This window comes from Streptomyces sp. NPDC057950, assembly GCF_042887295.1.
Lineage (GTDB): Bacteria > Actinomycetota > Actinomycetes > Streptomycetales > Streptomycetaceae > Streptomyces > Streptomyces kaempferi.
Window position 1 is genome coordinate 1 of the sequence record NZ_JBHVPP010000020.1, and the last position, 57383, is coordinate 57383.

The 57383-nt window shown below is 71.4% G+C and carries 45 protein-coding genes, 1 tRNA gene and 1 pseudogene (1 of these 47 running past the window's edge); 23 read left to right on the top strand and 24 right to left on the bottom strand.

Translation table 11 applies throughout. The features are described 5' to 3' along the window. Positions 1-673: 673 nt before the first annotated feature. The 3 genes from ACFVTC_RS29450 to ACFVTC_RS29460 all read left to right on the top strand — a co-directional run bounded on the left by ACFVTC_RS29450 (position 674) and on the right by ACFVTC_RS29460 (position 5340). The gene (locus ACFVTC_RS29450) at positions 674-1846 is read left to right on the top strand and encodes a sensor histidine kinase (protein WP_390131520.1); all 1173 of its coding nucleotides are present in this window, start codon (positions 674-676) and stop codon (positions 1844-1846) included. Between the two features lie 156 nt (positions 1847-2002). Then, entirely contained in the window at positions 2003-3157 is a 1155-nt protein-coding gene (locus ACFVTC_RS29455) for an aromatic acid exporter family protein (RefSeq protein WP_390131521.1), read from the top strand. Positions 3158-3519: 362 nt separating this feature from the next. After that, entirely contained in the window at positions 3520-5340 is a 1821-nt protein-coding gene (locus ACFVTC_RS29460) for an ABC transporter ATP-binding protein (protein ID WP_390131522.1), read from the top strand. A gap of 272 nt (positions 5341-5612) precedes the next feature. On the opposite strand, the gene ACFVTC_RS29465 is transcribed toward ACFVTC_RS29460, so the two are convergent. The 6 genes from ACFVTC_RS29465 to ACFVTC_RS29490 all read right to left on the bottom strand — a co-directional run bounded on the left by ACFVTC_RS29465 (position 5613) and on the right by ACFVTC_RS29490 (position 15093). Next, positions 5613-6617: a MerR family transcriptional regulator gene (locus tag ACFVTC_RS29465; RefSeq protein ID WP_390131523.1), complete on the bottom strand. Its 1005-nt coding sequence runs from the start codon at positions 6615-6617 to the stop codon at positions 5613-5615. A gap of 3 nt (positions 6618-6620) precedes the next feature. After that, a complete protein-coding gene (locus tag ACFVTC_RS29470; RefSeq protein ID WP_390131524.1) occupies positions 6621-7292 on the bottom strand; it encodes a HEAT repeat domain-containing protein in 672 nt (223 codons plus the stop codon). Positions 7293-7696: 404 nt separating this feature from the next. Beyond that, complete coding sequence (locus tag ACFVTC_RS29475) at positions 7697-8587, bottom strand: LLM class F420-dependent oxidoreductase (RefSeq protein ID WP_390131525.1); 891 nt, start codon at positions 8585-8587, stop codon at positions 7697-7699. Positions 8588-8945: 358 nt separating this feature from the next. Then, entirely contained in the window at positions 8946-12653 is a 3708-nt protein-coding gene (locus tag ACFVTC_RS29480) for a S8 family serine peptidase (protein WP_390131526.1), read from the bottom strand. 347 nt (positions 12654-13000) lie between these two features. Then, positions 13001-13999, bottom strand: coding sequence for a LuxR family transcriptional regulator (locus ACFVTC_RS29485; protein ID WP_390131527.1), 999 nt, complete (start codon positions 13997-13999; stop codon positions 13001-13003). A gap of 119 nt (positions 14000-14118) precedes the next feature. After that, on the bottom strand, positions 14119-15093 hold the full coding sequence (locus ACFVTC_RS29490) for an RNA polymerase sigma-70 factor (protein ID WP_390131528.1): 975 nt from the start codon (positions 15091-15093) through the stop codon (positions 14119-14121). A gap of 175 nt (positions 15094-15268) precedes the next feature. Between ACFVTC_RS29490 and ACFVTC_RS29495 the strand changes: the two genes are divergently transcribed. Both ACFVTC_RS29495 and ACFVTC_RS29500 read left to right on the top strand, forming a co-directional pair. Then, positions 15269-15754: a carboxymuconolactone decarboxylase family protein gene (locus ACFVTC_RS29495; RefSeq protein WP_390131529.1), complete on the top strand. Its 486-nt coding sequence runs from the start codon at positions 15269-15271 to the stop codon at positions 15752-15754. 377 nt (positions 15755-16131) lie between these two features. Further along, a complete protein-coding gene (locus ACFVTC_RS29500; protein ID WP_390131530.1) occupies positions 16132-16581 on the top strand; it encodes a hypothetical protein in 450 nt (149 codons plus the stop codon). A 271-nt stretch (positions 16582-16852) separates the two neighbouring features. On the opposite strand, the gene ACFVTC_RS29505 is transcribed toward ACFVTC_RS29500, so the two are convergent. Then, the gene (locus ACFVTC_RS29505; protein ID WP_390131531.1) at positions 16853-18208 is read right to left on the bottom strand and encodes a beta-1,3-glucanase family protein; all 1356 of its coding nucleotides are present in this window, start codon (positions 18206-18208) and stop codon (positions 16853-16855) included. 717 nt (positions 18209-18925) lie between these two features. On the opposite strand from ACFVTC_RS29505, the gene ACFVTC_RS29510 reads away from it, so the two are divergent. From ACFVTC_RS29510 to ACFVTC_RS29545, 8 genes are all read left to right on the top strand, one after another. Beyond that, positions 18926-19945: a LacI family DNA-binding transcriptional regulator gene (locus ACFVTC_RS29510; RefSeq protein WP_390131532.1), complete on the top strand. Its 1020-nt coding sequence runs from the start codon at positions 18926-18928 to the stop codon at positions 19943-19945. A gap of 70 nt (positions 19946-20015) precedes the next feature. Next, complete coding sequence (locus ACFVTC_RS29515) at positions 20016-21302, top strand: extracellular solute-binding protein (protein WP_390131533.1); 1287 nt, start codon at positions 20016-20018, stop codon at positions 21300-21302. Between the two features lie 9 nt (positions 21303-21311). Next, positions 21312-22211, top strand: coding sequence for a carbohydrate ABC transporter permease (locus tag ACFVTC_RS29520; RefSeq protein ID WP_168525706.1), 900 nt, complete (start codon positions 21312-21314; stop codon positions 22209-22211). Between the two features lie 4 nt (positions 22212-22215). After that, complete coding sequence (locus tag ACFVTC_RS29525) at positions 22216-23124, top strand: carbohydrate ABC transporter permease (RefSeq protein WP_390131534.1); 909 nt, start codon at positions 22216-22218, stop codon at positions 23122-23124. Positions 23125-23183: 59 nt separating this feature from the next. Further along, a complete protein-coding gene (locus ACFVTC_RS29530) occupies positions 23184-24209 on the top strand; it encodes a glycosidase (protein WP_390131697.1) in 1026 nt (341 codons plus the stop codon). Beyond that, entirely contained in the window at positions 24206-25414 is a 1209-nt protein-coding gene (locus ACFVTC_RS29535; protein ID WP_390131535.1) for a Gfo/Idh/MocA family protein, read from the top strand. Before ACFVTC_RS29530 ends, ACFVTC_RS29535 begins: the two co-directional genes overlap by 4 nt. After that, positions 25411-27027, top strand: a complete 1617-nt coding sequence (locus ACFVTC_RS29540; RefSeq protein WP_390131536.1) for a glycoside hydrolase family 13 protein — start codon at positions 25411-25413, stop codon at positions 27025-27027. The genes ACFVTC_RS29535 and ACFVTC_RS29540 overlap by 4 nt, the downstream gene beginning before the upstream one ends. Positions 27028-27238: 211 nt before the next feature. Continuing rightward, on the top strand, positions 27239-28384 hold the full coding sequence (locus ACFVTC_RS29545; protein WP_390131537.1) for a glycoside hydrolase family 19 protein: 1146 nt from the start codon (positions 27239-27241) through the stop codon (positions 28382-28384). 87 nt (positions 28385-28471) lie between these two features. Here ACFVTC_RS29545 and ACFVTC_RS29550 read toward each other — a convergent pair whose 3' ends face one another. The 3 genes from ACFVTC_RS29550 to selD form a co-directional block, all read right to left on the bottom strand. Next, entirely contained in the window at positions 28472-29323 is an 852-nt protein-coding gene (locus tag ACFVTC_RS29550; protein WP_390131538.1) for an alpha/beta fold hydrolase, read from the bottom strand. Positions 29324-29620: 297 nt separating this feature from the next. Then, positions 29621-30055, bottom strand: coding sequence for an ASCH domain-containing protein (locus ACFVTC_RS29555; RefSeq protein WP_390131539.1), 435 nt, complete (start codon positions 30053-30055; stop codon positions 29621-29623). A 78-nt stretch (positions 30056-30133) separates the two neighbouring features. Then, positions 30134-31174 carry a selenide, water dikinase SelD gene (gene selD, locus ACFVTC_RS29560; RefSeq protein ID WP_390131540.1) on the bottom strand — a complete coding sequence of 347 codons (1041 nt, stop codon included), beginning with the start codon at positions 31172-31174 and terminating at the stop codon, positions 30134-30136. Positions 31175-31288: 114 nt separating this feature from the next. Here selD and ACFVTC_RS29565 point away from each other — a divergent pair. Then, positions 31289-31381 (top strand) — tRNA-Sec (locus ACFVTC_RS29565). 80 nt (positions 31382-31461) lie between these two features. On the opposite strand, the pseudogene ACFVTC_RS29570 reads toward ACFVTC_RS29565, so the two are convergent. From ACFVTC_RS29570 to ACFVTC_RS29595, 6 genes and pseudogenes are all read right to left on the bottom strand, one after another. Beyond that, positions 31462-33186: pseudogene (locus ACFVTC_RS29570) on the bottom strand (SelB C-terminal domain-containing protein); the annotation flags it as partial. A 2-nt stretch (positions 33187-33188) separates the two neighbouring features. Next, entirely contained in the window at positions 33189-34553 is a 1365-nt protein-coding gene (gene selA, locus ACFVTC_RS29575) for an L-seryl-tRNA(Sec) selenium transferase (protein WP_390131541.1), read from the bottom strand. A 160-nt stretch (positions 34554-34713) separates the two neighbouring features. Next, positions 34714-35748, bottom strand: a complete 1035-nt coding sequence (gene nrfD / locus ACFVTC_RS29580; protein WP_390131542.1) for an NrfD/PsrC family molybdoenzyme membrane anchor subunit — start codon at positions 35746-35748, stop codon at positions 34714-34716. Further along, complete coding sequence (locus tag ACFVTC_RS29585) at positions 35745-36764, bottom strand: 4Fe-4S dicluster domain-containing protein (protein WP_390131543.1); 1020 nt, start codon at positions 36762-36764, stop codon at positions 35745-35747. Before ACFVTC_RS29585 ends, nrfD begins: the two co-directional genes overlap by 4 nt. Further along, the gene (gene fdh / locus ACFVTC_RS29590) at positions 36761-40054 is read right to left on the bottom strand and encodes a formate dehydrogenase (RefSeq protein WP_390131544.1); all 3294 of its coding nucleotides are present in this window, start codon (positions 40052-40054) and stop codon (positions 36761-36763) included. The genes ACFVTC_RS29585 and fdh overlap by 4 nt, the downstream gene beginning before the upstream one ends. Before the next feature lie 42 nt (positions 40055-40096). Continuing rightward, positions 40097-41335 carry a cysteine desulfurase family protein gene (locus ACFVTC_RS29595; RefSeq protein ID WP_390131545.1) on the bottom strand — a complete coding sequence of 413 codons (1239 nt, stop codon included), beginning with the start codon at positions 41333-41335 and terminating at the stop codon, positions 40097-40099. A gap of 201 nt (positions 41336-41536) precedes the next feature. Between ACFVTC_RS29595 and ACFVTC_RS29600 the strand changes: the two genes are divergently transcribed. Beyond that, positions 41537-42340 carry a GNAT family N-acetyltransferase gene (locus ACFVTC_RS29600; RefSeq protein ID WP_390131546.1) on the top strand — a complete coding sequence of 268 codons (804 nt, stop codon included), beginning with the start codon at positions 41537-41539 and terminating at the stop codon, positions 42338-42340. 416 nt (positions 42341-42756) lie between these two features. Further along, on the top strand, positions 42757-44364 hold the full coding sequence (locus ACFVTC_RS29605; protein WP_390131547.1) for a phosphodiester glycosidase family protein: 1608 nt from the start codon (positions 42757-42759) through the stop codon (positions 44362-44364). A 250-nt stretch (positions 44365-44614) separates the two neighbouring features. Here ACFVTC_RS29605 and ACFVTC_RS29610 read toward each other — a convergent pair whose 3' ends face one another. Next, complete coding sequence (locus tag ACFVTC_RS29610) at positions 44615-44983, bottom strand: DUF488 domain-containing protein (protein ID WP_381241516.1); 369 nt, start codon at positions 44981-44983, stop codon at positions 44615-44617. A gap of 408 nt (positions 44984-45391) precedes the next feature. Between ACFVTC_RS29610 and ACFVTC_RS29615 the strand changes: the two genes are divergently transcribed. Continuing rightward, complete coding sequence (locus tag ACFVTC_RS29615; protein ID WP_390131548.1) at positions 45392-45760, top strand: WhiB family transcriptional regulator; 369 nt, start codon at positions 45392-45394, stop codon at positions 45758-45760. A 505-nt stretch (positions 45761-46265) separates the two neighbouring features. Here ACFVTC_RS29615 and ACFVTC_RS29620 read toward each other — a convergent pair. Then, positions 46266-47048, bottom strand: a complete 783-nt coding sequence (locus tag ACFVTC_RS29620; RefSeq protein WP_390131549.1) for an SDR family NAD(P)-dependent oxidoreductase — start codon at positions 47046-47048, stop codon at positions 46266-46268. An 86-nt stretch (positions 47049-47134) separates the two neighbouring features. On the opposite strand from ACFVTC_RS29620, the gene ACFVTC_RS29625 reads away from it, so the two are divergent. From ACFVTC_RS29625 to ACFVTC_RS29645, 5 genes are all read left to right on the top strand, one after another. Then, positions 47135-47992, top strand: a complete 858-nt coding sequence (locus tag ACFVTC_RS29625) for a helix-turn-helix transcriptional regulator (protein WP_390131550.1) — start codon at positions 47135-47137, stop codon at positions 47990-47992. A 280-nt stretch (positions 47993-48272) separates the two neighbouring features. Then, positions 48273-48941 carry a DUF4097 family beta strand repeat-containing protein gene (locus ACFVTC_RS29630; RefSeq protein ID WP_390131551.1) on the top strand — a complete coding sequence of 223 codons (669 nt, stop codon included), beginning with the start codon at positions 48273-48275 and terminating at the stop codon, positions 48939-48941. A 44-nt stretch (positions 48942-48985) separates the two neighbouring features. After that, entirely contained in the window at positions 48986-49975 is a 990-nt protein-coding gene (locus ACFVTC_RS29635; protein WP_390131552.1) for an ATP-binding cassette domain-containing protein, read from the top strand. Further along, complete coding sequence (locus ACFVTC_RS29640; RefSeq protein ID WP_390131553.1) at positions 49972-50751, top strand: ABC transporter permease; 780 nt, start codon at positions 49972-49974, stop codon at positions 50749-50751. Before ACFVTC_RS29635 ends, ACFVTC_RS29640 begins: the two co-directional genes overlap by 4 nt. A gap of 234 nt (positions 50752-50985) precedes the next feature. Next, positions 50986-51774 carry an SAM-dependent methyltransferase gene (locus ACFVTC_RS29645; RefSeq protein WP_390131554.1) on the top strand — a complete coding sequence of 263 codons (789 nt, stop codon included), beginning with the start codon at positions 50986-50988 and terminating at the stop codon, positions 51772-51774. Between the two features lie 244 nt (positions 51775-52018). Here the strand turns inward: ACFVTC_RS29645 and ACFVTC_RS29650 are convergent, their stop codons facing one another. From ACFVTC_RS29650 to ACFVTC_RS29660, 3 genes are read right to left on the bottom strand one after another with little or no spacing between them, the layout of a single operon-like run. Next, complete coding sequence (locus ACFVTC_RS29650) at positions 52019-52399, bottom strand: RidA family protein (protein ID WP_390131555.1); 381 nt, start codon at positions 52397-52399, stop codon at positions 52019-52021. After that, complete coding sequence (locus ACFVTC_RS29655) at positions 52396-53523, bottom strand: mandelate racemase/muconate lactonizing enzyme family protein (protein ID WP_390131556.1); 1128 nt, start codon at positions 53521-53523, stop codon at positions 52396-52398. Before ACFVTC_RS29655 ends, ACFVTC_RS29650 begins: the two co-directional genes overlap by 4 nt. After that, the gene (locus tag ACFVTC_RS29660; protein ID WP_390131558.1) at positions 53510-54301 is read right to left on the bottom strand and encodes a creatininase family protein; all 792 of its coding nucleotides are present in this window, start codon (positions 54299-54301) and stop codon (positions 53510-53512) included. The genes ACFVTC_RS29655 and ACFVTC_RS29660 overlap by 14 nt, the downstream gene beginning before the upstream one ends. Positions 54302-54417: 116 nt before the next feature. On the opposite strand from ACFVTC_RS29660, the gene ACFVTC_RS29665 reads away from it, so the two are divergent. Beyond that, positions 54418-55302 carry an ROK family protein gene (locus ACFVTC_RS29665; protein ID WP_390131698.1) on the top strand — a complete coding sequence of 295 codons (885 nt, stop codon included), beginning with the start codon at positions 54418-54420 and terminating at the stop codon, positions 55300-55302. Here the strand turns inward: ACFVTC_RS29665 and ACFVTC_RS29670 are convergent. The 3 genes in view from ACFVTC_RS29670 to ACFVTC_RS29680 are tightly spaced (each overlapping or abutting the next) and all read right to left on the bottom strand, a layout consistent with a single transcriptional unit that may run on beyond the window. After that, a complete protein-coding gene (locus ACFVTC_RS29670) occupies positions 55299-56111 on the bottom strand; it encodes an ATP-binding cassette domain-containing protein (RefSeq protein ID WP_390131559.1) in 813 nt (270 codons plus the stop codon). The genes ACFVTC_RS29665 and ACFVTC_RS29670 overlap by 4 nt on opposite strands. Continuing rightward, positions 56108-56950 (bottom strand): ATP-binding cassette domain-containing protein, encoded by an 843-nt coding sequence (locus ACFVTC_RS29675; protein WP_390131560.1) that lies wholly within the window; start codon positions 56948-56950, stop codon positions 56108-56110. Before ACFVTC_RS29675 ends, ACFVTC_RS29670 begins: the two co-directional genes overlap by 4 nt. Continuing rightward, positions 56947-57383: the 3' portion of an ABC transporter permease gene (locus ACFVTC_RS29680; protein ID WP_390131561.1), read on the bottom strand. It continues 472 nt past the right edge of the window; only the last 437 of its 909 coding nucleotides appear in the window; its start codon lies off the right edge, out of view; it ends in the stop codon at positions 56947-56949. Before ACFVTC_RS29680 ends, ACFVTC_RS29675 begins: the two co-directional genes overlap by 4 nt.

A 57383-nucleotide genomic window follows, 5' to 3' on the forward strand; every position in this document is an offset into this window, starting at 1 on the left:
TGCCGCGCCCGCGGCGCCTGCGGCGCCTGCCGCGCCTGCCGCGCCTGCGGCGCCTGCCGGGCGAGCCGACGACCGCCCGCACCGCGGCCCCGACAGCCGGGCCGGGCCGCACTCTGGCCGCCCCCTCGGCCCGCTGCCGCGGACAGCGACCGCATGCTCGGGCACCGACCTCGACATCAAGGGCGCGGGCCGAACACGCCCTCGCTGACAGCCCGTTCCAGGGCGTCCCACTCGATCCGCGACCCAGGAACATCGTCCCAGCGGCGGAGTCACCCAGGGCGCGGCCCTGGCGTGCCTCGCCCGCGCACCGCCGTGCCCGTTCGCCGGCCGGGGGCCTGGACCGCGTCGTGCACGCCGCGTACGCCGAGGATCTCGGCCCGCTGGATCGCACCGCCCGCGCCCAGCAGCGCGCGGCAGCACCTGGGTGCCGACTTCAGAGCCCTGTCGCCCGGTCCGACGGCCGAGGCCCCGTGCCGCAGGACGGTCTCGCGGCCGCTCATCACTCGAAGAGGCCAACTCCCGCCGGGGTGGTGCGGGGCCGTCGGGGCTGGGATATCCAGCTGCCGACCGCTTTCGCCGGTGAGCAGCGGGCGAGCGGTATCCCTACGGTGGTGCCATGGCGGTGAGCATCGGTAGCAGGCCAGGTCATGGCCTCCGCGGCAGATCCTTCGACGTGGCAGTGGCGTTGGGGCTGTTCGTACTGTCCGTCGTGGCCGCCTCCATCATTCCGCGCGAGCACCGCTTCGACCTGAGATGGCCCGCTGTCCTGCTCGCGGCGGTGGGCTGCTTCGCACTGCCGTGGCGCCGCCGCTACCCCTTTGGCGTAGCGGCTTTGGCGGTCGGCTGCGGGGCGGCGTTCCAAGTGCTCGGGTTCCGTGAGAGTCCGCTGGTGACAAGCCCGGTCATCGTGTCGGTCTACTCGGTGGCCGCGTTGACCGACCGTCGTACCGCCTGGGGCGTCGCGGCGGCTTCGGCCGCCGTACTGGTCGGTGCCGAGGTGGTGTACGAGCCGGGTTCCTGGCTGCAGCCGGGCAACGTCGCGATGCTGGCATGGACGGCGCTGCCGGCGGCGGTGGGGGACGGGGTGCGCTCGCGCCGTGCCCATATCGCGGCCGTGGAGGAACGCGCGGAACACGCGGAGCGGACCCGTGAACAGGAGGCACGGCAGCGAGTGGCGGCCGAGCGCGTGCGGATCGCCCGTGAGCTGCACGACATCGTCGCCCACAACATTGCCTTGATCAACGCTCAGGCCGGCGTCGCGGCCCATGTGGGGAAGGATCGGCCCGACCAGATCCTCGCCGCCCTCACGGACATCCAGAAAGCGAGCCGGTCTGCGCTGGACGAACTGCGCGCGACCGTGAGCCTGCTACGCCAGTGCGACGATGCCGATGCACCCCGCGATCCCATTCCGGGCCTGGCGCAGCTGCCGGCTCTCCTGGCCTCGTTCGAACGCGTCGGGCTCTACGTCCTGTGCACCCGGAACGGATCTGCCCCTCCCCTGACGCCCGCGGTCGATCTGGCCGCCTACCGCATCGTCCAGGAGGCCCTGACCAATGTGCGCAAGCACGGCAGTGCGGACAAGGCCCGGCTGCACCTGGCCTTCGGAAGGCTCTGCCTGACGATCACTGTCGAGGACGACGGCTGCGCGATCCCCCCGCACGGGCCGCAGCAGGGAACCGGCCATGGACTGATCGGCATGCGGGAACGGACGGCCAGCGTGGGCGGGAACCTCACCGCGCGACCGCGGCCCGAGGGCGGATTCACCGTGATCGCTGAACTTCCGCTGCGTTCTGCCACGGCCGAGGGCGGTGCGACGGCGGACGCGCTGCCGGAGGGCCGGACGTGACGATCGGCGTTCCGCTCGCTGGTGTCCGGGCCGTCCGGATCGCCCCCTGATGCCGTGACCTCGGTGGGTCCCGGGCACTGCACACCGGGCCGGGACCTGTCGACCGTGGCGGACATCATGCTGTAAATAACGACAAAAGCTGTCACTCTCGAGGCCATGCAGGATTCCATTGTCTTGCCGGGGTACCCCCTGGCCAAGGCGGCGGGGTCGGCACGTCACCTCACCGACAGGTTGCGCGGTAAGCGAAGCAGCCAGGCGGTGTACGGCGTCAAGACCCTGGCCGCGACCATGCTCACCTGGGGTGCGGTTGCCCCGTGGTCCCCCGGGGGGCATCCCTACCTGGCCGTCACGAGTGCTCTGCTCGCGGTGAACGCCTCCACGGTGTACCGATCCGTGACGCAGGCGGCCCAGAACATGGTCGGCAGGGTCGCGGGGCTCGTCCTCGCCCTGGTGATCGCCCGGCTGCTGGGACCGACTGCGGGCGGCGTCGTGGCCATCGTGGTCGTCGCGGTCCTGGCGGGCCCGCGACGTTCCACGGACGACCGTGTACAGATCGCCTCCACGGCGCTCATCGCCCTGGCCGCCAGTGCGGCCGACCCTGTGGGCAGCCTGGTGTCCCCCGTGCTCCAGACCCTCGTCGGCGCGGCTGTCGGCGTCGCCGTGAACGCCCTCGTCCTGCCTCCGCTCTACCTGGACGAGTCCGACGCCGCCGTGCGCGGCTTGGCCCAGGACATGGGAAGCCTGCTGCGCGACATGGGTTCCGGTCTGGCCCAGCGACACCTCACCGTCAAGGCCCACACCTGGCTGCACGAAGCGCGCCACCTGGAAGAACGCTTCACAAGCGCGGAGGAGGAGGTGCAACGGGCGGACGAGAGTGTGCGCTGGAACACTCGGTGCGCCGCGCATGCCCGGTGCGAGGACCTGACGTACGGCGAGGCGTTCGATGCCCTGCGCGGGGTGTCGCTCCAGGTCCGGGGAATCGCGCGGACCCTGGCGGACAACGCCCACAACGATCACGCCGACCACCACTTGGGCCAGCAGTTCCTCGACCGGTACGCGCAGACCCTGCGGTTGGCCGGGGACGCCGTCCAGGGCTTCGCCGGGCCGCGCGCGGCCGCAGGCCCGTCGGACACGGCTCCCCGCGGGGAGCTCCGCGAAGCGATCGACGAAGCGCAGGACTGGCACGACGCCATGACCGACCTGATCGGCCGGGGCACCCTCGTCAAGCCGGGTGCCTGGTACGTCTACGGCTCGCTCATGACCGACGTGGAACGGCTGCTCGCCGACCTGGACCACGTCGGCGCGCACTGACCTCCACGCTCTCACCCTCGGTACTCGAGGCCCTCGCCGACGCCGGCGAGGGCCTCGAGCCGGTAGGGGGGTCCGTGCCGGTGAGTCGAGCCGGGTGGTGCGTGCTGTCGAATCGGCCGAGAAATGCTTGGACCGGGCGGCCGTCCGCGCGGGACACTGCATTCGGTGACGGAGCGTGTGAACGCGATCGCCCGCGGTCATCGGGCGCGGGCCGCCCGCCCGTCCGGCACGGGCGCGTGGCGCGTCCGAGGGCGACGTCCGCACGAGCGCCTCCGCACGACCGTCCGACGACGCGACAGAGCCCCGCCGCCGCGGCCGCAGCGGCAGGAGAAGGGGATGTCGTACGACACCACGGGGGTGGAATGGGATCGCCCGCACCACGCAAGTCCCCGCCGGGCAAGGGTCCGGTGGTTCTCGCACTGCGCTATTACACCCGGGAACTGACCCGGCGGCGCCGGCTGACGGCGCCCGCGTTGCTGCTTCCCGCCGTCGGCAACATCGGTATCAACTACGTCGCTCCACTCATCGTCGCCAAACTGGTCGGCCGGATCGCCGACCACCCCGCGACCACCGTCGGCTCCACGCTGCCGTACGTCCTCGGCTTCGCCGGCGTCCTCTTGCTCTCGGAGGCGTTCTGGCGCATCGGGCTGCACTGTCTCAACCGGCTCGACGCCCGCGGCATCGAGCACCTGTACGTGATCGGCCTGGACGAACTGTTCGCCAAGGACGCGGCCTTCTTCCACGAAAACTTCGCCGGCTCGCTGACCAAGCGGGCCCTCAGCTTCGCCTCTCGCTTCGAGGAGTTCGTCGACACACTGACCTTCTCGGTCGTGGGACGGTTCGTCCCGCTCGCCTTCGGCGCGGTGGTGCTGTGGCGCTACGCACCCCTTCTCGTCGTCGGGCTCCTCACGATGATCGCCTTGACCGCGGTGTGCGTCGTCCCCTTGATCCGTCGCCGTCAATCGCTCGTCCGCCGGCGCGAGGAGGCGATCGCCCGGGTCTCGGGCCATGTCTCCGACAGTCTGATGAACATGGACACGGTCCGGGCCTTCGCCGCCGAGGAGCGGGAGGCCGCCGAACACCGGTCCCGCGTCGCGGAGTCACGGCGCCTCACCCTGAGATCGTGGGACTACGGCAACCTGCGCATCGACACCCTGGTCGCGCCGATGTCCGTGCTGACCAACGTCCTGGGCCTGCTGCTGGCCGTGGCGCTCGGCGGTGGTGAACTCGGCGTGGAGGCGGTCGTCGTCGCCTTCACCTACTACACCAACGCCACGCGGATCATGTTCGAGTTCAACCAGATCTACCGGCGCCTGGAGAGTTCGATGACCGAGGCCGCGCAGTTCACCGAACTGCTGCTCACCTCGCCGACCGTGCTCGACCCGCCCTCGCCGGAACCGCTCCGCACCCATGCCGCTGACGTCCGCTTCGAACGGGTCTGCTTCGCCCACGCGGGCGCGCGGCCCCTCTTCGAGGGACTCGATCTTGCGGTGGCCGACGGATCGAAGATCGGACTCGTGGGCCGGTCCGGCGGCGGCAAGACCACGCTCACCCGTCTGCTGCTGCGGATGACGGACGTCGACGCCGGCCGCATCCTGATCGGCGGGCAGGACATCAGCAGACTCCGCCAGGCCGACCTGCGCAGTACCATCGCCTATGTGCCACAGGATCCGGCGATGTTCCACCGGACGCTGCGGGACAACATCGCCTTCGCCCGGCCGGACGCCACCGACACCGAGATCAGGCGCGCGGCCGAGGCGGCGCACGTCACCGAGTTCAGCGACGCGCTGCCGGACGGATTCGACACCATCGTCGGCGAGCGCGGAGTCAAGCTGTCCGGCGGACAGCGCCAGCGGGTCGCCCTCGCCCGCGCGATCCTGCGTGACGCGCCGATCCTGCTGCTCGACGAGGCGACCAGTGCCCTGGACTCGGAGAGCGAACACCTCGTCCAGGAAGCCCTGTGGCGGCTGATGGACGGCAGGACGGCGCTCGTGGTGGCGCACCGGCTGAGTACGGTCGCCAAGATGGACAGGCTCGTCGTCATCGACCGCGGGCGGGTCGTCGAACAGGGCACCCACCATGAACTGCTCGCAACGGACGGCGCCTACGCGAAGTTGTGGCAGCACCAGTCCGGCGGCTTCCTCGACGACAGCCCGCCCCCGAGTGCCAGGTGGTCCGGCTGACCCATGACAGAAAGCGCCCTGCCGGCCCGGTCGCACGGTCCACCGGGCGGCCGCCGACAGGGGCGATTTCGCGCGCGAAGCCGCCGGACGTGGCGGTGGCCGCGGCCCGCCCGCGGGAGCGGGCCGCGAAGGCGTACAACCCCTCGCGGTCCGGCTTCCGCGGGCAGCGAGGACTCCGCGGCGTCGGCGTGCTTATGGCTGTCGGCAAGGCTGGTCGCCGCACGGAGTGCGCACGGCCGTCATCTGTACCGCGGCACCGTAGGGGAGATCCCTCACCGTGCGTCGCGCAGGTGAAGCAGGTACGCCGCGGTCAGCGCGACGGCACGGTCCCCGTCCTGCGACAGCTCCACGAGGGCATGCGACGCCCTTGTCCCGGGGACGTCCGCCAGCGCCTGGGTCAGCCGCCCGCGCGCGGGCGCTTCGGTGGCGTCGTGGGCGAGGCGGTCGACGAGCCTGCTCGCGATCTCATCCGCCGTCGTGGTGTCGCTCGCCAGCATGCTCAGCGCATCGGCCGCATCGGTGTCGTTCCTTCCCTCCACGATCATGTCGATGAGCGTCGGGGCCGCTTCGGCCACACCCCGTGTGCCGAGCGCCAGAGCCGCGTACCTGCGGACCACGACGTCGGTGTTCGCGAGGGCATCCCGCAGTCGCTCGGCGGCTTCACCACCTGGCATCTCGGCGAGGGACCGAACGGCACGTTCCCGCACCGCGGCCACGGGCGATCCGAGGCCCTCCGCCAGCAGCGCCGTGCCGTCGTCGCCCGATCGTGCCAGCGCCCATCGAAGCGCCCCGGCGACGTTCGGCTCCGTCTCGCTCAGTGCTGCCTCGACCAGGGCCTCCACCGGCACCGAGACCTCGCCGACCGACGAGAGGGCCGCGCGCTGGCGCGCGTCGGCGCTCTTCGACTCCAGCGCCTGGAGGAGTGCGACGACCTGGAGGACGTCCTCCCAGCCGCCGGGGTCCGCGGCATGGATCCTGCGCAGCCGCGTGAGCAACTCGGTCTCGGCCGCGATGCGTTCGCGCGTCTGGCCGATGAGGTCGCCGACGAGCGACGAGGGCTCGAAACCGGGATCGTCGAGCGCCCGTCCGATCTCCCGCAACGACAGGCCCAGCGACCGCAGGCTCTCGATATGGAAGATCCGGCGGATGTCGTCCCCGGAGTACTCCCGATATCCGGAGCCGGTGCGACCCGAAGGACGCACCAGACCGAGCGACTCATAGTGCCGGAGCATGCGCGCACTGACCCCGGACCGTCGCGCCACCTCACCGATCAACACGTCCTAGCATCCCTCCTGACCGGACGTGCCGAGGGCCACGACGCGCTTCGCCTCCGCGATCGCGAACTCGAACCCGGCGTCCGGGTCGCGCAGCATCCGTTCCGTGGCGAGCGCGTGCGCGCGCACGCACGGGTCAGGGGCCGTCGTCGCGGCACCCAGAGCCGGCAGAACGGCCTCACCGAGCGCGACCAGCGCCCGGCTGAGACTCATTCGCGTCTCCCGCCCACCGCGCCCGAGCTGGGTCGCCAACACCGTCGCCAACGCGGACTCCTCGCCTTCCGGGACGAGCACGACCGCCGTCCGCCAGGCGCTCCGCGCCACCTCGTCGTCGGCGTCGGCGAGGAGCGTCCGGGTGATCGCCGGCCACGCCTGCCGGTTCCCGATCTTGGACAGCGTGTGGAGTGCCTGGCTCCGTGCCTGCGTACGCTCCGAGCGGACCTCACGGAGCAGCCCGGGAAGCGTCATGGACACCGGGTGGCGGGTGAGTGCCCAGGTCAGCATGTCGCGGACGAAGAATTCGGGCTCGAGTGCGCATCGTTCGAGGAGTTTGTCGACGAAGCGCGGGTCAGGCGTCGTGCCGACCGCCAGGGCGGCCCGCAGTCGCACCGACGAGCGGCCGTCCTCCAGCCCCCGCAGCGCTCGTGTCACATCCGTGTCCTGTCCCGTGACCGTCATCGAGACCACCTCCTCGGCAAGCAGTGAAGGCCTTGCCACTGTGTCAAGGTCAAACAAGGAGACCGGCGGGGACGGAGGGGGTCGCTAGTACGGGCCGCCGCGGACGGTACCGGTGCACATCGGCGGACGGATCGTTCGCCCCGGCGGACGCGAGCCGAGGACTGAGGACCCTGCCGGGCACCGGTGTTCCCGGTCCGCCCGCCGGGAGGACCCGCACCAGCCCGACCACCGCTACGGAGCCGGCGTCACCACGCCACTTGTCCCGGTGGCCAGGGGCACCCGAAAGGGAACACGCCGGACACGGGCCAAGACCCCCGGCAGAGCCCCTTTTCCCTCACACACGGGCGCGAGTTCCCGCACACGGGCGCGAGCGGGACCCGCGTCCCGCTCGCGCGAACCGCTCTCTACAGCTCGTCGGCGAACGCCGCGGCGAGCTCGCGCCATTCGGCCCGCGGCAGAGCGGCTCCGCTCCCGTCGGCGGTCAGTACCTGGAGAGCGATGTGGTCGGCGCCGGCGTCGAAGTACTCCCGGGTCCGGACGCGCACCCGCTCGGTGTCGCCCAGGGCGAAGAGGGCGTCCAGGAGACGTGCGCTTCCGCCGTCCTCGAAGTCGTTCTCCGTGAAGCCCAGGCGCAGCAGATTGTTGGTGTAGTTGGGCAGTTGGAGGTACCGGCTCAGCATGTTCCGCGCGGTGGTACGGGCCCGGTCGAGGTCGGTGTCGAGTACGACGGACAGCTCGGGGGCGAGCAGCGCGTCCGGACCGAGTGCCTCGCGTGCCTCCGCCGTGTGCTCGGTGGTGACGAGGTAGGGGTGCGCGCCCAGCGCCCGGTCGGTCGCGAGCCTCAGCATCTTCGGGCCGAGCGCCGCCAGGACCCGACGACCACGATCCACGGGCGGAGCGGTGGCGTCGAGGGCGTCGAGGTAGGCCACCATCGCGCTGTACGGCTTCGCGTACCGCGGCGCCAACTGACCGTGGCTGACACCCAGGCCGAGGACGAATCGTCCACGCGCGCTCGCGTCGAGCGCCGCGATCCGCGCCGTCACCTCCTCGGCCGTGTGTTCCCAGATGCTCAGGATGCCGGTGGCCACGGTGACCGTACGGGTGGCGTCGACGACCGCCGCGGCGTCCTCGGGTGAGGGGCTGCCCCCGAGCCAGAGAGTGCCGTATCCCAGATCTTCGAGCTCGGCGACCGCTTCCTCGATCGCCTCCCTGCCCGCGTCGTCGACCCGCGACCGGTGCAGCGCACCGCTCCAGATACCGATCCGCCCGAATTCCTCGCGTGTCTCAGAAGCCATGCGGTGATCAACCGCGATTCCGTCCCTGATGTTCCCGGCCGGCCGGCGGTTCGTCCGTATGGGCGCACCGTACCCGGACGGCGTTTCGGATCCGCCGGCCCATATTCCGTTCGCCCGTTCGCCGGATGGCCGGGGAGCTTGTCCCAGGCGTTCATGTCGCCGGGCAGGTCGCCGATGGCGTTCTTGCCGGTGCCGAGCCAGGAACCGGCCAAGGGTGGCCCGTGAGGTGGATCGTGGCGTAGGCGTCAACCCGGTCGATCATCGCACCGGTAGCACTCCGTCGACACCGCACACCAAGGAGCCCCTGTTCGCGAGGGTGCGAACAGGGGCTCACAGGTCAAACCGATGCCCAACTGGCCTACTTGAGACCGAAGGCGCGGATCACGGTCTGGCTGACACTGTTGCCGTGGGCGTCCCGCGCGGTCGTACGCAGGCTCGCGAACCTCGCCTTGGAGGGTGCGTCGAGCGACGCCTTCCAGTCCGTCCCCGAGTGGCGCGGGGTGGTCCGGTGCCAGGTGGCGCCGTCGTCGTAGGAAACCTCAAGGCCCACGGTGCGGACGGAGGCGGCGCCCGTCGCGCCCTTCAGGTGCGAGGGAGTGACGGTCAACGCGCCGTGCCTGCTCGCCCGGCCGGAGAGGTCGGTGGCCACCGCGTAGTCCAGCTGGATGAGCGGCAGGGGGCTGAGGACCCTGTAGTCCGTGGTGCCGGAGGTGAATCCCCATTCGGTACGGGTCCGGGTCGAGTACGGCCGGCCCGGCAGATCACGCTTCCCCTCCACCACGATCCGGTACGGCAGCGGATCCGTCGGTAGACCTTCGACGGTGACGATCCGTTCGTTGACTTCTTCGCCGAGCAGCTGGTCACCCTGGTAGAGGGAGATCGTCGAGGTGTCGCCGTCGGCATAGGCGACACCCGCGTGGCTGCCGGAGTCCCCCCACGCGGTGATCGATGACGTACTGATGACGTCGCCGATCCTGAAGGGGGCGCGGTGGGCGCTGTCGTCGAGGAGCCGTGGATGCTGGACGGGAGAGAACCAGACCTCGCGGGAAGTGCCGCGCCCCTTGTACGAGCGTGGAGAGCCCTGCTGGCTGAGGTCGCTGACCGCGGCCTGGGTCACCCATGAGACGCCGGGATCGGCTGTCACCCACGAGGTGAGGGTGCCCTGGGCCGGGACGGGGGTGGCGTTGCTGTTCAGCGGCCGACCGGAGTCGACGGTCAGGTCGTACCGTATCTGTACGGCCTTGCCCTGCTTGGTGTCGCGGAACGACTCGTCGATCCTGGCGAGATCGCCCGGACCGGGCCGGTACGTCAGACTCCGGGGAATCGCGCCGTCGTAGTGCCGCACCAGGTCGTACAGATAGTGCGGCTGGGGGTGCGAGACCACCTTCAGCAATGCTGTTCCGGGCCAGTGGAGGCCGCTGCGCAGACGGACGCTGTCGTCGGTGCCGAGCGAGGCCACCGGCAGCGGTGCGGCGTCGGGCAGGTCGGCCCAGGGATCCAGTTTTCCGTAGCCGTCGTTGAGGATCAGGAGCAGCTTGGCGCCGGCCTTCGCCGCGGCCGCGGCCTGGTCAGGGGCGGACACGGAGTCGCTGCGGCGGACGACCGCCACCTGGCCACGGATCTTGAGCCTGCCGAAGTCCGTGGCCGAACCGTTCCCGGCCCAGACGGCCCGGTACCGGTTGCTGCCCTCGGGCAACATGGGGGACAGGCTCTGCACGACGGCGCTCTCGTACGTCTGGGAGCCCAGTGAGAAGGTCAGTGGCCGCTCGATCTGCCGCCAGCGCGTCGCGAAGGTGTACGAGCCCCGCGTCACCTTGGGTGTCGCGGCCGCCCAGAGGCTGTCATAGCGCCAGTACTCGGGCATGTAGCTGTCCAGGAACGGGAGCATGTCGCCGTTCGACCGGTACTGGTCCACCCGCATGAAGCTGTTGGCGGTCGGCTGCGGCGTGAGGGCCGCGGCCCGGTGGAGGTCCGCTGCGTCGAAGTGGAGCGCCCGGTCGTTGCCGAGGTCGATCTCCGGTGCGGAGAACAGGCCCAGGCCCAGTGTGTGCGTGCCGTCGATGCCGGGGACGTCGGCGTACATCCAGGCCGCGTAGGTGCTCGGCACCAGGCTGAGGTCGAGGGTGCCGGAGGAGTCGACGGTGTACACCTTGGGGACGGTGTTCCGGTCGATGTCCTTGAGCACGAGGGAGCCGGGCAGCCCCCCGCCCTTGCGGTCCTTCGCGGTGACCGACAGCTTGACGCGCCGGCCCTCCTTGTTCACGCCGACCGGGGTACGGGCGAGAACCGTGCCGTCGGGGCCGGTGGCGGTGAGCTGACTGGTGTAGGCGGAATTGTCCGCGGCCCGGTCGAGGTGGGTGATCACACCGACGGTCGCGGTGCCGTGCGCGGGGACGGTCGGACGGGGGTCGGTGAGGGTGAACAACCCGTCGGGGATGTTCACCGCGACGAGCCCCAGATCGAGGGTGACCGGCTCGGCCGCGAAGTTGCTGTAGGTGACGTCCCTGCGAACCGTCTGCCCGAGTGGGTACGGGTAGTGGACCTGGGCGAACGCGGAACCGGAGGCGACCACGGTGGCCTTCACGGCCGCGGCGATGTCGAGCCGCCCGCTGCCGCCCTGGTACGGGCTCGACTGCCGTGTGCTGGCGGTGGTGCCGACCAGCGCGTCCTTGAGCTGCCGTCCGTTCCAGTCCGGGTGCTTCTCCGCCAACAGGGCCGCGGCGCCCGCGACATGGGGCGTCGCCATCGAGGTGCCGCTCATGGTCTGGTACGCGCCCTCACCCTCGGGAGCGTACTGCGACCGGGCAGCGAGAATGTCGACGCCGGGGGCGGTCAGGTCGGGCTTGATCGCGTTGTCGCCGACGCGCGGCCCGCGGCTGGAGAACCCCGCCAGCTGGTCCACGCCCTTGCCCGGACCGTTCACCGCGCCGACCGTCAGCGCGGCGTCCGCCGCACCCGGCGCGCCGATGCTGTACGCCTCCGGGCCGGAGTTGCCCGCGGCGATGACGAACAGCGCCCCGGTCTCCTCGCTGAGCCGGTTGACGGCCTGGCTCAGTGGGTCGGTGCCGTCGGTGGGGTCACCGCCCAGGCTCATGCTGACGATCTTCGCGTGCTGGTCGCGGACGGCCCACTCCATGCCGGCCAGGATCCAGGAGTCCTGGCCGTTGCCATCGTTGTTCAGGACCTTGCCGATGTGCAGCGAGGCGCCCGGAGCCACCCCCTTCTCCTTGCCGTCGGACGCGGCGCCCGTGCCGGCGACGGTCGAGGCGACATGCGTGCCGTGGCCGTGCCGGTCGGTGACGTCCTGCCCCGGCACGAAGCTCTCCGACGCGGCGATCCGCCCCGCGAAGTCCGGGTGCGCCGCGTCGATTCCCGTGTCCAGCACGGCGACGTCCACGCCTTGGCCGGTGTCCCCGCCCGCCCAGACCTCGGGTGCGCCGATCTGCGCGGTGGTGTCGGACAGCGTCGCCTTGGCCTTGCCGTCCAGCCACACCTTGGCGATCCCGCCCGTCAGCCGTCCGGACGGGTGCGCGTTCGCGGTCGAGCGCGCTCCCGCCCCGGTCCCCGCGCCGCCGGTGAGGGAGGTCCAGAAGTCCGTCGTCCGCGCGTGTTCGGCGGATATCGCGGCGCCCTGGATGCTGCTGAGTGTCAGGGTCCTGCGCGCACCGTCCGGGGTCTTCGCGCTGCGGGAACGGGCGGCGGCATCGGTGTAGGTGACGATCAGCGGCAGTCGGTCGCTGTGGCTGTCGTCGTAGCCGTCCTCGAGCAGTTCGTTGACGTTGAACAGCCGCTCGTCGAGTGCTCCTGACGCGATGTAGGGCAGTGCCGCGTCGGGGTACACGTAGGTGTCGGGGCCGACCGTCATGACATGGGCGCCGCCTGGCCTGCCCTGCGGGTCCGTGACGGTGGCGCTGGTGCGGCCGTTGCTGACGGTCACCGCGACCTTGTCACCGGTGATCAGCGTGACGGTACCCGTGGCCTGCGGACGTCCGGCGGCGGATGTGGTGGAGGAGAGGGGGGTCCCGGCCGACACGGCCGGACCGGTGGTCGTCAGTGCCACGAGCACGGCGACCGCGACTGTCAGCCCGCGTCTGGGCGACGGAGGTATGCGCAAGGGAACCTCAAGAGCTAGGCGTGCGAAAGATGTCCGTAGTCAGCCAGTCTTTTGCTTCGCTGTAAAGAACTCGCCATGTCCCTTGAGTGCCATTGTCCTCAAGTGGACAAGTGGCGGTGCGATCGCAGGAATTCCCTGGGTGGACACCGTCGCGCCACCCGCCCCCACGTGGGCGGGAGCACCTCGCTTCGCACCTCTCTTCGTCCGAATTGATGTGACGTCAATTCCCTTTAATTCCGCGTCGGTTGAGTTATCACGCGGGTGTCGCACCTGAGTGCGGTGCGAAGTCGGCCGCGTGCTCAGACCCAGTCGCGACGCGCCGCCGCGACGCCGGCGCCGAACCGACTGGTCGTCCCCAGTTCCGCGTAGAGGTCCTGGATGCGCCTACGCAGCGTCCGGGACGAAATCCCGAACTGGCGGGCGATCGCCTCGTCCTTGACACCGGCCGCGAACAGGGCCAGGAGATTGCGTTCCTCGTCCGTGGGCTTGCGGCCCTCCTCCGGGAGACCGGCCGGCGGCGGCACCTGAGCATCGGGACCGGGGTCGCGTGCCAGCGGGGACGCGACCGCCCAGTAGCGTTCGAAGAGTTCCGCGAGAGCCTCCAGCAGTGGAGGCGCCTCGGTGTAGAGGCACTCGGTGTTCCCGGCGGAGAGGCTCAGGGACACCATCGCGGCCGAGCGGTCGGCCATGGAGAGCTTGATCGGCAGCGTCGGCGTGATCCTGGCTTCCTCTCCTCTCGACACCAGACTGCCCAGTTCCGGCCATCCGCCGTCGGCGACGAAGCTGGAGGCCGCGTAGACGGCGCGGACCCGGACACCACGGCCCACCACCGCCTCGTCGAGCGGCGCGTTCGGGGCCAGTAGGAACGGGGGACGGTCGAGGGAACAGATCTCGGCGCGCGCGGCCTGCTTCAACCGGTAGTAGCGGTCGCCGACCGCTTCCGGCCCGCTGATCACGAGGGTTCCGTGGCCACCGTTCCTGGCCCGTTTGGCGGTGTCGAAGATCGCCCCGAGGGAGCCCGCCGCATCGCGCACGGAGGCGAGTTGGCGTTCGCGTGACTCCACCAGCGCCCGCAGCGCGTGCCGCGGATCCACGGTGAGGAACTCTCCCGAGGTACGCCGGGTGACCAGGCCGAAGCGGTGCAGCCGTTCGACCAGCGCCAGCCCTTCCTGGTACGTCACGCCGAGTGCCGCCATCACGTCGTCGACGGTCCCGCCACCGCGCGCCAGCAGATGGCGATAGGCCTTCTCCGCCTCGGCGTCCACCCCGACCAGATCCAACGGCGCAGCATCCTCCATCGAAACCCTCCAAGTCACCGACCCCCGCCTGCGAAAGCCGATCAAGAACGTAGCAAGCCTGTGTGTCGGCCAGTGACCGATTCCCGCCCCTCGGGCGCTCGTGCGTCGGACGCCGCCTCTCAGCGGCGCAGGACCGTCTCCCGCCGCATGTGCGACAGCTTCTCGGGATTGCGGACGGCGTAGAGCCCGGTGATGAGGCCGTCGTCGATGCGTACCGCCAAGACCGTGTCGATCGCGCCGTCGAGCCGGAGGATCAGCGCCGGGCAGGCGTTGACCTGCGCGGGTCGCAGTGAGGCCGCGGTGGTCCTGCCGCCTGCGGCGGTCAGCAGGCGGGCCACCTTCTCGGCCCCGACGACGGGTCGCAGGACGGCCTGCTTGATTCCGCCGCCGTCACCGAGGAAGACCACGTCCGGCGCGAGGATGTCGAGCAGCTTCCGCACATCGCCCGTCTCCGTCGCGCGTCGGAAGGCGTCGAGCGCGTCCCTGGTCTCGGCCGGGGAGACGATCTCCCTCGGCCTGCGCTCCGCGACGTGGGCCCGCGCCCGGTGCGCGACCTGACGCACCGCGGCCGGGCTCTTGTCGACGGCCTCGGCGATCTCGTCGTAGCCGAGGTCGAAGACCTCGCGCAGCACGAACACCGCCCGCTCGGTCGGCGTGAGCGTCTCCATCACCAGCAGCATCGCCATCGACACGCTGTCGGCCAGTTCGACGTCCTCGGCCACGTCGGGCGCGGTGAGCAGCGGCTCGGGCAGCCATGGGCCGACGTAGGACTCCTTGCGGCGGCCCAGCGTACGCAGTCGGCTCAGCGCCTGCCGGGTGGTGATCCGGACCAGGTACGCACGGTGTTCCCGCACCGTGCCGAGATCGACGCCCGCCCACCGCAGCCAGGTTTCCTGCAGGACGTCCTCCGCGTCGGCGGCCGAGCCGAGCATCTCGTAGGCGACGGTGAACAGCAGGTTGCGGTGGGCGACGAACGCCTCGGTGGCGACGTCCGCCCGGCCGCCACCGGCCGCCTGCCGGGCCGTGCCCTCCGTGTCCTCCGTCCCCTCCGTGCCCTCTGCGCCCTCTGTGGGCTCGCTCCGCTCGCTCCGCACCGGCTGCTCCCGTCTGCTGGCCCTGGTATGGGTACCGCGCACACAAGACTCCGGCCCCCGCGAGTTTGTGACATCCCGGAGTGGTGGCGCACGTCACACGACCGCCCCGTCACAGGGACCGGGTCGCAGGCATCTCGTGTTCGTTCAGTGCATCGCCACGAGTGAGGACGACATCATGGACTCCCGATTGAACATGTTCGACAACGAGATCGCCGCCAAGTTCGGCAAGCGGTTCGCCAATGCTGCCCTGGTGATCCACCAGTCGCCCCTTCCGAAGTCCACGCAGGAACTGGTCTCGTTGCGCGCCAGCCAGATCAACGGCTGCGGCTGGTGCGTCGACGTGCACACCAAGGAGGCCGCGGCGGCCGGTGAAAGCGCGGTACGGCTCCATCTGGTCGCCGTCTGGCGCGAGTCCACCGTGTTCACCGAGGCCGAACAGGCCGCGCTGGCGCTCACCGAGGAGGGCACCCGGCTCGGCGACGCCCACCACGGTGTGTCCGACGAGACCTGGGCCAGGGCGCGAGAGCACTACGACGACGACCAACTCGCCGCGCTGGTCTCCTTGGTCGCCCTGATCAACGCGGCCAACCGGCTCGCCGTGATCGTGCATCAGCGGGGAGGTTCCTACGAACCCGGCATGTTCGCGGCCGCGTTCAACTGACCCGGAACGGGGGGACGAACCCGGCCCGGCCCAGGACCACATGGTCCCGGGCCGAGCCGGTCGGGCCGGAACCGGGGTACGCGGCAGCCGAGGGAGGCTCCCGCCGTCAGCGGTGTGACGCGACGTCCGGCTCGGTCCTGTGGGCGAGGCGGGCCGGGGTTCCGGCAGAGACGACGAGCCCGATGACGGCGGCGGCGACGGCTGCCCCGGCACAGACGGCGAAGAGGACGCGGTGGCGGGGAGGGGAGTTCGACTCCGCCGGTCCGCAGGGTGAGGGCGGACAGCAGGGCACCGCCGACGGCGCCGGCGAGGGAACTGCCGAGGCTGCGGGCAAGTGCGTTGATGCCGTTGGCGGCGGAGAGTTGCGGCAGGGGGGTGTGGACGTCGATCAGCGAGGGCAGTGCGGCGTACGCGACACCGGCAGCCGCCCCGTGCTCCTGCTGCTGCGTGACAGCAGTGTCGACAGGGAGATCCAGGACCTGCGCGCGCTCGCCATGAACAAGGCGGTCGCGCGGATCATCGCGTCGGGCCGGTCCGAACCCGGGGGAGCGGCCTCGGAACCGGGCCCGGAGACCGGGCCGCGCGCTCAGTTGGTGCTGGCCCTGTTCAGCGGGGTTGTCGCCCTGCGTTCGATGGCCCCCGTCGAGCCACTGGCGTCGGTCAACGCCGACGACCTCCGCTGGGCCTTGGACGACGTGATCGACGCTCTCATCGGGTCGCCGCCGCGATCCCGGCGTACCGCGGCGGGGAAGGAGACCGGGGCCGGGCATCCGGGCGCCGACCTCCCGGCGCGTGACGGGCCGGATCCGTCCGGTCCGGAAGCGTAGGGGTGGGTCACCGATATGACGAGCCTCCGGCCGGATCCGGCCGGAGGCTCGCAATATCGGTGACCCGTCGCTCCCGGCGCGTCATTCCGTGGGGCCGAGTCACCGGCAGCCGACGTGCTCCGCGGTTCTCGTCGGTACCACCGGTCGACGCGGCCGTAGGGCCGAGTCCCGGCCCCCGGCGGTCCGGCTCGGTGCGGAGCGAGCCGGACCGCCGGGAGCCGGACGGAGCGCCGTCAGGCCGGTCCGGACGCCTGACGTGCCACCTGGACGCCTACCAGCCGACGGCGACCAGGAGCCACTGCGGGTTCCCGTGGGAGACGAAGGAGGACTGGCCCGCCACGTCGTCGTACGGGAAGCCGTAGGCGAGGTGGTTGATGGCGTTGTCGTGCCAGAACTTGGCGTAGTAGTTCGCGGGTGCCGCCTTGTAGTACTGGGCCGGGTCGGACTGCTGGGAGGCCGGGAGGGTGGCCACGTGACGGTTGAGGGCGGCGCACATGTCGGGATTGGCGGCGAGGGAGGCGGCACATCCGAAGATGTCGGAGGTGGCCGCGTTGACGCCGACGGACTGGGCGTAGGAGGTGAAGTAGTTGGCGTTCACGCCGCCCGTGCGGAAGCTCGGGTCGCTGCCGGGCGCGATGATCCGGTACGGAGCCTGGGTCCGCGCCAGCACCTTGAACTGGTCCGGAACCGCGTCCGTGAAGCGCTGGACGGTCGTGGCGCGGTCCTCGGCGAACGTCTGGCGGTTCTCACCGACTTCGACGTCGTAGCCGTCCTTGGCGTGCAGGCGCATGGCCAGCTTGAGGCCGAAGGCGTCGACCCGGGTGGTGTTGCCGTTGAAGACGTTGTTGCCGACCGTGAACTCGATGAAGTCGTAGTAGGGGCCGTTGGGTGAGCCGAGATAGAAGTACATGCGGCCCGCCGAGTTCGCCGGCATGTCGAGGTAGGGCTGTTCGGCGATGGAGTGGACCTGCCCGTTGAAGCTCCAGTACACCTGGCTGTCGGGGTACTTGCCATTGGTGCGGTTGAGGATCTTCACCTCGACGGCGTTGCTCGCCGGGGGTATGTCGCTGGTGCCGCCCCAGAAATTGTCCGGCGGGGTGGTGCTGCCGGGCCCGTAGACCTGGAACTCCCACAGGGAGTAGCCGTACGGGGTGGCTCGCACGGTTCCGGAGACGCGCACATAGCGGCCGCTGCCGGTGACGCTGAGATTCTGGGTGCCGCCGGTCGCGGTGGTGGTGGAGTGGACGGTGGTCCAGCTGTTCGCGTCCGTGGAGGTCTGGATCTGGTAGGCCTTGGCGTAGGCGGCCTCCCAGTTGAGGGTGACGCGGGTGATCTGCTGGACGGAGCCCAGGTCGACCTGGACCCACTGCGGATCCGCGAACGCCGAGGACCAGCGCGTGTCGGGGTTGCCGTCGACCGCGGCCGCCGCGGGGAAGGAACCGTTCTCCGTCGAGGATGCCGTGGCCGGGCGGCCCTGGGAAAGGAGCTGGTCGGCGGCGTGCGCGGACGTCGGTGTCAGGGCGGCGACGCAGGCGACGAGCAGGGCGATGACCAGGCCGAGTGCCGTACGGGTACGTAGGGCACCGGTGGGGGGTCTGGTGGCGGGTGCGCTGGGGGAAGTCTGCATGGGATCTCCTCAGGCCGAGCCGGCGTGCGTGGGGGTTGGAGCAACCGCAGGCGTGAGAGCGCTCTCTCGGGTTGTATCCCCGCCTCATCCCGGCGTCAACAACTGAAGCCGAAATCAACGGAGTTCATGGCTCGAGAGCAGTGCGGCGCCGACAGGGGCGACAGTGTCCCGTGCCGCGCCTTCCCACCGTTCGGGCTCCGACGGTTCGGACGATCTCAGGTCGCCCGGTTCCTTCATCACTTGACGTGTTCGGCGCGGCTTCATCGGCCACCGGTACCCGGTGTGCCGCATCCCTGGCATTCGAGTACCGGCGTTCGACCTCGAGCCGGGCCCTGTCGACGCCCCCCCCGGTGGCCGGTGGCCGGTGGCCGGTGGCCGGTGGACCGCGGCCCGGTGAGCGCGGTGCCCCCGGTGATCTTGACCACCCCGGCGACTCCGGTGACCCCGGCGACCCCGGCGTCTCCAGTGACCCAGGCGACTCCGGTGACCCAGGCGACTCGGCGACTCCGGTGACCCAGGTGACCCCCTGCACTCGGAACCCGGTACCGGGGTCGCCCCGGGCGTCAGCCACCCGCCGCCCTGCTCCGGCGAGGCCGTCGGCGGCCTCCCGCCCACCGCTCCGAGACCTGCGGCACAGAACTCTTGACCTGCGACCTAAACCGGTTTAGTTTCGCCGAACAGCAGATTAAATCGGTTTAGACGCTGTCTGGAGGAGCCATGGCACACCGTCCGACCATCGCCGACGTCGCTCGGCGGGCCGGTGTCTCCCGCAGCGCCGTGTCGTTCGTGCTCAACGACCGCCCCGGGCTCTCGGCGGAAACCACCGCGAGGATCCGCGCGGCGATCGACGAGCTGGGCTGGCGGCCGAGCCGGCCCGCCCAGGCGCTCTCGCGTGGCAAGGCGGGTGCGCTGGGACTGGTCGTGACCCGCGAGCCGGGGCTGCTCGGCGCCGACCCGTTCTTCCCGGCCTTCATCGCGGGGATCGAGTCCGTGCTGTCGGAACGCGGGGACGGGCTCGTCCTGCACGTCACCGACCTGGGCCGCGAGCAGGCCGTGTACGAGAGGCTGGCCGCCGACCGCAGGGTCGACGGCGTGTTCGTCACCGACCTGCGGGTCGGCGATCCCCGGCCCGCCCTGGTGCGGGCCGTCGGCCTGCCCGCCGTGGTGCTCGGGCGCCCCGAATGGGCCGAGGGCCTGTGCGCGGTCGAACTGGACGACCTGCCGGCGTTCGAGACGGCCGTGGGGCACCTCGCCGCGTTGGGGCACAGCCGTATCGCCCACGTCGAGGGACCGACGGAGTTCCGTCACGCCCAGCGGCGCCGCCGCGCATGGCAGGACGCGATGTCCGCGCGCGGTTTGGCGACCGACCTGGTGCTCCCCGGCGGCTTCACGGCGCAGGGCGGTGCCGCGGCCACCCGCGAACTGCTCGCCCTGCCCGAGCCTCCGACGGCGATCGTCTTCGCCAACGACCTGGCGGCCACGGCCGGTCTCGCCGTGGCCCAGGAGCTGGGGGTGTCCGTGCCCGGCGACCTGTCGGTGATCGGCTACGACGACACACCGCTGGCCCGGTTCACGCACCCGCCGCTGTCCTCCGCCCGCGCGAACGCCGAGGGCTGGGGCATCGCGGCGGCCAGGGCGCTCGATCTGGTTGTCAGGGACGGCAGCGCGCCCGATGTGGTGCTGCCGCCCGCCGAGTTCCTCCCCCGGGGATCTGTGGGCCCGGCCCCGACCGCGTAGCGGAGGAGCGGGGCGCCCTTCGGGGACCGCGTCCGGCAACGGGGCCGGACGCGAAGAGTACGGAGAAAACATGTTCAGGAGAACGGCGTCCGCGCTGCTCGCGCTGGCGATGGCGGGCGCACTAGCGGCCTGTGCCCGGTCCGGTCCCGACGCTGTGGCGGCCGCCAAGGCACACGGACCCATCACCGTCTGGCTGTCCAACAACGCCCAGGAGGCGGCCTGGGGCAAACAGATGGTCGCGGACTGGAACAAGCTGCACCCCGGCCAGCACGTCACCGCGCAGAACATTCCCGCGGGCAAGACGTCCGAGGAGGCCATCAGCGCCTCGGTGATCGCGGGCAACACGGCCTGCCTGGTCTTCAACACCTCGCCGGCGTCCGTTCCACAGTTCCAGAAACAGGCCGGGCTCGTCGATCTCGACGACTTCCCCGGCGCGGAACGCTACATCGAGGCGCGCAGCGGCTCGCTGGCCGATCAGTACCGGTCCGAGGACGGGGCGTTCCGCCAACTGCCGTGGAAGAGCAACCCGGTGATGATCCTCTACAACAAGAAGGTCTTCAAGAAGGCCGGGCTCGACCCCGAACACCCGAAGCTCGCGACCTACGACCAGTTCCTGGCCACCTCCCGCACCCTGGTCCACAGCGGGGCGGCGAAGGCGGCCATCTGGCCGGCGCCGAGCAGCGAGTTCTTCCAGTCGTGGTTCGACTTCTACCCCGCCTTCATCGCCGAGAGCGGCGGCAAGGCGCTCGTCGCGAACGGCAAGCCGCAGTTCGACTCCCCGGCGGGCCGCGAGGCCGCCGCGTTCTGGCGCGGCCTCTACGCGCAGAAGCTGGCGCCGCAGGAGGCCTACCCCGGCGACGCGTTCGGTGACGGGAAGGCGGCGATGGCCACCGTCGGGCCATGGGCGATCGCCGCGTACAAGGACAGCGTCGACTGGGGCGTCGTCCCCGTCCCCACCTCCGACGGCCGTCCTCCCTCCGCGGTGCACACCTTCAGCGACCTGAAGTCCGTCGCGATGTTCAGCGCCTGCAAGAACCGCGCGACCGCCTGGGACGTGATGAAGTACGCCACCTCACGGTCCCAGGACGGCAAGTTCCTCGCCGCGACCGGCCAGATGCCGCTGCGACCCGACCTGACCGGCACCTACGCGGGCTGGTTCGCCAAGAATCCTGGCTACAAGGTGTTCGCCGACCAGACGCGTCGCGTCGTCGACGTGCCCAACGTCGCCGGTTCCATCGACATGTGGCAGGCATTCCGCGACGCCTGGACGAAGTCCGTGGTCTTCGGCCGCCAGCCCGTCGACTCCGCGCTGCGTGACGCCGCGGGCAAGATCTCCGAAATCCTCGCCGAGTACTGAGGTCCCGTCATGACACTCTCACACACCAACGGGCCCGGTCGGCGCGGTACTTCGCGGATCGGTGCCCTGTTCGCCGCACCCTACGTCCTGTTCGTTCTGGCCGTGTTCGCCGTGCCCCTGGGCTACACGGTGTGGATCTCCTTCCACCGGTTCTACTTCACCGCGCCCGGCGCGGGCGTGGACTCGCCCTGGGTCGGCCTGAGCAACTACCGGGACGTCTTCACCGACCCGGTCGTGGGCCGGGCCTTCCTCAACATTCTGATCTTCCTCGTGATCAACGTCCCGTTGACCGTGGGTCTTTCGCTGGTCCTGGCCGCCGCGCTCAACGCCAAGCTGCCGTTCCGCTCCTTCTTCCGGGCCGCCTACTACGTGCCCTACGTCACCGCCAGTGTCGCGCTCGTCGCCGTGTGGGCCTTCCTCTTCGGCTCGGACGGACTGGTCAACCACGCACTCGGTGGCCTGGCCCCCGACCCGTCCTGGCTCGTCAACACACATCTGGCGATGCCTATGATCGCCTTCTTCGTCACCTGGAAGCAGCTCGGCTTCTTCGTGATGCTCTACCTGGCCGCACTCCAGAACGTCAGCCGGGAACTGTACGAGGCGGCCGCCGTGGACGGCGCGGGAAGCGTGCGCCGGTTCTTCTCGATCACCGTTCCCGGTGTGCGCCCCGCCACCACGCTGGTCCTGATCTACGCGATCATCACGGGCGCCAACCTGTTCAGCGAGCCCTATCTGCTCACCGGAGGCGGCGGCCCTGACCACGCCTCGGTCTCGCCCGTGCTGGTCATGTACCAGAAGGGCATCGAGCAGGGGCACCCCGACTTCGCGGCCGCCCTCGGCATCGTCCTCATGGTGTTCGTGCTCGCCATCTCCCTGCTGGCCCGAAAGATCTCCGAGAGGGGCGAGTGACGCCATGAGCACCCCCACCGACCACACCCGGACCGCGACCGCCCCTCCGGCGGCCGCCCCGGAGACATCGAGCCCCGCGACCCGCGGAGCCCGGACCGGCCGCATACTGCAGTTGACCGGCCTGTCGCTCGGAGCGGTCGCCTTCCTCTTCCCCTTCTACTACATGGTCGTCGGCTCGTTGAAGAAGACGACCACCGGCGACGTGTCGGGCGCCCTGCCCGGTGGCTTCACCACCGCCAACTACCGGGCCATCAACGGCGCCATCTCGCTGGGCCGCTCACTGCTGAACTCCGGCATCGTCACCGGCGGAGTACTGCTGTGCACACTGGTCTTCGGAGTGCTCGCCGGATACGCCCTCGCCCGACTCACCTTCCGCGGCCGCGGCACCGTGTTCGCCACCCTGCTGCTCGTCCAGACCATCCCGTTCCAACTGCTGATGCTGCCGCTGTACGCGCTGGTCGTCCGCAACTACGGCCTGGGCGACAGCTATCTCGGCATGATGCTGCCCTTCGCGATCAACTCGACCGCGGTGTTCCTCTTCCGCCAGTTCTTCCTGCAGCTGCCGGCCTCGCTCTTCGAGGCGGCGCGCATCGACGGCGCGAGCGAACTGCGCATCCTGTGGACGATCGCACTGCCCATGGCCCGTCCCGCGTTGCTCACCGGCGTCCTGCTGACGTTCATCGGCCCGTGGAACGAGTTCCTGTGGCCCTTCCTCGTCACCAAGAACACCGACATGCAGCCGCTGGCCGTCTCGCTCGCGGGATTCCTGTCCAACCTGCAGGGCACCGTCGCCAACCCGACCGGCGCGCTGCTGGCCGGCGCCTGCGTCCTGGCCCTCCCCGCCGTGGCGCTGTTCCTCGTGTTCCAGCGTCATTTCACCCACACCAACATCGACTCCGGAGTAAAGGGCTGAACCCCGTGAACCACCCCGCGCCGCAGAACCCCATCCCGTACCGCCTCGTCCGCAAGGGCATGGTGATGTCCCCCCTGGCCGGCCAGCCGTACGAGACGGAAGGTGTCCTCAACCCCGCCTCCGGCCGCACCCCCGACGGCACGCTGCACCTGCTGCCCCGCCTTGTCGCGGAAGGCAACGTCTCACGCGTCGGCCTGGCGAAGGTCCTCTTCGACGAAGAGGGCGTCCCCTGCGGCGTCGAACGGCGCGGTGTCGTCCTGGCCCCCGACGAGGGCTGGGAGCGGGGCAAGAACAACGCCGGAGTCGAGGACCCGCGCGTCACCTGGATCCCGAGCCTGGGCCGCCACGTCATGTCGTACGTCGCCTACGGACCGCTCGGCCCGAAGCCGGCCCTCGCCGTCTCCACCGACCTCACCGAATGGACCCGCCTGGGCCCCGTTCAGTTCGCCTACCAGCCCGATCTCGACACGGACCTCAACCTCTTCCCCAACAAGGACGTCGTCCACTTCCCCGAGCCGGTCCCCGGACCGGGCGGCGAGCCCTCCTACGCCATGCTGCACCGCCCGATGTGGGACCTGGGCTGGTTCCGTCCCGGCGAGGGCGTCCACCTGCCGGCGGGTCTGACGGACGAACGGCCGGGCATCTGGATCTCCTACGTGCCCGTGGCCGAGGTGGAGAAGGACATCAGCGCACTGGCCCGCCCGCGCCACCACAAGCTCGTCGCGCTCTCCGCCTACCCGTGGGAGGACCTGAAGATCGGGGGCGGCCCCGCGCCGATCCGCGTCGAGGAGGGCTGGCTGCTCATCCACCACGGTGTCTCCGGCACCATCGACGACCCCTGGGTACAGAACCAGAACGTCTCCTACGCGGCCGGCGCCATGATTCTCGACCCGGCCGACCCCTCGCGGGTGCTGGCCCGCTCGACGGTGCCGCTGATGGCGCCGGAGACCGAGGAGGAGCGCTCCGGCACGGTGCCGAACGTCGTCTTCCCCACCGCGATCGAAGAGGTCGACGGCAAGCTGTTCGTCTTCTACGGCATGGCCGACGCGCACATCGGCGTCGCCCTGCTGGAACGCACGGCGTGACGGCGGAGCTGGGGCTCGGGCTGGTCGGCTGCGGCGCGTTCGGGGCGTACGTCCTGGACGCCGTGGCCGGCCTGCCGGGGCTGCGTGTCACGGCCGTGGCCGACGCCGACCCGGCTCGCGCGAACGCCCTTGCCCAGCGACACGGTGCCACGCCCTGCCCGGATCAGGACGCGCTCCTGCGCCGCCCCGACGTCGACGTCGTGGCGGTGGCGACTCCGCCCGCCACACACGCGCAGTTGTCGATCGCCGCCCTGCGCGCGGGCCGGCACGTCTTCTGCGAGAAGCCCCTGGCGACCACCGCACGGGACGCCGAGCGGGTGGGGGAGGAGGCGTCGCGCGCGGCCGGCACCCTCGTGGTGGACCACGTCCTGCGCTACAACCCGTTGCTGCGTGCGGTCCAACAGCTCGTCTCCGAGGGCCTGTTGGACAGCCCGCGGCGCTTCCTGTTCGAGAACGACGCCGCCGACGAGGATCTCGACGCCGACCACTGGTTCTGGGATCCGGAGCACAGCGGCGGCATCTTCGTCGAGCACGGCGTCCACTTCTTCGACGCGGCACGGGCTCTGCTCGGGAGCGAGCCGCAGGAGGTGCGGGCGACAGCGGTACGACGTCCCGGCGGTCCGGTCGACATGGTCGTGGCGGACGCGGTGCACCCGGGTGGCGTCCTCGCCACGCATCTGCACTCCTTCACCCATGCCCATCGCTGCGAGCGCCAGCTGATGCGCCTGGACCATGGCTTCGCCGAGTCGCGCATCACCGGCTGGATCCCGACCCACGCCGTCATCACCGTCTGGACGGACGACGCCGGGGTTCGGTCCTGGGAACAACTCCCGCTCAGGTCAGCGGAGTTGCTGCATGTTCCCGGCTTCAGACCGCATGCGGACGACAGCGTGTCCGTCACGGTGCACCGAGACGCCGGCGGAGCGGCGCCCGCCCGGGGCAGGGGTGTCACCCGGGCGGTCCCGCACCGCGTCGACGTGGTCCTGGACCTGGGCGGCGAGGAACGCAAGCCGTACGTCTACGCCGAGAGCGTGCGCGCGGCCGTGGCGGACCTGGTGCGGTGTGCGGAGACCGGCGGCACACCGGTCGCCGACGCGCGTGCGGGAGTGAGCGCCGTGGCGGTCGCCGAGGCCGCCACGAGGGCGACGGTGAGCGGGCACGCGGAACAGGTGCTCGCGGTGGGAGAACGGAGTCGTGGGGCATGATCTGGTGGCGCGACGCCGTCTGTTACGAGATATACCCCCGCACCTTCGCCGACACCGACGGCGACGGGACCGGGGATCTGCCGGGCATCACCCGGCACCTGGACCACATCGGGGACCTCGGGGCGGACGCGATCTGGATCACGCCCTGCTATCCGTCGCCGCTGGCCGACGGCGGCTACGACATCGCCGACCACACCGCCATCGCCGACGACCTCGGTACCCTCGAGGACTTCACGACCCTCACGGTCCGCGCCCACGCCATGGGCCTCAAGGTCATCGTCGACGTGGTACCCAACCACAGTTCGGACGCCCATCCATGGTTCCGCGCGGCACTGGCGGCCGGCCCCGGATCCGCGGCGCGGGAACGCTACCTCTTCCGGACCGGCCAGGGGCCAGGCGGTGCGCAACCGCCCAACGACTGGGAGTCGGCCTTCGGCGGCCCGGCCTGGACCCGGGTCCCCGACGGTGAGTGGTACCTCCATCTCCATGCGCCGGAGCAGCCCGACTTCAACTGGCGCGACCCCCACGTGCGTGCCGAGTTCTCCAGAGTCCTGCGCTTCTGGCTGGACCAGGGTGTCGACGGCTTCCGAATCGACGTGGCCCACGCCCTGTTCAAGGCCGAGGGCCTGCCCGACGCCGGGCCCGGACAGCACCAGGACCCCGCGCGCAACCACCTGATGCCGTATTACGACCAGGAGGAACTGCACCCCCTGTACCGGGAGTGGCGCACCCTGCTCGACACCCACCCCGCCCCGCCGGGCGCGGTGGCTCCCGGGGAGCGCGTGCTCGTCGCGGAGTCCGCGGTCTTCGAACCCGACCGTCTGGCCCGGTACGTTCGCGCGGACGAGATGCAGCAGGCCTTCAACTTCGCCTTCCTCGAGGCACCTTGGCGAGCACCGGAACTGCGCCGGGTGATCGACGAGTCGCTCGCCGCGACCGCGGCCGTCGACGCCCCGGTGACCTGGGTGATGTCGAGCCACGACGCGCCGCGGCCCGCGACTCGCCTGGGCAGCGAACTGCGCGCCGGATCAGCCGCCCTGCTGATGCTCGCCCTCCCCGGAGCCGTCTATCTCTATCAGGGGGAGGAGTTGGGTCTGCCGCAGGCTCACCTGCCCGATGACCGCATCCGGGACCCGCTGTGGCGCCGCTCCGACGGCACCGACCGAGGGCGCGACGGCGCACGCGTGCCGATCCCCTGGAGCGGAGACCGTCCGCCGTACGGGTTCACCACCGCCCGGCCCGAGGCATCGTGGCTTCCTCAGCCCGAGGGCTGGGGCGGGTACACCGTTGCCGCCGAGCACGAGGACCCGCACTCCATGCTGTCCCTCTATCGGCGAGCCCTGCGGCTGCGGCGGGACCACCCGGTCGCCGCACACGGCACCCTGCGCTGGCACTCGCCGGCCGACGCGCCCTATCTCGCTTTCTCGCGGGGTGAGTTGGCCTGTGTGGTGAACCTCGGCCCCGACGTGCTGGACCTGGACCGGCTGGGAGTCCCGGGGCGGCCGGTGCTGGCCAGCACGGCATTGACGCACCCCGGGGAATTGCCGGTGGACGCGTGTGTGTGGCTCTCGACCGCCTCGGACGGCGAGGATCGGCACACGGACCGGCCGTGACCATCTGACGGGCGGTCACCCGATGTGTCCGAGACGTCGTTGAAGGTGCCTTCGGCGGGGCGCGTACGACCCGTTGACGTGGCCCCGTCAGCCTGTCATGGTCTAGACCTGATGGGGCGTCGTGTCCGGAGTCCGCTCCGGGCGCGGCGCCTTCCCGCACAGCTCCCTCCCCACCGCCGCGGCCGTCGGCCGTATTAGGAGCGATGCCCCCATGCTCATCAGTCCTGCCGGACGCTTCTCCTTCGGATGGGTCACCCTGGGACGTTCCCTGGTGACAGCCGCCCTCACGGTGATCCTCTCCGCCCTGTTCCTCGCCGCGCCGCCCGCGCACGCCGCCAGTGGCCAGATCTCGGGGCTGGCCGGCAAATGCGTCGACGTGGCTGCCGCGAACAGCGCCAACGGCACCGCGATACAGCTCTACGACTGCAACGGGACCGGCGCGCAGAGCTGGTCGAACTCCGGCGACGGGACCCTGAGGGCGCTCGGGAAGTGTCTCGACGTCGTCGACCGCGGCACCGCGGACGGAGCGGCGGTCCAGCTGTGGGACTGCTCCGGCGGCGCCAACCAGCAGTGGGTGGTCACCGCGGCCCACGACATCGTCAACCCCGCGGCCAACAAGTGCCTGGACGTCCGCGACAACAGCTCCGCGAACGGCAGCCGGCTGCAGATTTGGACCTGCACGGGCGCGGCCAACCAGAAGTGGAACGCCCCCGCGAGCGGCGGCGGCACCAACCCGTCCGGGTTCGTCGTCAGTGAGGCGCAGTTCAACCAGATGTTCCCGGGCCGGAACGGCTTCTACACGTACAGCGGTCTCGTGCAGGCGCTGAGCTCCTACCCGGGGTTCGCGAACAGCGGGAGCGACACGGTCAAGAAGCAGGAGGCCGCGGCCTTCCTCGCCAACGTCAACCACGAGACCGGCGGACTGGTCTACGTGGTGGAACAGAACACCGCCAACTACCCGCACTACTGTGACCCCGGTCAGCCCTACGGCTGCCCGGCGGGGCAGGCCGCGTACTACGGCAGGGGCCCGATCCAGCTCAGCTGGAACTTCAACTACAAGGCCGCCGGTGACGCCCTCGGCATCGACCTGCTGGGCAACCCGTGGCGGGTCGAGCAGGACGCGGCCGTCGCCTGGAAGACGGGGCTCTGGTACTGGAACACGCAGTCGGGCCCCGGCTCGATGACGCCGCACAACGCCATGGTGAACCAGGCCGGATTCGGTCAGACGATCCGTTCCATCAACGGCTCGCTGGAGTGCGACGGACGCAACCCCGCGCAGGTGCAGAGCCGGGTTAGCGCGTACCAGCAGTTCACGTCGATCCTCGGGGTCGCTGCGGGCAACAACCTCTACTGCTGAGCGGCATGACTCCGTGCCCGTGGGCGACCCGATTCCGCCGGGTCGCCCACGGGCGTGCCGGGTCATGGTCTCCGACCCCGCACGGACTCAGCGGGAGGTGGCCTGGGCGGCCTGCTCTATCAGGCGGGTGACGGCGCCCGGGTGGGAGACCGAGACCGCGTGGGACGCCTTGATCTCGACGGTGTGCGCGTGGGCGCGCTGGGCCATGAAACGCTGCACGGCCGGCGGGATGTTGTAGTCCTGCGTGGTGATGAGGTCCCACGAGGGGATGGTCTTCCAGGCGGCCGCGGTGGCCTTCTCGTCCAGGGCGGAGGCGGCGACCGGGCGCTGGGTGGCGGCCATGAGGTCGGTGACCGGCTTGGGCACGTCGGCGGCGAACTGGTGGTGGAACTTGTCGGCCTTGATGTAGAGGTCGGTGCCGGTGCCGCCGCCGGGGAGCGGGAAGGGTACGGGGTTGAGGGCGCTGCCGAGGGTGCTGCCGGGGAACTTGTCGGACAGCCCCAGCGCGCTCTCGCCCTTCTCGGGGGCGAAGGCGGCCACGTAGACCAGCGCCTTGACCTGGGGGGAGTCGGCGGCGGCCTCGCTGATGACCGCGCCACCGTAGGAGTGGCCGACGAGAACGACCGGCCCCTTCACGCTCTTGAGCACGCTGTGGACGTACCCGGCGTCACTGGCCAGCCCGCGCAGCGGGTTCGCGGGAGCTATCACCGGATATCCCTCGTGCCGCAGACGCTCGATCACGCCGTTCCAGCTGGAGGAGTCCGCGAAGGCTCCGTGCACCAGTACGACCGTGGGCTTCGCCTCGGACGGGTGATGCTCGTCCCTGGCCGCGCTCGCCGGACCCGTGGCGGCGGTCAGGGTGAGTGCCGCCACACCGGCGACGGCTCCCAGTACAGCGGCGTGCCTGCGGGTGGGACGGATCGCGGTCTTGAGGTTCATGGTGACTTCCCCTTCGGGACGTGGCTGCTGGCATCGGTAGGTCGTCCTGGGTGTTGCGGCCCGGTGCGACAGGGAAAACATAGCGGGCAATATTCTTGTTCGCAAGTCAGTTGTGCACAACATAAATGTCCGCGGCATGGGCGCTCGTGTCCGGTGTGTGCGGTCTGTCATCGCTCCGTACGCCCGCGTAGCCGCAGGAGCGGCGCCCGCACAAGGGGCGCCCGTAGGAGTAGGGCCCGTAGGGACAGCGCCCGTAGGACCAGGGCCCGCGGAACCGGAGCCCGCGGAAGCAGGGCCTCAGGAAGCCGGGCCCGCGGTGCCCGGCATGCCGGTGTCGGAGCCCCCGACCAGCCGGAACCCCACGCACACGACCATCGTGTGGTCGTCGACGGGGGTCCCCATGCGGTCCCAGTACCGACGGTGCCCCGCACGCCATTCCTCCACCGAGGCATGCCCCTCGCCCTCGGCGTCCACGTGTTCCCACGTCACCGCACCGAAAGGCGTCAACGCCACGCGGGTCACCTCGATCAGTGCGACGCCGGCGCCGTCCTTGTCCAGCAGGGCCAGTGTCTCGCCGGGATATTCGACGCCCTCGGCCTCTTCCGCGTAGACCGCCAGCAGCCCGGTGGACGCGGTCTTCCTGCCCGACAGGACCAGCTGGTTGAGCCCGGTGCGCATCTCGTCGGCCGTGCCGAGCTCGAAGGACCGCCGGCCGTCCACACGTGCCCACATGATCGATCGCCCCGTCGTCGTGAGCGGCCGGCCGACCCGGATCGCTCGGAGAAGTACCGGTTCGCACAGCAATTGTCGTCAGCGCACGACCAACCGGTACGGTCCCGCCGGCACCAGTTCCCCGATCACCGGGGCACCCGGCACCTCGCCCGCGACGAGGAGGCCCCCGGAGGTCTGGGCGTCGGCGAGGAGGAGTCGCGTCACCTCGTCGGTGCGGCCGAAATCCGTGGACGGCGCGACCCATTCGAGGTTGCGGCGGGTGCCGCCGCTGATGTGTCCGGCGCGGGCGGCCTCCCGGGCGCCGTCCAGGAACGGGACCGCGGCGGAGTCGACGACGGCGGTGACCCCGGAGGCGCGCGCCAGCTTGTACAGATGACCCAGCAGTCCGAAGCCCGTGACGTCGGTGGCGCAGACCGCTCCCGCGGCCACTGCGGCCAGTGCGGCGTCGCGGTTGAGCGCGGCCATCGTCTCCACCGCCTGCGGGAAGACCTCGCCCGTCGTCTTGTGCCGGTTGTTGAGCACTCCGAGGCCCAGCGGTTTGGTCAGCGACAGGGGCGTCCCCGGCCGCCCCGCGTCGTTGCGCAGCAGACGTGCCGGATCGACGGTGCCGGTCACCGCCATGCCGTACTTGGGTTCCGGGTCGTCGACGCTGTGGCCGCCCGCCACCACGCAGCCCGCCGTCGCCGCGACGTCCCGTCCGCCGCGCAGTACCTCCCTCGCCAGATCGAACGGCAGCACGTCGCGGGGCCAGCACAGCAGGTTGACCGCCACCAGCGGGGTGCCACCCATGGCGTAGACGTCGGAGAGCGCGTTCGCGGCGGCGATGCGGCCCCAGTCGTAAGGGTCGTCGACCACCGGCGTGAAGAAGTCCGCGGTGGCGACGGCGGCGAGCGAGCCGGCGCCGCCCGGCAGCCGGACGACCGCGGCATCGTCGCCGTGGTGCAGGCCCACGACCAGGCCGTCGCCGCCGACCGCTCCCGGGGACGTCAGCCCGGCCACGATCTCCTCGAGTTCGCCCGGCGGAATCTTGCAGGCGCAGCCGCCGCCGTGCGCGTACCGCGTGAGCCGCACGCTCTCCTGCCGCTGTGCCTGCTGGACGCCGGTCCGGGTGCTCGTCATCGCTGCATCGGTCCTTGACTGTGAGGGGAGCGCCGTGTGGCGCGTTGACTTGCGCGGTGGGACGACGGTTCGATGGCGGGAGCGCCGGGGCATCGAATTGACGACGGCGCGCGGGGAGACGTACGGGTGCCTGGTGGCCCTCCCGGTCTTCAAAACCGAGGTGTCCGAGCAACTCGGGCAGGCGGGTTCGATTCCCGTCCGTCTCCGCCGAACGGCGTGTCCAGCCCGCCTCGTTCGGGGTCCGGGCCCCCGGCGCGGCAGCGGCGGAGCGAACCGTCCACGCGAACGGTTCGCCCGTGCTCGTCCAGGTACTCGAGCAGCGGGACGGCGACCCGTCGCGTGGTGTCCAGCGCCTGACGCGCCTGGCTTGTGGTGAACGGCTGTTCCAGCCGCGCGAGGACGGCCGCGGCCCGCCCGTCCGCCCCCGGCATCAGCACGATGACCCCGCTGATCCGCAACAGCGCGCCCGCGGCCTCCGCGGCCGCCAACAGCTTTGGTGTGAGGCCGAGTTCGCGCAGCCTTTCGGTCTCGGGGGCACGGAACGGCGCACGGGCGAGGTCCGCGCGCACGGCCTCGACGGCGGCCACGGCCTGGGGCGGGAGCGCCGGACGGGCCCGGCTGCCGTACACCCGGCCGTCGACGTGCCGCAACTCCGGCGACTGTGCCAACAGCGCGTCGACCAGGCGGCGTTCAGGCAGGCCGAGCACCTGGCGCGCCGTCTCCAGGGGCATGCCGGGCTCCAGGGGGTTGCGGGCGGCGTGTTCCTCCACCGCGTCGCCGAGGCGCTCGCGCAGAGCCGACCAGTGGGCCGGGTCCGCCAGCCACTCCCCGGTGACCGGGTCGGCAGGCGGCCGTACACCCATGGCGAGCAGCTCCGAGCGGCGGATCAGACCGCGACGGCGTACCTCCTCGGTTCCGTCGCTCCGTCCCGGCGCCGCCCGCAGCTCCCGGTCGCGGGCGGCCGCCGCGCCCCGCCGGGTCAGTCGCGGCGGCCGGACGTCGAGCACGCTGAGCCCCGCCGGGACGCGGTGCCGGCCGGGGTCGCGCAGCAGCGCGGCATCGCCGACGCGCAGCGGCAGCGGTGCGGCGAGACGCAGGCGTGCCGAGCTCTCGCCGAGCGGGCGGACCGTCACCGGCACCGCCGCGGAGCCCGCGTGCAGTGTGAGTTCGCGCGGCAGATCACGGGCCGGGGCGCCCCGCAGCCGTACGTCCACGGTGTCGGTGGTCAGCCACCGGCCGGGGGTGAGCAACGCGTCGCCGCGGCGCAGGGTCCCGGCGCCCGGCCCGGTCACGTTGACCGCCACCCGGGCGACCGCGCCGGCCTCCCGCCGCGGCTCCTTGAGGCATTCCAGCCCGCGCACCCGCACCAGCCGTTCGCCACGGGCGAGTTGGAGCCGATCGCCTACGCGCACGGTGCCCGCGCCGAGGGTGCCGGTGACGACCGTGCCATGGCCCCGGACCGTGAACGCGCGGTCGACCCACAGTCGTACGTCCGCGTCTTGGTCAGGGGCGGGCAGTTCGCCGGCCAGCCGGACCAGACACGTGCGCAACGCGTCGAGGCCGGTGCCCGTCACCGCGCTGACGGCCACGCTCGGCAGTTCTCCGAGAGAGGTCTCGGCGATCCGGGTGAGCGCCTGCGCACGGGCCGCTTCCGGTTCGGCGAGGTCGCAGCGGGAGACGGCGAGCACGCCATGGCGTACGCCGAGCGCGTCGAGGACGGACAGATGTTCCTCGGACTGCGGTTGCCAGCCCTGGTCCGCCGCGACGACGAAGAGGACGGCGGGGACCGGGCCGACCCCGGCGAGCATGTTGCCCACGAGACGCTCGTGTCCCGGCACGTCCACGAACGCGACGTCACCCGCTCCGGGCAGCCGTGTCCACACGAAGCCCAGGTCCAGCGTCATACCCCGACGCCGCTCCTCCGCCCAGCGATCGGGCTCCATTCCGGTCAGGGCGCGCAGCAGCGCGGACTTGCCGTGGTCGACGTGGCCCGCGGTGGCGATGACGTGCATGGTCAGGTTCCCGTTCCCCGCCCGGCTGTCCCCCGGGCGGCTCCGGCCAGGCGTACGGCCTCCGCCAGCCGCGCGTCGACGTCCACCGGCACCGCCCGAAGGTCGAGCAGGCAGCGGCCGTCCTCGACGCGGGCCAGCACGGCCGGGTCCGTGCCGCGCAGCAGGGCCGCGTACTCGGCGGGCAGGGACACGGCGGCGCTCGGCAGCGTCACTCCGGGCGCGCCGCCCCCGCCGACCACCGCATCGCTGTCGACGGCCCGGCTGTCGAGCCCGTCCCCCCGCAGCTCCTCCGCGAGACGTTCGGCGCGCCGCCGCAGCTGCACGGGGTCGGCGCGCAACGCGGTCAGAGTCGGGGGCTCCGGGCCACGCACCGTCGCCTCCAGGGCCGCCAGCGTCAGCTTGTCCACGCGCAGCGCGCGGGCCAGCGGATGCCGGGCCAGCCGCCGTACCAGCTCGGCGTCGCCCAGCAGCAGCCCGCACTGTGGTCCGCCGAGCAGCTTGTCGCCGCTGGCGGTGACCAGGGACGCCCCGGCGCGCAGCCAACCCGTCGCGTCGGGTTCCCCGGGCAGCGCCGGTTCCGGGGCGAGCAGGCCCGAGCCGATGTCCGCGACCACGGGCACACCGAGCGGGGCCAGCTCGGCCACGGACGCCTCCCGGGTGAAGCCGGTGACAAGGAAGTTGGAGGGGTGGACCTTCAGGATGAAGCCGGTGTCGGGTCCCACTGCCGCGGCGTAGTCGTCGGGCGCCGTACGGTTGGTCGTGCCGACCTCTCGCAGCCGGGCGCCGGTGGACTCCAGCAGGTCGGGCAGGCGGAAACCGTCCCCGATCTCCACCATCTCGCCGCGACCGACGATGATCTCCCGCCCCTGGGCGAGCGCGGTGGCGGCCAGTACCAGCGCCGCCGCGCCGTTGTTGACCACGTGTGCGGCCTCGGCGGCCGGCACCGCACGCAGCAGGGCGTCGAGCGTGGACGAGCCCCGCCGCGAACGGGCTCCGGTGGTGAGGTCGAGTTCCACGTCCGTCGTGCCCGAGGCGGCCAGCACGGCGTCGCGTGCCGCCTCCGAGAGCGCGGCCCGGCCCAGGTTGGTGTGGAGCAGCACACCGGTGGCGTTGATGACCGGGCGCAGGGCGGACGCGGTGGCCGGCAGGGCGGCGACGGCGTGATCGGCGATCTCACCGATGGGCACCTCGCCCGCCCGCGCCCGTGTCTGCACCCCGGCGACCACGTCCTTGACCAGCTCCCGTCCCAGCCGTCGCGCCGCCGCGGTCAGCCGGGGATCGGCCAGCAGCACGTCGGTACGGGGCAGCCGACGCAGCTCGTCGACGGGCGGGGCGGCGTCCGTGGCGGAGGCGTGGTCGCGGTCCATCTCGTGCACTTTCGCTGTGGCCCTGCCGGCTGAAACGCTGTCAGGCTATGGGGGCCGGCGCCCCCGGCGTCCGCGCCACACCGCAGGGACCCGGAGCGGCCCGGCGGGCCGGACCCGAGCTCGGGACCACGGCGGTGCCCGTGTCCACGGCGGGACGAGATCACTCCCCGTCCCGCTGCTCGCGGCGAGCGTCGAGACGTTCGCGTTGCGGCTTCACCACGTAGGCGGGGTCCTTGGTGGAGGTCACACCCGCCTCGAAGGTGCCGAAGCGCTGCAGGACGCTGCCCGCCATCAGAGCCAGTCCGCCCACGGCGGCGGCCGCGCGGCTGCGCCGGGCGAGGGTGAGCGCGGTGACCGCGCCGGCCAGGGTGAGGTACTCGGACGCTCTGCGCAGGTGGTGCGGGTGGCCGGTGGTGTACGCCCGGGTCACGAAGCCGGGGCGCCGGTCGATGAGCCGCGAGGCGACGATCTCCGCCGCCGCGCCCACCGCGGCGAACCGCCGCGCCGGGCCCGCCTCCGTCACCGGAACCAGCACCATGCCGAGGCCGCCGGCACTGGCCGCCGCGGAACCGGTGAACACGAAGGGCAGCTCGCCACGGGCGTCGTGCCACGCGGGCACCGCAGTCTGTGAGAGCAGGACCGCCGTGTACGAGGCGACGCCGGGGGCGAACAGGGCCGCGGACAGGCCGGCCGGACGGGCCGCCAGACGCAGCAGCCGCCCCGGCGGCGTGGCACGCCAGGCGGCGGGCAGCATCTCGGCCGTGGCCGCCAGCGCGCTGCCGGGCCCGTACGCGATGAGGATCCAGGTGCCGACGGACATCGGTGAGCTCGGCTTGGCGACCCTCATCATGTGGTGGAACCGCGCAGGGCGCCCGAGGTCCGCCACCAGCAGGTACATGCTGACGAGAAGGGCGGCGAAGCCACCGACGCGACCCGCCTGCCGCAGCCGGGGACGGGCCGTCAGGTCCGCGCCGGCCGCGAGCAGCGCGGCGCCCGCCGACAGTCCGCCGGTGAACAGGTACGCGGGGATCTTCCACTCCCACACCGGTGGCTTGAGCACCGGACGCCCGTAGTAGGAGCGGAACTCCGCCCGCGGCACCATGGACTGCTCGCGGCTCCCGTCGTCGTCCTTTCCCCGGTCCCTTCGCCGGCCGGGGCGATGCCCGCCGTGCCTGGTCGTCCCGTCCCCGCTCATCGCCGTTCCCCGCCCAGGAAGACCGCCGCCGAGACGGCCAGCAGGGCGGACGCCGCCGCGCCCGCGTGCTTCCACATCGACATCAGGTCGCGGGTGGGCACGACCGGGTCCGGTGGCAGCCCGTACACCTCGGGATCGTCCAGCAGCAGGAAGAACGCGCCGTCGCCGCCGACGCCGTCCTCGGGGTCGCGGCCGTAGAGCTGGGCCTCGGGCACTCCTGCCTCGTGCAGCGTCGCGAGGCGCCGGTCGGCGCGCTCGCGCAGTTCGTCCAGCGGGCCGAACTGGATGGAGTCGGTGGGGCACGCTTTGGCGCAGGCCGGTTCCAGCCCGTCGCGCAGCCGGTCGTAGCACATGGTGCACTTCCAGGCGCGCCCGTCGTCGGGCCGCCGGTCGATGACACCGTAGGGGCATCCGGACACGCAGTAGCCGCAGCCGTTGCAGATGTCGGGCTGCACCACCACGGTGCCGAACTCGGTGCGGAACAGGGCGCCGGTGGGGCACACGTCGAGGCAGCCCGCGTGGGTGCAGTGCTTGCACACGTCCGAGGACATCAGCCAGCGGAACTGGGTGCGGTTCTCCGCGCCGGTCCCGGCGCCGGGCAGGCCGAAGGAGGGGAAGCCCAGGTCCACGGGTGCGGTGCCGAGGTCGCCGCCACCGCGCTTGGCCACCTCCAGGGCGTCCGCCACGATCTCGGGCGTGCCCTCGGTGCTGGACGGACCGACGGGCAGGGCGGTGAGCCCCGCGTCCTGTTCGCCCAGTGGCCGCTCCTGCTCGATGAAGGCGACGTGCCGCCACGAACTGGCGCCCAGCATCCCGGTGTTGTCGAAGGACATGCCCAGCAGGTCGATGCCGTCCTCGGGGATCCCGTTCCACTCCTTGCAGGCCACCTCGCAGGCCTTGCAGCCGATGCAGACGGACGTGTCGGTGAAGAAGCCCACCCGCGGCGGGTGGTCGCGGTGGCCGGCGTCCCCGGCCGGGTCCGCGAGCGGACCGTGGAAGCTGTTCTCGCTCGTCATGACGGTTCCTCCGGCCGGTCGTGCGGTTCGGTGTGGGCGTGCTCGGTGTGGCCGCCCGCCGTCGCGATACGGGTGCCGGTCTCCGTGGTGATGCCGGCCCGGCGGCGGTACTCCCGCACGTAGGCGAGCAGGGCCGGCCCCCGCGGACGCCGACCGGGCCGTACGTCGCAGGTCAGCACCTTGCTCTCCTGGATGAACACGTTCGGGTCGGCCACCACGCCGATCAGGTCGTTGACCACGTCGCCCGTGGTGAGGCCCGTCGAACCCCAGTGGTACGGCATCCAGACCTGGTGGACGACGCGCCCGTCGATCCGCAGTGGCGCCATGCGGTCCGTGACGACCACGCGCGCGTCGACGGCCGTCCGGCTGGTGATGACGTGGGCCCAGTCCAGGTGGTGCAGGCCGCGCTCCCGCGCCAGTTCCGGCGACACCTCGACGAACAGGGCCGGCTGGAGTTCCGCCAGGTAGGGGAGTTGGCGGCTCATGGCCCCGGCCGTGTGGTGCTCTGTCAGCCGGGCCGCGGTGAACACGTAGGGGAACACCTGGGTGTGCGCTTCCGGGGGTGCCGGGTTGGACGGGTTGTCGGGGCGCCCGTAGACCTTGCGCACCGGGTTGCCCTGCTGTCCGTAGAGCAGGTTGCGCATCGGCGACTCGTGCGGTTCGTAGTGTGTCGGCAGTGGTCCGTCGGCGAGCCCGGCCGGCGCGAACAGCCACGCCTTGCCGTCGCGCATCATGATGAACGCGTCGCTGCCGCCGAGTGCTTCCGGGCCCGACGCTCCCGCTGGCGGCCGGTAGTGCGGCGGTTTGGTCCGCTCGAAGTCCGGCGTGTCGTTCCCGGTCCACTCGCCGGCCTCCTCGTCCCACCAGATCAGCTTCTTCCGCTCGCTCCAGGGGCGCCCGTCCGGGTCGGCCGATGCGCGGTTGTAGAGCACGCGGCGGTTGAGCGGCCAGGTCCAGCCCCACTCCGCGTCGTACGGCCCCGACTCGAGGCGGGAGGTGCGACGGCGGGACTGGTTGGTCTCCCCGGCGTACACGCCGCTGTAGATCCAGCAGCCGCAGGCGGTGCTGCCGTCGGCCCTGAGGTCCGGGTAGCCGTCGACGGTGCGGCCGGTGCGCAGGTCGATGCCGTTGATGTGGCGCAGCACGTCCGAGGCAGAGGGCTCGTCGCCCTCGACCTCGTAGTCCCACGCGAGGTCGAGGACCGGGCGGTCGCGTTCGTCGGTCGAGCCGGCCAGCCGCTGTTTGATGCGTACGGCGAGCTGGTGGAAGAACCACAGTTCGGAGCGCCGGTCCCCGGAGGGTTCCACGGCCTGGTCGCGCCACTGCAGCATCCGCTGCGTCTGGGTGAAGGTGCCGGCCTTCTCCACGTGCGAGGACGCGGGGAAGAAGAACACCTCCGTGCGGCAGCGCTCGGTGACGATCTCGCCGGTCTCGATCTCCGGCGCGTCCTTCCAGAACGAGGCGCTCTCGATCATGACGAGGTCACGGACGACCAGCCAGTCGAGGTTCGCCATGCCGAGGCGCTGCAGGCGGCCGTGGGCCGAGCCCACCGCCGGGTTCTGGCCGAGCAGGAAGTAGCCGAACACCTTCCCGTCGACCATGTCCATCGCGGTGCGGTACGTGCCGTGGTCGCCGTTGATCCGGGGCAGGTAGTCGAAGCAGTAGTCGTTCTCCGCCGTCGCGGCGTCGCCCCAGTACTCCTTGAGCAGCGACACCATGTAGGCGTCGGCGTCGCCCCAGAACCCCTTCTGCTGCCGGCCGCGGACGGCGTCCAGGTAGCCGGCCAGGTTCTCGTGGCCGGTGTCGGCCATCGGCAGGTAGCCCGGCAGCAGGTTGAACAGCGTGGGAATGTCCGTGGAGCCCTGGATGCTGGCGTGACCGCGCAGCGCGAAGATCCCACTTCCCGGACGGCCGATGTTGCCCAGCAGGAGCTGCACGATCGACCCCGCCCGGATGTACTGGGCGCCCACCGAGTGCTGGGTCCAGCCGACGCTGTAGACCAGGGCGGTGGTCCGCTCCCGGCCGGAGTTCTCCGTCCAGGCCCGGCACACGTCGAGGAACAGCTCCCGCGGTACCCCGCAGACGCGCTCCACCATCTCCGGCGTGTACCGCGCGAAGTGCCGTTTGAGCACCTGGAACACACAGCGGGGATGCTCCAGGGTGGGGTCGGCCTCGATGTCCCCCTCGGCGTCCTCGACGAACGGGCCCTTGGCGCCGTGCTGGTACGGCTCGGAGGTCTCCTTCGCGTGACTGCCCGGCCGCTCCTGTGTCGTGACGCTCGCGTACGACCAGGACGACGCGTCGTACGCCGCGGTGTGCGGGTCGTAGCCGCTGAACAGTCCGTCCAGGTCCTCGGTGTCCTGGAACCGTTCGTTCACCAGGAAGGGGGCGTTGGTGTACGCCCGCACGTACTCACGGAAGTCCAGGCCGTGGCCGAGGATGTGGTTGATCACGCCGCCCAGGAACGCGATGTCGGTCCCCGCCCTGATGGTGACGTGCTGGTCGGCGTGCGCGCTGGTGCGGGTGAAGCGCGGGTCGATGTGGATGACCCTGGCGCCGCGCGCCTTGGCCTCTGTCACCCACTGGAACCCGACGGGATGGGCTTCGGCCATGTTCGAGCCCATGATGATGACGCAGTCGGTGTTGACGAGGTCCTGCAGGTAGTCCGTGGCGCCGCCACGTCCGAGCGAGGCTCCCAGACCGGGAACCGTGGCGGAGTGTCAAATACGGGCCTGGTTCTCGATCTGCAGCGCGCCGAGGGCCGTGAACAGCTTCTTGATGAGGTAGTTCTCCTCGTTGTCCAGCGCCGCGCCGCCGAGGCTCGCCAGGCCCATGGTGCGGCGGAGCGTCCTGCCGTTCTCGTCGGTGTCCTGCCAGCCCTTGCGGCGGGCGTCGAGCACCCGGTCGGCCACCATGTCCACGGCGGTCTCCAGGTCCAGGCGCTGCCACTCGGTGCCGTACGGCGGCCGGTAGAGGACGTGCTCCTCACGCTGTGGTCCCGTCACGAGCTGCTTGCTTGCGGAGCCCTTGGGGCACAGTCGGCCGCGGGAGATCGGGCTGTCCGGGTCGCCCTCGATCTGGATGACGCGGTCGTCCTTCACGTAGACGCGCTGGGCGCAGCCCACCGCGCAGAACGGGCACACCGAGTTCACCACCCGGTCCGCGGTCTCCGTGCGGGCACCGAGACCGGCGGAGCGGGCCGACTGCGCCGCCTTGCCGCGGCCCAGCGGGTCCGTGCCGGTGAGCTGCCGGTACACCGGCCACGCCTCCAGCCACCGCTTCACGCCCATCCGCCCGCTCCTTCGCGCGAGGGCCTCCACCTCCTTTCGACGCTACCGGCCGGAGGCCGGGCCGCAAGTCCGCGGCGCCCCGGACTCGCGGCCCGGCCTCCGGCCGTGTCCCTCCGGGGCGAGCGAGCGCACGGCACCGACCAGCAGCTCGACCGCCCGGTCGACGTCCGCCGGGGTCGTCCAGCGGCCGAGCGACAGCCGTACGGCGGCCAGTGCGCGGGCTTCGCCCAGGCCCATCGCACGCAGCACGGGGGAGGCGGAGCCGGTCCCGCTGTGGCACGCCGAGCCGGTGGAGGCCGCGAGCCGCGGCACGGCGGCCAGCAGCTCGTGCCCCGTGGTGCCGTCGATGCTGACGTTCAGGGTGCCCGGCAGACGGCGGGCGCACCCGTTCACGTGCACCTGCCCGGGAAGCGCCTCGTCCAGCCCCTGGTGCAGGCGGTCGCGCAATACCTCGGTGCGCCGGGCGCCGCCGTCCGCGAGTTCCGCGGCGGCGAGTTCGGCGGCGGTGCCCAGCGCCACGGCGAGGGCGGCGCTTTCGGTGCCGGCGCGGAGCCCGCCCTCCTGTCCGCCGCCGTACACCAGGGGTTCGAGGCGGACACTGGCGCGCACCCGAAGGGCGCCGACGCCCTTCGGGGCGTACATCTTGTGACCGGCCACGGTCAGCAGGTCCGCGCCGAGTGCCCGCACGTCCACCGGGATCTTGCCGGCCGCCTGGGCCGCGTCGCAGTGGAACAGGGCGCCGTGGTCGTGGGCGAGTCGGGCCAGTTCGGCGACCGGCTGCAGCGTGCCGGTCTCGTTGTTGGCGGCCATGACGGAGACCACGGCCGTCCGTTCGTCCAGCGTCGCGGCCAGGTCGGCGGGATCGACCAGCCCGCTTTCGTCGACCGGCAGACACGTCACGTCCGCCCCGTAAAGACGGTGCAGCGCGCGGCAGGTCTCCAGCACCGCGGGGTGCTCGGTGACCTGGGTGATCACTCGGCGCCTGCCGTGGCCCGCGGCGAGCACGGCGCCCCGCAGCGCGAGGTTGTTCGCCTCGGAACCGGAGCCGGTGAAGACGATCTCGTCCGTGGACGCCCCGACGAGCGCGGCGACCTGCCGGCGGGCCCGGACCAGAGCCGCCCGTGGTGCGGCGCCGTAGGCGTGTCCACTGGACGGGTTGCCGAAACCGGTCGCCAGGAGAGGCAGCATCGCCTCCACCACCCGAGGGTCGACCGGAGTGGTGGCGTTGTGGTCCAGGTACACCGGACCGCCGTCCTGGCCCGGACTCGGCGGCACGTTCATAGGGGCCTGCGCATTCGTTCGCGGACGGGCGGAAGGCGGGGATCGACGGCGGCACACCAGCGTGCCGAACCGGACCCCGGACGCATTGTGTCGCATGTGGGATACATTCGGCTCTTATGTCCTTTTCGGGTCAGGCGAGCCGCATCCGTACTTCCGCGGGGCCCCCGCACCGCCTCCACCTGCGGAGAATAGACTCCGCGCATGAGTTCGAACCTCCTGTCCGGTGCCCGGATCGACGCCGCCGCCCGTGCTTGGGGAGCCGCTCTGCGTCGTATCGCCGCCGCCGAGCCGCGCATGCGTCAGGAAGTGGCGGAGAACGAGACGTACATGGTCGTCACCGGGAGCCCCGCCGACAGCGTGAACGGTGTCTTCACCTCCGCTCCCAGGCCGGACGCCGGGCAGATCGAGCGTCTCGCGGCCCGGACGGCCGCCACGGCGGATTCCTTCCCCGGACCGGTGTCCTGGTGCGTGCAGGTGCGCTCGGACCCGGACGACCGCGTGCGTGAGGTGGCCCGGAGGTACGGCCTCACGAAGCGGGCACGGGAACCGTTCATGCTCAGGGATCTGAAAAGCGCCCCTCCGGTCCCCGGCGACACCGGAGCGATGGACGTGCGCGTCGTCACGGGGGCGGAGCACGATCTCTACGCCCGTGCCCTCGCCGACGGTTTCGGGGCCCCGGAAGAGGTCTTCGCGCCCCTGTTCACCCCTGCCGTCCTCGACGCCGCACCGGACATCACCGCGTACGTGGGGGAGGTGCGGGGGCAGGTGGTCACCACCGCGATGACCATCCTCGTGGACGGGCATGTCGGGGTCTTCAACGTCTCCACCCATCCGGACCACCGGGGGTCCGGTCACGGACGGCGGATCACGGAGGAGATGGTGGCCCGCGGGCGGGACGCGGGAGCCGAAACCGCCTACCTGCGCTCCTCCGACATGGGCCTCCCGCTCTACCTCTCACTCGGCTTCGCCGTGGCGGAACACTGGACCTACTTCACCGAGGGGTGACCTTCGTACGGCATGGCCGCCGCGGGGCACGGACACGGACCGGCGGACGGACCGGCCGAGCGGTGCGGTGTGTCATCCGCCCCCCCGGATCCCGCGGACGCGTGGTGAGCCGCGTCCGGCGCGCCGGGTCAGGATCCCGGGACGAGGTCGCCGCGGTGGAAGCCCTGGTCGCGGGCTTGTCGGACCTCGCCGAGGGGATCGGACCGGAACGTCTTCCCGCGCCGCCCGCGGAAGGAATCGGTGAGCCGTTGTCATCGAGGCTTCTCCCAGCCGCCGTTGGCCCGTGACCTGCCCGTACGGCCACGGGTCTGGGATGTGGAACGCGGCAACCGGGAGACCTCCGGCCGCAGGCCGATCCGAACGTCAGGAGACGTATGTCCCACGCAGTCGAGAGAGCACGCCGCGGATTCGGCCGGATGAAGCAGCCCCTCCGGAGCGGCGTGGCGTGTGGCGCCGCCCTCACGTTCGTCGCCCTCGCCCCGTCGGCGGCCGCGAGCACGCCGACCGCCGACGCCGGTCCGTCCGCCTCCTCCGCGCTCCACGGGATCTCCTGGTCGACACTGAGCGTCGCCCCCGGAGTCCAGGTCCGGACCGGGACGCTGCGGGACTCCGCCGCCGCCCCGGTGTGGTCGGTCACCGTGCAGGCCCCCGCGGTCAACCGCCTCACCGGCGCCTCTACTTGGGCCCCACTCGGCGACCGCGCGTGGGCGGACGCGACCGCCGCGCGCCTGCGCGGCGCCGGGTTCGAACCGCGGCTGGAGCAGGTGAACTGGGACGACTACTCCGACACCCCCCGCGGCACGATGGGTTGGCAGGTCCGGGTCGGGCGGTACGCCACGCAGGCGGAGGCGGGCACCGCCGGCACAGCGGTCGTGGCGGCGGGTTTCCGCACCGCGGTCGACTGGACCGGATACGACGGCCGGCAGCGCCCGGACGGTGAGAACATCCACGTCGCCGTGGTGGACCCCACGCGCTTCGCCGGGACGATCGGGGCGAGCGACGGCGGCAACGTCGCCGACCGGGAGAACACCTCCACCGTGGCCACGCGCCTGGGTTCGCTGATCGGGGTCAACGGCGGCTTCTTCATCACCTCCGACGCCGACGGTGTGCAGGGCACCCTCGCCGGTCTCTCCGCGCGGCACGGCAGGCTCGAGTCGATGGCGGTCGGCTCCCGCGCCGCGCTGATCCTGGGGGCCGGCGGCCGGCGGCCGCGTATCGCCGACCTCTCCACCACCGTCACGGTGCGGGACGGATCCGCCGAGTACGGCGTACAGGGCATCAACCGGGTTCCGGGCAAGGTGCGCAACTGCGGCCGGCCTGGCGCGGTCCCCACCGCCGAGCCACGCCACGACACCACCTGCACCATCGCGGACGACCTCGTCGAGTTCACCCCCGAGTTCCGCGCGTCGCTCCCCACGGGGGCGGGTGTCCAGGTGGTCCTCGACAAGCGGGGTGTCGTCGCCTCCGTGGGCGACCGAGGGGGTGCGGTGCCCGATCACGGGGCGGTCCTCCAGGGCATCGGCGGGGCGGCGGGATGGCTCACCGGCCACGCGCGCGTCGGCAAGCGCCTGTCGCTCCGCGAGGTGATCCGGGACTCCTCGGGCCGGGAGATCAGGCTCGGGCCCGACGACAGCATCGTCAGCGCGGCTCCCACGCTGGTCGAGGACGGCCGTGTGCACATCGACGCCGCCACCGAGGGGACACTCGACCCGCGCGACCTCTCGTTCGGTTTCGCCTGGTCCAACGTGCGCCAGCCGCGGACCCTGGCCGGCATCGACCGGCGGGGCCGGCTGCTCCTGGTGACCGTGGACGGGCGGCAGCCCGGGGTGAGCGAGGGTTTCACCCTGGCGGAAGCCGCCCGTTTCATGCGGTCGCTCGGCGCCGTACAGGCGCTGAACCTCGACGGGGGCGGCTCCACCGCGATGGCGGTCAACGGCGCACTGGTGAATGTCACCTCGGACGCGACGGGTGAACGCGCCGTCGGCGACACGATCCAGGTCCTTCCGAGGCGACGCAGCAGGTGACCCCCGACGGCCCCGCGCGGGCGGGGACGGTTCCGGTCCCACCACGCTCGGAGCGCGCGTGCTCGGAGCATGCACGTTCGCTCCCGGGCGCGGCGGGCGGCCGGACTGTCCGTCCCCGCCCGCGGAAGGGCTCTCCCGCATCGGTCCGCGACGCCTGAGCGTCCTGGTGAAGGACTCGGGAAACAGGTGCCTGGTCCCGAGTCCGCACCGGCGCGGGATCCCGCACCGGCCGGTTCACGCACTGCCGCGGTCAGCTCCGGAGCAGCTCGGCGAGAACCTCGGCCTCGCTGATCTCCGGTTGCTTCGTCGCGGTGACAAGCGTCAGGGTCCGCTCCCCGGCGAGGTCGCGCAAATGCGCCAACGCCCGCGCACGCTCCGGATCCAGCAGCTCCTCGCGATAGCGGCGCCCGAACTCCTCGAAGAGGTCCGGGTCATGGTGGTACCACTGCCGCAACTCAGTGGAGGGCGCGACCTGCTTGCACCACTCGTCCAGGTGCGCCTTCGCCTTGGCCAGCCCACGCGGCCAGAGGCGGTCCACCAGCACCCGCGCGCCGTCCGCCCGCTCGGGCACCTCGTACGCCCTGCGCACCCGTACCTGAACCTTGTGATCCGCTGTCATCAGCGACCTCGTCACCGATCTCTCGTTCAACGCTTTGGACCAACACCCCACGTCACTCCGGCCGGACACGCCCGCGCCAGGCTCACGCCAGGCGCCGCGGCACGTGATCCGAACGCGCGCGTCCCTACCCAGCCTCCCTCCACACGTGCGTCGGCGCCACTTCGGAGCAGTGTCACGGCGGTCGGCAGAAGGGTTCCCGAGGGGGCTGAGCGGCTTCCGGGGCTCCCGCCGGAGACCAAGGCCGGGGCAGAATCGAAGGGCGAAGCCGATGGGCCTAGTTGACGGTACGTCAGATTCCTTCCGGGAGCTGTTGGCAAGGGCTGTTCACTCGAAGGGATTGCCGCCGGGCAACGCTGTTCCGTGCCTGGTGCGATTGCCGTACGTTCTCCGAACTGCCACACGCATAGGGTGGTGTACGGCGGGCCGGATCGGGGAGAGGGCGGCGACGGGGTGGACGCGGACGACAAGTGGGGCGCGCATGCGGTATGCCGGACCGCCGATCCGGAGGAGCTGTTCGTCGAAGGCGCTACGCAGAACAGTGCGAAGGCCCTCTGTACCGGATGCCCGGTGCGGACCGAATGCCTGGCTCATGCCCTCGATCGCAGGATCGAGCACGGCGTGTGGGGTGGCATGACGGAGAGGGAACGGCGCGCGTTGCTGCGACGCCGGCCGACGGTCACCTCCTGGCGTCGGTTGCTCGAGGCGGCGCGCACGGCGTACGACCGGCAGGCCCGGCCGGTTGGTGACGGTGACGGACGCGCGGCCGCCGCGGGCTGACCCCTCCGCCACCCCGTTCGATCCGACGAGCGGGCAGCGGCCGAGAGCGTCGCGCAGCGCGTCGTGATCACGTGCAGCGCGTCCGTGGTCACGCGCGGCGCATCCGTGCTCATGGGGGTCGGCCGTCCATGTGCCTCTTCCCGGCCTCGTCGTAGACCTGGTCCTGTTGGGTCCCCGCGATCCGCTGCGGGGACGTTCCCGGCGCTCCGGCAACTCCCGTCCGGAGCGTCGGGAACGCATCTCCACTCAACGCTCGAAGCGCACGGCGCGCCACACGGGGAGACCGAGCCGCACCGGCTCCGGCATCGGCGGGGCCCTCCGCACAGCGCGGAAGGCGTGACCGTGGAGGGCGCACCGGCAGGAGTCCCCCGTCCGCATCCCCGGTGACAGAGGGTCGCTACCGAGCGTCACCGCGCGGGGCGTGGACCGGCACTGGGTACGGCAGCGGTCAGGTCGGCTCCGTCGCGGAATGATCAGGAATTGCCTGGCGGAGCGTGGCCGCCCTTCAGGCGCCGGCGCCGCCGTCCACCGGGACGATCGCACCCGTCACCATCGAGGCCCGGTCGCTGAGCAGCCACGCGGCCACCTCGGCGACCTCGTGAGGCTCGGCCATCCGGCCGAGCGGGATGCTCGCGCTGATCCGCTCGACGACGCCAGGGGACGCCGCCTCCCACGTGTCGATCATCTCCGTAGCGGTGCCGCCGGGGGTGATGCCGTTCACGCGGACCCCCTGCCGCCCCCACGTCACGGCGGCCGTCTCGGTGAGGCTGTTCAGCGCGCGTTTCATCGCGCCGTAGGCGGGGAGCTCCGGGTTCGCGCGGCGGCTGCCGATGCTCGAGGTGTTGACGATCGCCCCGCCGCCGCCGCGGCGCATGAGCGCGGCCTCGGCCGTCATCGCGGTCCAGTGCCCACGGAAGTTCACCGCGAACTGCTCCTCGACATCCTCGTCGCTCGTCGTGTCGAGCGGGCCGGGCCGCTGAATCGCCGCGCCGTTGTTGAACGCGCCGTCGAGCCGTCCGTGCAGCTCCTCGACACGGTCGACCGCCGCGCGGATGCTCGCACGGTCGGCGAGATCCACTGTCACGGCGTCCGCGACGCCGTCCTCGGCGCGGATCTCGGCGACGATCCGCCGGAGGGCGTCGGTGGTGCGGGCGGCGAGGACGACGGCGGCGCCCTCACGTGCGAAGAGGCGGGCGGCGGCCGCCCCGATACCGCGGCTGGCGCCGGTGATGAACACGACCTTGCCGGTGAGCAGGCCGATGGGTGCGATGTCGATGTCGTTCGTCATGGCGCCAGTGTCGGGCCGGCCGCCGGACCGGATGCAGGCACAGGCGGTACCAGGATCCGCCGCCGCGCGGCGTGCAGACTTGGGGCATGGACAAGCAGGAGCTCGGGGCGTTCCTCCGTAGCCGTCGCGAGCGGCTCCGGCCGGAGGACGTCGGCCTCCCTTCCGGCTCGCGACGCCGCACACCGGGTCTTCGCCGCGAGGAGGTCGCCGTTCTCGCGCACATCTCCACGGAGTACTACGTCCGGCTCGAGCAGGGCAGGGCGCCGCGGCCGTCGGGTGAGGTCCTCGCCGGGATAGCGGGCGCGCTGCGGCTCACGGACACCGAGTCCGACCACCTGCACGTGCTCGCGGGCACCGCCCCGCGCCGTGGCGGACGGCACCGGCGCGACGTCCGCCCGAGCATCCTCGCGCTCCTCGAACGGCTGCCGCAGACGGCCGCTTTCGTGACATCCGCCGTGTTCGAGGTGCTCGCGTGGAACGACCTCGCGGCCGCGCTCATGGAGGACTTCGCCGCGCTCGCCCCGAAGGACCGCAACCTCGCACGCCGGGCATTCCTGGGGGCGGCCCGCTCCGGTGCGACGCTGTACGGGGTCTCCGACGCCGCGGAGTTCCGGCATCACGTCGTCATGCGGCTCCGGCTCGCCCTCGCCCGGTACCCGTCCGACCCCGCGGTAACCGATCTCGTCGACGAACTGCGCGGCGCCAGCCCCGAGTTCGCCCGGCTCTGGGACCGGCACGACGTGCAGGCCGCGCCGATGCTCACGAAGACCTTCCGCCACCCGGTCGTCGGTGAACTCACCGTCGACTGCGACTCGCTCACGCTGCCCGACAGCGACCAGTACCTCGTGCTGTACACCGCACCGCCCGGGTCCCATGGCGCCGAGGCGCTGGCCCTTCTGAACGTCCTTGGAGTCGAGGGTGTCGACGCGAGCAGGTCGCTCTGACGGAGCCGGACACGCCGGACCGAGGTGTGCCCGTCGGGGAGTGGGGTGTGCCGCGTCCGCGATGTCCCGGCTTAGCGTTCACTGTCAATCCATTGCAATGAACTGCGCGTGAGACGTTGCGTTCCTTGCAGGACCGTTGCAACGAACTTCACGCATCTACCTGCGGCTAAGGCCATTTCGCGCAACAAGGATGTTGTCGAATCCATGAATGCAACGTAGCGTTTCCTTCATCGGAAAACGCGGGCCGCAAGGGCGCGCGATGCAGGAGAAGGAGAGCACGATGCAGAAGTTCGACACCCCCGCCCCCGTCTCGGCCGTCCTCGACATCCCCGCGGGACGCATCCAGTTCATCGCCGCCGACCGCTCCGACACCACCGTCGAGGTCCTGCCCGCCAACCCCTCGAAGAGCCGCGACGTGAAGGCCGCGGACCAGATCCAGGTCGCCTACGACGACGGCGTCCTGCGCATCGAGGCGCCGGAGGCGAAGAACCGGATCCTGGGCAACTCCGGTTCCGTCGAGGTGACCGTCCAGCTTCCCGTCGGGTCCCGCGTCGAGGTGAAGGCGGCCGCCGGCGAGTTCCGGGGCGTGGGACGCCTGGGCGACGTCGCCTTCGAGGGGGCCCAGGGCACGGTCAAACTCGACGAGACCGCCGGGGCCCGCCTCACCCTCATGGCCGGCGACATCTCCGTCGGCCGTCTCGGCGGCCCCGCGGAGATCAGCACTCAGAAGGGTGACCTGACCATCGCCGAAGCCACACGCGGCACCGTCACACTGCGCACCGAGTCGGGCGACATCACGGTCGGCGCCGCCCGCGGCGTCTCCGCCTCCCTGGACGCCGGGACGGGTTACGGCCGGATCAACAACGCGCTGCGGAACGCCGACGGCACCCCGGGTCTGACCATCCGGGCGACCACCGCGCAGGGCGACATCACCGCTCGCAGCATCTGACCCATGGCAGATCACCGCTCACACCTTCCGAAGGAGTCCCTTTCATGACTGACCTGGCCATCGCGGCGTACGGGTTGCGCAAGTCCTACGGTGACAAGGTCGTGCTCGACGGCGTCGACCTGACGGTCCCCGAAGGAAGCGTCTTCGCCCTGCTCGGCCCCAACGGTGCCGGCAAGACCACCGCCGTCAAGATCCTGTCCACGCTCATCAGCCCCGACGCCGGCTCCGGCCAGATCCGCGTCGGCGGCCACGACCTCGCCTCCCGGGCGCAGGCCGCACGCGCCGTCATCGGTGTCACCGGCCAGTTCTCCGCCGTCGACGGCCTGATCACCGGCGAGGAGAACATGCTCCTCATGGCGGACCTGCACCACCTGTCCAGGGCCGAGGGCCGGCGCACCGCCGCCGAACTCCTGGAGCGCTTCGACCTCGTGGAGGCGGCGAAGAAGCCTGCCTCCACCTACTCCGGCGGCATGAAGCGCCGCCTGGACATCGCGATGACCCTGGTCGGCGGCCCGCGCATCATCTTCCTCGACGAGCCGACCACCGGACTCGACCCGCGCTCGCGGCACACCATGTGGCAGATCATCCGCGAACTCGTCACGGGCGGTACCACGGTCTTCCTCACCACCCAGTACCTGGAGGAGGCCGACGAGCTCGCCGACCGCATCGCGGTGCTCCACGAGGGGAAGACCGCCGCGGAGGGTACGGCCGAGGAGCTCAAGCGGCTGATCCCCGGCGGACACGTCCGGCTCCGCTTCACCGACCCGGCCGCCTACCGGACCGCCGCCCTCGCACTGCGCGAGGCGTCCCGCGACGACGAAGCCCTCGCCCTGCAGATCCCCAGCGACGGGACCCAGCGCGCACTGCGCTCCCTGCTCGACCGGCTCGACTCCACCGGCATCGAGGCCGACGAGCTGACCGTGCACACCCCCGACCTCGACGACGTCTTCTTCGCCCTGACCGGCACCACCACGGTGCCCAACCAGCCCAACCAGCCCAACCAGCCGGCCCAGGCCAAGGAGGCCCTGCGATGAGCTCTTCTCTCTCCCTCGCCGTGCGCGACTCGTCGACGATGCTGCGCCGCAACCTGCTCCACGCCCGCCGCTACCCCTCCCTCACCCTCAACCTGCTGCTCACCCCCGTCATGCTGCTGCTGCTCTTCGTCTACATCTTCGGCGGCACCATGAGCGGCGGCGCGGGCCGCTCCGCCTATATCGCCTACATCGTGCCGGGCATCCTGCTGATGACGATCGGGTCCACGGTGGTCGGCACCGCCGTGTCCGTGGCCACCGACATGAACGAGGGCATCATCGCCCGCTTCCGCACGATGGCCATCCACCGCGGGTCCGTGCTGTTCGGACACGTCGTCGGCAGCGTGCTGCGGGCGATCATCAGCGTCGTCCTCGTCGGCGCCGTCGGCGTCGCCATGGGCTTCCGCTCCACCGATGCCACCGTGGTGGAATGGCTGGCGGCGTTCGGGTTGCTGGTGCTCTTCGCGCTGGCGTTCACCTGGATCGCGGTCGGCATGGGCATGGGAAGCCCCAACGCCGAAGCGGCCAGCAACAACGCCATGCCGCTGATCCTCCTGCCCCTCATCTCCAGCGCCTTCGTCCCCCTGGACTCCATGCCCGGCTGGTTCCAGCCCATCGCCGAGTACCAGCCCTTCACCCCCGCCATCGAAACGCTCCGCGGACTCCTCCTCGGCACGGGGATCGGCAACAACTGGTGGATCGCCCTCGCCTGGTGCCTGGGCCTGAGCGTCCTCGGCCACCGCTGGTCGAAGGCGCAGTTCGACCGGGATCCCAAGTAGACGCCGTGGCACCGCGGATCCCACCCGCGAACCCGTTCCACCTCGAGGCGCCGCCCTCCGACATCCCCGTCGGAGGACGGCGCCTCGTGGCTCTCCCGCCGCCCGACGGACTCGCTCCCCGAGACCGCCGCGCGCCCACCGTGACGCCAACTCCGGTCAGGAAAAGGGGTGATGCCAGGCTCCGAGTACGATGCTGCGGAATACCCATGATCCCCTCGCGCGCCGGAGCCCGTCATGACGACCGACACCCCCCAGCCACCGCAGATCGACACCGCCAACGCGCATCCCGCGCGCGTCTACGACTGGCTTCTCGGCGGTAAGGACAACTACCCCGTCGACGAGGCCGTGGGCAAGAAGCTGCCGCCCGAGGCACGCGACGCCGCCAGGCAGAACCGGCAGTTCATGCAGCGCGCCGCAGCGTGGCTCGCCACGCAGGGCGTCGACCAGTTCCTCGACATCGGCACCGGCATACCCACCGAGCCGAATCTGCACCAGATAGTCCAGGGGATCACGCCTACGGCGAAGATCGTCTACACCGACAACGACCCGATCGTGCTGCGACACGCGCAGGCACTGCTGACCAGTGGTCCCCAAGGGGCCACGGACTACATCCAGGCCGATGTGCGCCAGCCGGCGGCGATCCTCGAACGTGCCCGCGCCGTACTGGACTTCGAGCGCCCGATCGCGTTGTCGTTGATCGCCCTGATGCACTTCGTCCCCGACGAGCAGGACGCCCACGGCATCGTCCGCGACCTGGTCGCCACCCTGCCGCCCGGCAGCTACCTGGTGATGTCGCACGCATCGTCCGACCTGTACCCGGAACTGGCGGAGATGGTGACCGCCGAGTACGCCAAGGGCGGCATCCGCCTCGGCTTCCGCACCCGCGCGGAGGTCGCCCGGTTCTTCGACGACCTCGATCTGGTCGATCCCGGACTGGTCACGGCGACGGAGTGGTTCAGGACGGACCCGGCGCCCGTCGCGGAGGGCAGCGGTATCTACAGCGCGGTGGCCCGCGTCCGCTGACGCCACGGCTTCGACGAGCCTCGGCGACCGACCGTGCCAGGACTCGGGCCGTGCGGCGGCGGGACACTCGGCGGCCGGACGGCGAAGGCCGCGCCCCACGAGGTCGGCGAGCCGCCGGAGTCGGTCCGTGGCGGCGACGGGCGGCCCGGGTCCGCGGCCTGTCCGACGCGCCGTCCACGGGTGGCCGGGCCCTCATGCGGTCCCGGCCACCCGTCCCCACGCCGTACCCCGCCTTGCGGGCCCGTCAGTCAGGCAGGACGGCGACCACGTCGATCTCCACGAGAATGTTCATCAGGTCGGAGCCGACCGTCGTACGGACCGGGTAAGGCTCGGTGAAGAACGGCCGGTAGGCGGCGTCGAACTCGGCGAAGTCACGCCGCAGTTCCTGCAGATGCACCGTCACCTTGACGACGTCATGCAGGCTCAGCCCCCGTTCGGCCAGAACCGCCCTGACGTTCCCGAGCACCTGCCGGGTCTGGTCCGCCACACCCTCGGGCGCCCGCCCGGTCCGCGGGTCCTGGGGACCGAAGCCCGCGGTGTACAGGAAACCGCCGGCGACCACGCCCTGGCTGTACGCCCCGGCCGGCCGGGGCGCGGCGCCCGTGCGTACCGCTTCCTTCCTCATCCGGTCAGATCGCCTTCCCGCTCGTTGACCCCGGCGAAGTGGCGCAGTTTCTCCTCGTCCACGCTCACCCCCAGACCGGGTCCTGTCGGCACCCGCAGGCGGCCCCCCTCGAGATGCAGGGGTTCGATGATGTCGTCGGCGTGCAGGTAGTACATGCTGTCGATCGCGCGGGAGAGCACGGGCGTGCTGGCGACGACGGCGAGATGCGCGGCCGTCGCGATGCCCAACTCACCGCCGCTGTGCAGGTTCATGCCGAGCCCGAACGTCTCGCAGTGGGCCGCGAGTGCCTTGGTCGCGGCGATGCCGCCCCACTTGTAGACGTCACCGTGGATGACGTCGACCGCGTTCAGCCGCATGGCGGGGGCGAAGTCCTCGAACCGTACGACACACATGTTGGTGCACAGCGGTATGCGCACCTTCGCCCGCACCTGGCTCATGCCGTCGATACCGACACAGGGGTCCTCCAGGTATTCGAGGTCCAGCTCCTCGAGGGCGATACCGGCGCGTATCGAATCGGGCACGGACCAGGCCGCGTTGGGGTCCACCCGAAGGTTCACCCCGGGCAGCGCGGAGCGCAGCGCCCGCATGACGGCGACATCGCCCGCCACGTCGCTGCTGCCCTTGAGTTTGACGGCGCCGAACCCGCCTTCGCCGACGACCCGCGCCGCGTGGTCGGCGAGTTGTCCGGGAAGCGCGTCGGCACTCGCGCCGGGAGCGTCGGCGCGGGTCACCAGGGCGGTGATGGGGACCTCGTCCCGGACGGGTCCGCCCAGCAGGTCGGTGACGGACCGTCCGGTCGCCTTGCCCATGGCGTCCCAACAGGCCACGTCGAGCGCGGCGATGGCGGCGTATCCGAGGTAGCCGTGGAAGAAGGGCACCATGTGCTGCTTGCGGTGGAAGCTCTCCAGGGCGAACGGGCTGGTCCCGATGAGATCGTCGGCGATAGCCCGGACGATCGCCGCGACGGGCCGGCCCCACATCGTCTCGCCCCAGCCCTCGACACCGTCGTCGGTACGGATGCGCACGACCGTGCGGGTCTCCCCGGTCTTGGTCTCGAACGAGCTGGTGAACGGATTGACCAGGGGCAGATTGACCACCCATACGTCGACGTCAGTGATCTTCATTCTTCTCCTCTGTTCGGATGGTGGCGGTGTCGAAGGCACGGATCGCCAGAGCGAGACCCCGGGCCCTGTCGTCCAGTAGGCGGTGCCCCGACGTGGCGTCGGCGCCGGAAGCGTCGTCCGTCGATCCGCCGACCCGTGCCCACTCGCCGTGGCGTTCCACGGTCAGGCCGGGATACGGCGGGTTGTCGAAGAGGGGTGGGGGCTCGACCGGGGCCCGGGGTGCGACCGGGGTGCGGACGAGGCCGGGGTGGGCCGCGAGCATCAGGGAGGTCTCGAACCAGCCGGCGTGTCCCGGGATGACCTCGGGCCTGCCGCCGTCGGCTCCGCCGTCCCCTGCTGTGATCGTCCAGTACGAGCAGGCGGCGACGGTGACGTCGGCGCGCAGCGCGAAGCGCTTCACGGCGAGCCGCATGATCTCGTCGTTGCCGCCGTGTCCGTTGACGACCATGATCCGTCGGTATCCGCTGGTGACCAGGGAGTCGAGGACGTCGTCGAGCACGGCGCCCAGCGTCGCGGCGGACAGTGAGACGGCGGCCGCGAACAGGTGGTGCGGGCTGTGTCCGAAGGGCAGGGCGGGCAGCCGGATCAGCTCGGATCCGGCCGGGTCCTCGGCGAGCAGCGCGGCCGCGCGGTCGAGTACGGCCTCGGCGAGGAGGGTGTCGGTGCCCATGGGCAGGTGGGCGGCGTGCTGTTCCTGCGATCCGATGGGCAGCAGCGCGATCGCACGTGTGCCTGCTTCGCGTACTTCGTGCCAGGTCAGCTCGGTCAGATCTCTCACAGCGCTATCTCCCTGAAACCCCGCCGTGGCAGAGTCGGCGCATGGTCCATGAACGTTTTCCGTTGCGGTTGGTTCCCGAGCCGGCGCCGGGGCCGGTCGCGCCCCGCTCGCCACGGATGCTCGGTGGGGTGGAACTGGTGCCCGGACGGGTCAGGGCGGCCGTGCTGAGCATGTCCGGCGCGGTGGTGCGGCGGGCCGAGGCGTCGTACGACGCGGCGACGGCTCGGCCCGCCGACATCGACGCGGCGCTCGCGCTGGCCGCCGGAGTCTTCGAAGGACACGACCTGGTCGGGGTGGGTGTGGCGGCCGCCGGGCTCGTCGACCCCGGCGCCGGCCTGATCAACGAGGTCAACGACGTTCCGGCGCTGCACGGTTATCCCGTGACCGCGCGGCTCGGCGCGCTGACAGGCGTGCCGGTGCGCGTCGAACACCGGGCCAGGCTGCAGGTGCTCGGCGACCGCTGGTTCGGGGCCGGGCGCGGGCGCCGGACGTTCGCGTCGGTGTCGACCGGTGAGGTGCTGGGGGTCGGCATCCTGTACGACGGTGAGGTTCTCGCGCCGGCCGGGGGCCGCAGCGGCGCCCATATGACGGTGGCGGCCAGTGGCGACGCGTGCACCTGCGGCGGCCGTGGATGCTGGAAGACGGTGGCCACCACCCGTTGGCTGCGGGCCCGCGCGTGTGCCGCGGGACTCGGCGACGGCGTCTCGCTCGCCGCGCTGGTGGAGCGCGACGACGAAGCGGCACGCCGGACGGTCGCGGAGTACGCCGAGAACGTGGCCCTGGGCCTGGTCAACATCCAGCAGTTGTTCGCGCCCGGGTTGTTCGTCCTGCACGGTGAGGCACGCGAGGGCGGTGAACGGTTCCGCACCCTCATCGAGGAGCGGCTGCGCTCCGATGTCGCTTCGGCGGGGGCCGAGTTGCCGCAGGTGTCGGTGAGCGGGGCGGCCGTGGACGACGTCGCCCTGCTGGGCGGCGCCGGTCTGGTGCTGTCCCACCTCTAGACCGCCTCCGTACGGGCGCGGCGTGCGCGGCGCGGGTCGGGCAGGGGAACGGCGTCCAGCAACTGCCGGGTGTACGGGTGCCGCGGATCGCGGAAGACGTCGGCGGCGTCGCCCACCTCCACCAGTCGGCCGTGCCGCATGACGGCGACCCGGTCGGCCACCTGCCGGACGACGGCGAGGTTGTGCGAGACGAGGACGTAGGTCAGCCCGAGGCGCTGTTGCAGCTCCACCAGCAGGTCGAGAACCTGTGCCTGGACGGAGACGTCGAGGGCGCTGGTGGGTTCGTCGAGCACGACGAGGCGGGGTTCGAGGGCGAGGGCGCGGGCGATGGAGACGCGCTGGCGCTGGCCGCCGGAGAACTCGTGCGGGTAGCGGTCCTGGATCCCGGCCGGCAGACCCACCGACTCGAGCAGCTCGCCGACGCGTTCGCGGGTGCGGGCCCTGCCGCGCCGGCCACGGGCCCGAGGGTCATGGGTGACCAGCGGCTCGGCGACGATGTCGGTGATCCGCATGCGCGGGTTCATGCTGGAGTACGGGTCCTGCAGCACGACCTGCATCTGACGCCGCACGGAGCGAAGCCGGGCCGGCGAGAGGGCCCCGAGATCCTGTCCGTCGAACCGCACCCTCCCGGCGGTGGGCTCCAGCAGCCGCAGGAGCAGCCGGGTCAGGGTGGTCTTGCCGCACCCTGATTCTCCGACCAGGGCCAGGGTCTGCCCCTCGGTAACGGTCAGGGACACGTCGTCGACGGCCACATGCGGGGGATTGCCGCCGAACTCCTTGCGCAGGTGCTCGAGTTCGAGCAACGTCATGCCGACTCCAATCGTGGGGTCGCGTCCAGGAGCCGACGCGTGTAGTCCTCGGCGGGCCGGTCGAAGACGTCCATGACGTCACCGCTCTCCACGACCCGGCCCGCGTTCATGACCACGACCCGGTCGGCCGTCTCGGCGACCACTCCGAGGTCGTGGGTGATCAGTACGACGGCCATGCCGTGCCGCTTCTGGAGTGCGACGAGCAGATCCAGGATCTGGCGTTGCACGGTGACGTCGAGCGCGGTGGTCGGCTCGTCGGCGATGAGGACGCGGGGCCGCCCCACCAGTGCCGTCGCGATCATCACGCGCTGGCGAAGTCCGCCCGAGAGTTCGTGCGGGTACTGCCGGTAGCGGCGTTCGGGGTCAGGGATGCCGACCTCGTCCAGTGCGGAGAGCGCCGCCGCCGCTGCCTCGGCGCGGGAGGCACCGCGATGGTGTCGCAGCACCTCGGCGACCTGGGGGCCGACCCGCTGGAGAGGGTCGAGGCTGGTCATCGGGTCCTGGAAGATCATGGCGATGTCGTGGCCGCGGATCGCGCACAGTTCCTTCTCGCTCACGGCGAGCAGGTCGCGGCCCTCGAAGCGGATCTCACCGCCCGTGTAGACGCACGGTGGTGCGGGGTTGAGGCGCAGCACGGACAGCGCGGTGGCCGTCTTGCCGCTGCCGGACTCACCCACGACGGCGAGCGTCTCGCCGGCGGCGACCTGGAGGCTGACGCCCTGGACGGCGTGCACGGTGGAGGCGTCAAGCCGGAAGTCGACGCTCAGGTCGTCGATTTCGAGGACGGGTGTGGTCGGGGTGGGTGTGGTGCGGGCGGGTGTGACGCGGTCGGTTGTCATCGGCGGTACGCCTTCGGGTCCGCGACGTCGCGCAGGGCGTCGCCGGTGATGTTGACGGCCAGTGAGGTGATCATCAAGGCGATGCCGGGGAACACCGCGACCCACCAGGAGGTGCCGAGGTAGAGCTGGCCGTCGGCGAGCATCGACCCCCAGGTGACCGTTTCCCTGGGCACACCGAGTCCGAGGTAGCTCAGGGACGCCTCGGCCACGATGGCGGCGGCGACGTGCAGGGTGGCGATCGTGGCGAGCGGAGCCATGACGTTGGGCAGCAGATGGCGCCGCATGATCACGCTGTCGGTGACACCGATGGCCCGTGCCTCGGTGACGAAGTCACGTGAGCGCAACGACATCACCTCGGAGCGCACCACGCGGGCGTAGGACACCCAGCCGGTGAAGCCGAGGACGAGGATCACGTACCAGAGTCCGGAACCGA

What these genes read in the sequence shown, in the direction of transcription:
- ACFVTC_RS29455 (WP_390131521.1), top strand. Translation starts at nt 2,003, where the DNA reads ATGCAGGATTCCATTGTCTTGCCGGGGTACCCCCTGGCCAAGGCGGCG.
- ACFVTC_RS29460 (WP_390131522.1), top strand. Translation starts at nt 3,520, where the DNA reads ATGGGATCGCCCGCACCACGCAAGTCCCCGCCGGGCAAGGGTCCGGTG.
- ACFVTC_RS29470 (WP_390131524.1), bottom strand. Translation starts at nt 7,292, where the DNA reads ATGACGGTCACGGGACAGGACACGGATGTGACACGAGCGCTGCGGGGG.
- ACFVTC_RS29475 (WP_390131525.1), bottom strand. Translation starts at nt 8,587, where the DNA reads ATGGCTTCTGAGACACGCGAGGAATTCGGGCGGATCGGTATCTGGAGC.
- ACFVTC_RS29485 (WP_390131527.1), bottom strand. Translation starts at nt 13,999, where the DNA reads ATGGAGGATGCTGCGCCGTTGGATCTGGTCGGGGTGGACGCCGAGGCG.
- ACFVTC_RS29495 (WP_390131529.1), top strand. Translation starts at nt 15,269, where the DNA reads ATGGACTCCCGATTGAACATGTTCGACAACGAGATCGCCGCCAAGTTC.
- ACFVTC_RS29505 (WP_390131531.1), bottom strand. Translation starts at nt 18,208, where the DNA reads ATGCAGACTTCCCCCAGCGCACCCGCCACCAGACCCCCCACCGGTGCC.
- ACFVTC_RS29510 (WP_390131532.1), top strand. Translation starts at nt 18,926, where the DNA reads ATGGCACACCGTCCGACCATCGCCGACGTCGCTCGGCGGGCCGGTGTC.
- ACFVTC_RS29515 (WP_390131533.1), top strand. Translation starts at nt 20,016, where the DNA reads ATGTTCAGGAGAACGGCGTCCGCGCTGCTCGCGCTGGCGATGGCGGGC.
- ACFVTC_RS29520 (WP_168525706.1), top strand. Translation starts at nt 21,312, where the DNA reads ATGACACTCTCACACACCAACGGGCCCGGTCGGCGCGGTACTTCGCGG.
- ACFVTC_RS29525 (WP_390131534.1), top strand. Translation starts at nt 22,216, where the DNA reads ATGAGCACCCCCACCGACCACACCCGGACCGCGACCGCCCCTCCGGCG.
- ACFVTC_RS29530 (WP_390131697.1), top strand. Translation starts at nt 23,184, where the DNA reads ATGGTGATGTCCCCCCTGGCCGGCCAGCCGTACGAGACGGAAGGTGTC.
- ACFVTC_RS29540 (WP_390131536.1), top strand. Translation starts at nt 25,411, where the DNA reads ATGATCTGGTGGCGCGACGCCGTCTGTTACGAGATATACCCCCGCACC.
- ACFVTC_RS29545 (WP_390131537.1), top strand. Translation starts at nt 27,239, where the DNA reads ATGCTCATCAGTCCTGCCGGACGCTTCTCCTTCGGATGGGTCACCCTG.
- ACFVTC_RS29550 (WP_390131538.1), bottom strand. Translation starts at nt 29,323, where the DNA reads ATGAACCTCAAGACCGCGATCCGTCCCACCCGCAGGCACGCCGCTGTA.
- ACFVTC_RS29555 (WP_390131539.1), bottom strand. Translation starts at nt 30,055, where the DNA reads ATGTGGGCACGTGTGGACGGCCGGCGGTCCTTCGAGCTCGGCACGGCC.
- selD (WP_390131540.1), bottom strand. Translation starts at nt 31,174, where the DNA reads ATGACGAGCACCCGGACCGGCGTCCAGCAGGCACAGCGGCAGGAGAGC.
- selA (WP_390131541.1), bottom strand. Translation starts at nt 34,553, where the DNA reads ATGGACCGCGACCACGCCTCCGCCACGGACGCCGCCCCGCCCGTCGAC.
- nrfD (WP_390131542.1), bottom strand. Translation starts at nt 35,748, where the DNA reads ATGAGCGGGGACGGGACGACCAGGCACGGCGGGCATCGCCCCGGCCGG.
- ACFVTC_RS29585 (WP_390131543.1), bottom strand. Translation starts at nt 36,764, where the DNA reads ATGACGAGCGAGAACAGCTTCCACGGTCCGCTCGCGGACCCGGCCGGG.
- ACFVTC_RS29595 (WP_390131545.1), bottom strand. Translation starts at nt 41,335, where the DNA reads ATGAACGTGCCGCCGAGTCCGGGCCAGGACGGCGGTCCGGTGTACCTG.
- ACFVTC_RS29600 (WP_390131546.1), top strand. Translation starts at nt 41,537, where the DNA reads ATGAGTTCGAACCTCCTGTCCGGTGCCCGGATCGACGCCGCCGCCCGT.
- ACFVTC_RS29605 (WP_390131547.1), top strand. Translation starts at nt 42,757, where the DNA reads ATGAAGCAGCCCCTCCGGAGCGGCGTGGCGTGTGGCGCCGCCCTCACG.
- ACFVTC_RS29610 (WP_381241516.1), bottom strand. Translation starts at nt 44,983, where the DNA reads ATGACAGCGGATCACAAGGTTCAGGTACGGGTGCGCAGGGCGTACGAG.
- ACFVTC_RS29620 (WP_390131549.1), bottom strand. Translation starts at nt 47,048, where the DNA reads ATGACGAACGACATCGACATCGCACCCATCGGCCTGCTCACCGGCAAG.
- ACFVTC_RS29625 (WP_390131550.1), top strand. Translation starts at nt 47,135, where the DNA reads ATGGACAAGCAGGAGCTCGGGGCGTTCCTCCGTAGCCGTCGCGAGCGG.
- ACFVTC_RS29630 (WP_390131551.1), top strand. Translation starts at nt 48,273, where the DNA reads ATGCAGAAGTTCGACACCCCCGCCCCCGTCTCGGCCGTCCTCGACATC.
- ACFVTC_RS29635 (WP_390131552.1), top strand. Translation starts at nt 48,986, where the DNA reads ATGACTGACCTGGCCATCGCGGCGTACGGGTTGCGCAAGTCCTACGGT.
- ACFVTC_RS29640 (WP_390131553.1), top strand. Translation starts at nt 49,972, where the DNA reads ATGAGCTCTTCTCTCTCCCTCGCCGTGCGCGACTCGTCGACGATGCTG.
- ACFVTC_RS29645 (WP_390131554.1), top strand. Translation starts at nt 50,986, where the DNA reads ATGACGACCGACACCCCCCAGCCACCGCAGATCGACACCGCCAACGCG.
- ACFVTC_RS29650 (WP_390131555.1), bottom strand. Translation starts at nt 52,399, where the DNA reads ATGAGGAAGGAAGCGGTACGCACGGGCGCCGCGCCCCGGCCGGCCGGG.
- ACFVTC_RS29655 (WP_390131556.1), bottom strand. Translation starts at nt 53,523, where the DNA reads ATGAAGATCACTGACGTCGACGTATGGGTGGTCAATCTGCCCCTGGTC.
- ACFVTC_RS29665 (WP_390131698.1), top strand. Translation starts at nt 54,418, where the DNA reads ATGCTCGGTGGGGTGGAACTGGTGCCCGGACGGGTCAGGGCGGCCGTG.
- ACFVTC_RS29670 (WP_390131559.1), bottom strand. Translation starts at nt 56,111, where the DNA reads ATGACGTTGCTCGAACTCGAGCACCTGCGCAAGGAGTTCGGCGGCAAT.
- ACFVTC_RS29675 (WP_390131560.1), bottom strand. Translation starts at nt 56,950, where the DNA reads ATGACAACCGACCGCGTCACACCCGCCCGCACCACACCCACCCCGACC.